General features: G+C 70.6%; 55 protein-coding genes and 1 pseudogene (1 of these 56 running past the window's edge). 28 read left to right on the plus strand and 28 right to left on the minus strand.

Features of this window, described 5'->3' with window-relative positions; all coding sequences use genetic code 11:
* The 10 genes from M8J74_RS18775 to M8J74_RS18830 form a co-directional block, all read left to right on the plus strand.
* Positions 1–941: alpha/beta fold hydrolase (locus M8J74_RS18775; protein ID WP_249837542.1), on the plus strand; the 941-nt coding region annotated here is incomplete at its 5' end.
* Between the two features lie 264 nt (positions 942–1,205).
* Positions 1,206–2,123, plus strand: coding sequence for a GHMP family kinase ATP-binding protein (locus M8J74_RS18780; protein WP_249837543.1), 918 nt, complete (start codon positions 1,206–1,208; stop codon positions 2,121–2,123).
* Between the two features lie 3 nt (positions 2,124–2,126).
* A complete protein-coding gene (locus M8J74_RS18785; RefSeq protein ID WP_249837544.1) occupies positions 2,127–3,185 on the plus strand; it encodes a PLP-dependent cysteine synthase family protein in 1,059 nt (352 codons plus the stop codon).
* A complete protein-coding gene (locus M8J74_RS18790) occupies positions 3,182–4,441 on the plus strand; it encodes an ATP-grasp domain-containing protein (protein ID WP_249837545.1) in 1,260 nt (419 codons plus the stop codon). The genes M8J74_RS18785 and M8J74_RS18790 overlap by 4 nt, the downstream gene beginning before the upstream one ends.
* The gene (locus tag M8J74_RS44535) at positions 4,438–5,949 is read left to right on the plus strand and encodes an argininosuccinate lyase (protein ID WP_283948307.1); all 1,512 of its coding nucleotides are present in this window, start codon (positions 4,438–4,440) and stop codon (positions 5,947–5,949) included. Before M8J74_RS18790 ends, M8J74_RS44535 begins: the two co-directional genes overlap by 4 nt.
* The gene (locus M8J74_RS18805) at positions 5,946–7,256 is read left to right on the plus strand and encodes an MFS transporter (protein WP_249837546.1); all 1,311 of its coding nucleotides are present in this window, start codon (positions 5,946–5,948) and stop codon (positions 7,254–7,256) included. The genes M8J74_RS44535 and M8J74_RS18805 overlap by 4 nt, the downstream gene beginning before the upstream one ends.
* On the plus strand, positions 7,253–8,044 hold the full coding sequence (locus tag M8J74_RS18810; RefSeq protein ID WP_249837547.1) for a 4'-phosphopantetheinyl transferase family protein: 792 nt from the start codon (positions 7,253–7,255) through the stop codon (positions 8,042–8,044). Before M8J74_RS18805 ends, M8J74_RS18810 begins: the two co-directional genes overlap by 4 nt.
* Before the next feature lie 304 nt (positions 8,045–8,348).
* Positions 8,349–8,930 (plus strand): ArsR/SmtB family transcription factor, encoded by a 582-nt coding sequence (locus M8J74_RS18815; protein ID WP_249837548.1) that lies wholly within the window; start codon positions 8,349–8,351, stop codon positions 8,928–8,930.
* Positions 8,931–9,678: 748 nt separating this feature from the next.
* Complete coding sequence (locus tag M8J74_RS18825) at positions 9,679–10,020, plus strand: MerR family transcriptional regulator (RefSeq protein WP_249837550.1); 342 nt, start codon at positions 9,679–9,681, stop codon at positions 10,018–10,020.
* 192 nt (positions 10,021–10,212) lie between these two features.
* Entirely contained in the window at positions 10,213–11,898 is a 1,686-nt protein-coding gene (locus M8J74_RS18830; RefSeq protein ID WP_249837551.1) for a ribonuclease J, read from the plus strand.
* A 157-nt stretch (positions 11,899–12,055) separates the two neighbouring features.
* On the opposite strand, the gene M8J74_RS18835 is transcribed toward M8J74_RS18830, so the two are convergent.
* The 8 genes from M8J74_RS18835 to M8J74_RS18870 form a co-directional block, all read right to left on the minus strand.
* Positions 12,056–12,364 carry an SCO5918 family protein gene (locus M8J74_RS18835; RefSeq protein WP_249837552.1) on the minus strand — a complete coding sequence of 103 codons (309 nt, stop codon included), beginning with the start codon at positions 12,362–12,364 and terminating at the stop codon, positions 12,056–12,058.
* 82 nt (positions 12,365–12,446) lie between these two features.
* Positions 12,447–12,788 carry a CBS domain-containing protein gene (locus tag M8J74_RS44540; protein ID WP_308406068.1) on the minus strand — a complete coding sequence of 114 codons (342 nt, stop codon included), beginning with the start codon at positions 12,786–12,788 and terminating at the stop codon, positions 12,447–12,449.
* A 60-nt stretch (positions 12,789–12,848) separates the two neighbouring features.
* The gene (locus M8J74_RS18845; protein WP_249837553.1) at positions 12,849–14,342 is read right to left on the minus strand and encodes a DEAD/DEAH box helicase; all 1,494 of its coding nucleotides are present in this window, start codon (positions 14,340–14,342) and stop codon (positions 12,849–12,851) included.
* Between the two features lie 342 nt (positions 14,343–14,684).
* Positions 14,685–14,888: a cold-shock protein gene (locus M8J74_RS18850; RefSeq protein WP_014145516.1), complete on the minus strand. Its 204-nt coding sequence runs from the start codon at positions 14,886–14,888 to the stop codon at positions 14,685–14,687.
* A 381-nt stretch (positions 14,889–15,269) separates the two neighbouring features.
* A complete protein-coding gene (locus tag M8J74_RS18855; RefSeq protein WP_249837554.1) occupies positions 15,270–15,722 on the minus strand; it encodes a DUF5994 family protein in 453 nt (150 codons plus the stop codon).
* A gap of 248 nt (positions 15,723–15,970) precedes the next feature.
* Positions 15,971–17,071 carry a transaldolase gene (tal, locus tag M8J74_RS18860; RefSeq protein ID WP_249837555.1) on the minus strand — a complete coding sequence of 367 codons (1,101 nt, stop codon included), beginning with the start codon at positions 17,069–17,071 and terminating at the stop codon, positions 15,971–15,973.
* A 62-nt stretch (positions 17,072–17,133) separates the two neighbouring features.
* Positions 17,134–19,371, minus strand: coding sequence for a transketolase (gene tkt, locus M8J74_RS18865; RefSeq protein ID WP_372500209.1), 2,238 nt, complete (start codon positions 19,369–19,371; stop codon positions 17,134–17,136).
* A 100-nt stretch (positions 19,372–19,471) separates the two neighbouring features.
* The gene (locus M8J74_RS18870; protein WP_249837556.1) at positions 19,472–20,137 is read right to left on the minus strand and encodes an HAD family hydrolase; all 666 of its coding nucleotides are present in this window, start codon (positions 20,135–20,137) and stop codon (positions 19,472–19,474) included.
* A gap of 483 nt (positions 20,138–20,620) precedes the next feature.
* Between M8J74_RS18870 and M8J74_RS18875 the strand changes: the two genes are divergently transcribed.
* A complete protein-coding gene (locus M8J74_RS18875; RefSeq protein WP_249837557.1) occupies positions 20,621–20,857 on the plus strand; it encodes a hypothetical protein in 237 nt (78 codons plus the stop codon).
* Positions 20,858–21,519: 662 nt separating this feature from the next.
* A pseudogene (locus M8J74_RS45020) lies at positions 21,520–21,630 on the plus strand (IS3 family transposase); the annotation flags it as partial.
* 111 nt (positions 21,631–21,741) lie between these two features.
* Here M8J74_RS45020 and M8J74_RS18885 read toward each other — a convergent pair.
* Positions 21,742–22,209 (minus strand): hypothetical protein, encoded by a 468-nt coding sequence (locus tag M8J74_RS18885; protein ID WP_249837612.1) that lies wholly within the window; start codon positions 22,207–22,209, stop codon positions 21,742–21,744.
* 90 nt (positions 22,210–22,299) lie between these two features.
* On the opposite strand from M8J74_RS18885, the gene M8J74_RS18890 reads away from it, so the two are divergent.
* Entirely contained in the window at positions 22,300–22,656 is a 357-nt protein-coding gene (locus tag M8J74_RS18890) for a MerR family transcriptional regulator (RefSeq protein ID WP_249837558.1), read from the plus strand.
* A 379-nt stretch (positions 22,657–23,035) separates the two neighbouring features.
* Positions 23,036–23,257 (plus strand): DUF7489 domain-containing protein, encoded by a 222-nt coding sequence (locus M8J74_RS18895; RefSeq protein ID WP_249837559.1) that lies wholly within the window; start codon positions 23,036–23,038, stop codon positions 23,255–23,257.
* An 885-nt stretch (positions 23,258–24,142) separates the two neighbouring features.
* On the opposite strand, the gene M8J74_RS18900 is transcribed toward M8J74_RS18895, so the two are convergent.
* Together M8J74_RS18900 and M8J74_RS18905 are read right to left on the minus strand one after the other, a co-directional pair.
* Positions 24,143–24,694: a DUF5994 family protein gene (locus M8J74_RS18900; protein ID WP_249837560.1), complete on the minus strand. Its 552-nt coding sequence runs from the start codon at positions 24,692–24,694 to the stop codon at positions 24,143–24,145.
* 156 nt (positions 24,695–24,850) lie between these two features.
* Entirely contained in the window at positions 24,851–25,102 is a 252-nt protein-coding gene (locus M8J74_RS18905) for a hypothetical protein (RefSeq protein ID WP_249837561.1), read from the minus strand.
* Positions 25,103–25,209: 107 nt separating this feature from the next.
* Between M8J74_RS18905 and M8J74_RS18910 the strand changes: the two genes are divergently transcribed.
* On the plus strand, positions 25,210–25,446 hold the full coding sequence (locus M8J74_RS18910; RefSeq protein WP_249837562.1) for a hypothetical protein: 237 nt from the start codon (positions 25,210–25,212) through the stop codon (positions 25,444–25,446).
* A 111-nt stretch (positions 25,447–25,557) separates the two neighbouring features.
* On the opposite strand, the gene M8J74_RS18915 is transcribed toward M8J74_RS18910, so the two are convergent.
* The 6 genes from M8J74_RS18915 to M8J74_RS18945 all read right to left on the minus strand — a co-directional run bounded on the left by M8J74_RS18915 (position 25,558) and on the right by M8J74_RS18945 (position 32,399).
* Positions 25,558–26,598: a phytoene desaturase family protein gene (locus M8J74_RS18915; RefSeq protein WP_249837563.1), complete on the minus strand. Its 1,041-nt coding sequence runs from the start codon at positions 26,596–26,598 to the stop codon at positions 25,558–25,560.
* Entirely contained in the window at positions 26,595–28,586 is a 1,992-nt protein-coding gene (locus M8J74_RS44545) for a S53 family peptidase (RefSeq protein ID WP_283948308.1), read from the minus strand. The genes M8J74_RS18915 and M8J74_RS44545 overlap by 4 nt, the downstream gene beginning before the upstream one ends.
* A gap of 114 nt (positions 28,587–28,700) precedes the next feature.
* Entirely contained in the window at positions 28,701–29,918 is a 1,218-nt protein-coding gene (locus tag M8J74_RS18930; RefSeq protein WP_249837564.1) for a M23 family metallopeptidase, read from the minus strand.
* Positions 29,911–30,960 carry an HTTM domain-containing protein gene (locus M8J74_RS18935; protein ID WP_249837565.1) on the minus strand — a complete coding sequence of 350 codons (1,050 nt, stop codon included), beginning with the start codon at positions 30,958–30,960 and terminating at the stop codon, positions 29,911–29,913. The genes M8J74_RS18930 and M8J74_RS18935 overlap by 8 nt, the downstream gene beginning before the upstream one ends.
* Positions 30,957–31,601, minus strand: coding sequence for a DUF5819 family protein (locus M8J74_RS18940; RefSeq protein WP_249837566.1), 645 nt, complete (start codon positions 31,599–31,601; stop codon positions 30,957–30,959). Before M8J74_RS18940 ends, M8J74_RS18935 begins: the two co-directional genes overlap by 4 nt.
* A gap of 420 nt (positions 31,602–32,021) precedes the next feature.
* Positions 32,022–32,399: a hypothetical protein gene (locus M8J74_RS18945; RefSeq protein WP_249837567.1), complete on the minus strand. Its 378-nt coding sequence runs from the start codon at positions 32,397–32,399 to the stop codon at positions 32,022–32,024.
* Between the two features lie 794 nt (positions 32,400–33,193).
* On the opposite strand from M8J74_RS18945, the gene M8J74_RS18950 reads away from it, so the two are divergent.
* Complete coding sequence (locus M8J74_RS18950) at positions 33,194–33,415, plus strand: DUF7489 domain-containing protein (protein ID WP_443744577.1); 222 nt, start codon at positions 33,194–33,196, stop codon at positions 33,413–33,415.
* A 354-nt stretch (positions 33,416–33,769) separates the two neighbouring features.
* Here M8J74_RS18950 and M8J74_RS18955 read toward each other — a convergent pair whose 3' ends face one another.
* The 5 genes from M8J74_RS18955 to M8J74_RS18975 form a co-directional block, all read right to left on the minus strand.
* Complete coding sequence (locus tag M8J74_RS18955) at positions 33,770–34,972, minus strand: MFS transporter (RefSeq protein ID WP_249837569.1); 1,203 nt, start codon at positions 34,970–34,972, stop codon at positions 33,770–33,772.
* Between the two features lie 93 nt (positions 34,973–35,065).
* On the minus strand, positions 35,066–36,292 hold the full coding sequence (locus tag M8J74_RS18960; protein ID WP_249837570.1) for an acyltransferase family protein: 1,227 nt from the start codon (positions 36,290–36,292) through the stop codon (positions 35,066–35,068).
* Between the two features lie 65 nt (positions 36,293–36,357).
* Positions 36,358–37,968 (minus strand): FAD-binding oxidoreductase, encoded by a 1,611-nt coding sequence (locus tag M8J74_RS18965; protein WP_249837571.1) that lies wholly within the window; start codon positions 37,966–37,968, stop codon positions 36,358–36,360.
* 170 nt (positions 37,969–38,138) lie between these two features.
* Positions 38,139–38,690: a beta/alpha barrel domain-containing protein gene (locus M8J74_RS18970; RefSeq protein WP_249837572.1), complete on the minus strand. Its 552-nt coding sequence runs from the start codon at positions 38,688–38,690 to the stop codon at positions 38,139–38,141.
* A 249-nt stretch (positions 38,691–38,939) separates the two neighbouring features.
* Complete coding sequence (locus M8J74_RS18975) at positions 38,940–40,046, minus strand: VOC family protein (protein ID WP_249837573.1); 1,107 nt, start codon at positions 40,044–40,046, stop codon at positions 38,940–38,942.
* 447 nt (positions 40,047–40,493) lie between these two features.
* Between M8J74_RS18975 and M8J74_RS18980 the strand changes: the two genes are divergently transcribed.
* From M8J74_RS18980 to M8J74_RS19005, 6 genes are all read left to right on the plus strand, one after another.
* Positions 40,494–40,937 (plus strand): MarR family winged helix-turn-helix transcriptional regulator, encoded by a 444-nt coding sequence (locus M8J74_RS18980; protein WP_249837574.1) that lies wholly within the window; start codon positions 40,494–40,496, stop codon positions 40,935–40,937.
* Between the two features lie 362 nt (positions 40,938–41,299).
* A complete protein-coding gene (locus tag M8J74_RS18985; protein ID WP_249837575.1) occupies positions 41,300–42,559 on the plus strand; it encodes a sedoheptulose 7-phosphate cyclase in 1,260 nt (419 codons plus the stop codon).
* The gene (locus M8J74_RS18990) at positions 42,556–43,392 is read left to right on the plus strand and encodes a cupin domain-containing protein (protein WP_249837576.1); all 837 of its coding nucleotides are present in this window, start codon (positions 42,556–42,558) and stop codon (positions 43,390–43,392) included. Before M8J74_RS18985 ends, M8J74_RS18990 begins: the two co-directional genes overlap by 4 nt.
* On the plus strand, positions 43,389–43,784 hold the full coding sequence (locus M8J74_RS18995; protein WP_249837577.1) for a cupin domain-containing protein: 396 nt from the start codon (positions 43,389–43,391) through the stop codon (positions 43,782–43,784). Before M8J74_RS18990 ends, M8J74_RS18995 begins: the two co-directional genes overlap by 4 nt.
* A gap of 33 nt (positions 43,785–43,817) precedes the next feature.
* Positions 43,818–44,735: an NADP-dependent oxidoreductase gene (locus M8J74_RS19000; protein WP_249837578.1), complete on the plus strand. Its 918-nt coding sequence runs from the start codon at positions 43,818–43,820 to the stop codon at positions 44,733–44,735.
* Positions 44,732–45,235 carry a MarR family winged helix-turn-helix transcriptional regulator gene (locus tag M8J74_RS19005; RefSeq protein ID WP_249837579.1) on the plus strand — a complete coding sequence of 168 codons (504 nt, stop codon included), beginning with the start codon at positions 44,732–44,734 and terminating at the stop codon, positions 45,233–45,235. Before M8J74_RS19000 ends, M8J74_RS19005 begins: the two co-directional genes overlap by 4 nt.
* A gap of 30 nt (positions 45,236–45,265) precedes the next feature.
* Here the strand turns inward: M8J74_RS19005 and M8J74_RS19010 are convergent, their stop codons facing one another.
* Entirely contained in the window at positions 45,266–45,877 is a 612-nt protein-coding gene (locus M8J74_RS19010; protein ID WP_249837580.1) for a TetR/AcrR family transcriptional regulator, read from the minus strand.
* 74 nt (positions 45,878–45,951) lie between these two features.
* On the opposite strand from M8J74_RS19010, the gene M8J74_RS19015 reads away from it, so the two are divergent.
* From M8J74_RS19015 to M8J74_RS19025, 3 genes are all read left to right on the plus strand, one after another.
* Positions 45,952–46,719 (plus strand): SDR family oxidoreductase, encoded by a 768-nt coding sequence (locus M8J74_RS19015; RefSeq protein ID WP_249837581.1) that lies wholly within the window; start codon positions 45,952–45,954, stop codon positions 46,717–46,719.
* 96 nt (positions 46,720–46,815) lie between these two features.
* Entirely contained in the window at positions 46,816–47,166 is a 351-nt protein-coding gene (locus M8J74_RS19020) for a hypothetical protein (protein WP_249837582.1), read from the plus strand.
* A 704-nt stretch (positions 47,167–47,870) separates the two neighbouring features.
* The gene (locus M8J74_RS19025) at positions 47,871–48,089 is read left to right on the plus strand and encodes a hypothetical protein (RefSeq protein ID WP_249837583.1); all 219 of its coding nucleotides are present in this window, start codon (positions 47,871–47,873) and stop codon (positions 48,087–48,089) included.
* A 488-nt stretch (positions 48,090–48,577) separates the two neighbouring features.
* On the opposite strand, the gene M8J74_RS19030 is transcribed toward M8J74_RS19025, so the two are convergent.
* Positions 48,578–48,784, minus strand: coding sequence for a hypothetical protein (locus M8J74_RS19030; RefSeq protein WP_249837584.1), 207 nt, complete (start codon positions 48,782–48,784; stop codon positions 48,578–48,580).
* Between the two features lie 287 nt (positions 48,785–49,071).
* The gene (locus M8J74_RS19035) at positions 49,072–49,341 is read right to left on the minus strand and encodes a hypothetical protein (RefSeq protein WP_249837585.1); all 270 of its coding nucleotides are present in this window, start codon (positions 49,339–49,341) and stop codon (positions 49,072–49,074) included.
* Positions 49,342–49,839: 498 nt separating this feature from the next.
* On the opposite strand from M8J74_RS19035, the gene M8J74_RS19040 reads away from it, so the two are divergent.
* Together M8J74_RS19040 and M8J74_RS19045 are read left to right on the plus strand one after the other, a co-directional pair.
* Positions 49,840–51,273 (plus strand): hypothetical protein, encoded by a 1,434-nt coding sequence (locus M8J74_RS19040; RefSeq protein ID WP_249837586.1) that lies wholly within the window; start codon positions 49,840–49,842, stop codon positions 51,271–51,273.
* Between the two features lie 142 nt (positions 51,274–51,415).
* Positions 51,416–52,609, plus strand: coding sequence for a HEPN/Toprim-associated domain-containing protein (locus tag M8J74_RS19045; protein WP_249837587.1), 1,194 nt, complete (start codon positions 51,416–51,418; stop codon positions 52,607–52,609).
* Positions 52,610–52,658: 49 nt separating this feature from the next.
* Here the strand turns inward: M8J74_RS19045 and M8J74_RS19050 are convergent, their stop codons facing one another.
* Both M8J74_RS19050 and M8J74_RS19055 read right to left on the minus strand, forming a co-directional pair.
* Entirely contained in the window at positions 52,659–53,222 is a 564-nt protein-coding gene (locus M8J74_RS19050; protein WP_249837588.1) for a hypothetical protein, read from the minus strand.
* A gap of 171 nt (positions 53,223–53,393) precedes the next feature.
* Positions 53,394–54,089, minus strand: coding sequence for a hypothetical protein (locus M8J74_RS19055; RefSeq protein ID WP_249837589.1), 696 nt, complete (start codon positions 54,087–54,089; stop codon positions 53,394–53,396).
* 149 nt (positions 54,090–54,238) lie between these two features.
* On the opposite strand from M8J74_RS19055, the gene M8J74_RS19060 reads away from it, so the two are divergent.
* The gene (locus tag M8J74_RS19060) at positions 54,239–55,711 is read left to right on the plus strand and encodes an SAVED domain-containing protein (RefSeq protein WP_249837590.1); all 1,473 of its coding nucleotides are present in this window, start codon (positions 54,239–54,241) and stop codon (positions 55,709–55,711) included.
* A 64-nt stretch (positions 55,712–55,775) separates the two neighbouring features.
* On the opposite strand, the gene M8J74_RS19065 is transcribed toward M8J74_RS19060, so the two are convergent.
* A protein-coding gene (locus M8J74_RS19065) for a hypothetical protein (RefSeq protein WP_249837591.1) crosses the window boundary here: on the minus strand, positions 55,776–56,063 show its 3' end. The gene runs 852 nt beyond the window's last position; 288 of the gene's 1,140 nt are visible here — the last part of the coding sequence; its start codon lies beyond the right edge, outside the window — the gene reads right to left on this strand; it ends in the stop codon at positions 55,776–55,778.

Consider the following 56,063-nt stretch of genomic DNA (forward strand, 5'->3'; position numbering starts at 1 on the left):
ACTCCCTCCTCGCCACCCGGCTGATCAGCCGTATCCGCACCGTGTGGGACACCCGCGTCACCATCCGCGATCTGTTCCAGAGCCCCACCCCGGCGCTGCTCGCCGAGCACATCGCGGCGGGCAGCGGCGGCAACCCGCTCGACACCGTGCTGCCGATCAGGGCGGCGACCGGCCGGGACGCGCAGGCGGCCCCCCTGTTCTGCGTGCACGCCGTCTCCGGGGTGAGCTGGGGGTACGCCGGACTGCTGCCGCACCTGGGCGCCGACCGGCCCCTGATCGCCCTCCAGGCGCGCCGGCTCGGCGGCACCCGGCAGGCGCCGGGCTCCGTCGAGGAGATGGCGGACGACTACCTCGCCGAGATCCGCAAGGTGCAGCCGCACGGCCCGTACCACCTGCTCGGCTGGTCCTTCGGCGGGCTCGTCGCACACGCCGTCGCCGCTCGTCTCGAAGCGGCGGGGGAGGAGGTGGCGCTGCTGGCGCTGCTCGACTCCTATCCGCTGCCCGAGGGGTTCCGGGCGCCCGAGATCGACGGCCGGCACGTGCTGACCGCCCTGCTGGGCAGCCGGGGCGAGTCGGTGCCGGTGCGGTGCGCGGACTCGGTGCCGGACGTGGCCGAACTCGCCGAGGCGCTGCGGCAGTCGGACCCGGTGCTCGCGGGTCTGGAGCACGCGCAGGCGGCGGCCGTGGTGGCGGCGACCCTGGACAACCTGCGGATGCGCTACCGGTACGTGCCGCAGGTGCGCTTCGGCGGCGACGCGCTGTTCTTCGACGCGACCGGCACCCCGGCGGCCACGTCGGGGTCGGCGGCCTGGGCACCGTATGTGGGGGGCCGTATCGAGGAGTTCGCGGTGGACTGCGAGCACGCGGCGATGACCGAGGCGGAGCCGCTGCGGGCGATCGGGCAGGTGCTCGCCCGCCGGCTGCGGCCGGCGCGCATCTGACCCGACGGCACACCCCTCAAGGGCCCGTACGGTGCACACGCCGTACGGGCCCCGCGGCGTGTCCGCGACGCTCCCGCCGGGCCGGGCGGCGTGTCCGCGACGCTCCCGCCGGGCCGTCGCGTGGTGCCGCCGGCCGTGAACTGCCCGCAGACTGCCGCTTCAGCAGCCGGATCCGGCGTCCGCCGCTGCTTAGCGTGAAGGGGTCCGCATGATCGGCCAGGCCCAGTCAGCGGTCCGGTCCGGCCCCCAGAGGAAGTCAAGGACATGGTGGATCATTCCGGTTGGCGCGTCGGCGTCGCTTCCGCGCCGATACATCACGGCGAAATACTCCAGGGCGTCTTTGCGCACGAGGGCCAGCTCACCCGCGGGCTGGTCACGATGCCCTGCACCGTCCACACCACCCAGGCGTCCTTCCAGCCCGCCCGGGGCGGGGAGCTGACCGTTTCCCCGGCCTGGAAGTCCAAGGCGCGGCGCGCGGCGCAGCTCGCCGTCGAGGCCTGTGTCGGGCCCGGGCAGGGGCCGGTCGGCGGGCATCTGGAACTGACCGGTGATGTGCCGCTGTGCCGCGGTTTCGGCTCCTCGACCAGTGACGTGCTGGCCGCGATCTGGGCCGTCCAGGACGCTCTGGTCAGCCCGCTGCCGCCGGAGTGCGTCGCGCGGATCGCGGTGCGCGCGGAGACCGCCTCCGACTCCCTGATGTTCAAGGAGAGTTCGGTGCTGTTCGCGCAGCGCGAGGGCAAGGTCATCGAGGACTTCGGCTACCGGATCCCGGCCGTGCGGGTCCTCGGCTTCGGCTCCCGGCCCGACAACGACGGCAAGGGCGTCGACACCCTCGCCTTCCCGCCGGCCCGCTACGACGACACCGAGGCCGGGGCCTTCGCCGAACTGCACGCGATGCTGCGCGAGGCCATCCACACCAAGGACGTCGCCCTGGTCGGCGCGGTGGCCACCGCCAGCACCGAGATCAACCAGCGGCACCTGCCCATCCCGCTCCTGGAGAGCCTGCGCGCCATCGAGCGGGAGACCGGGGCCCTGGGCATCCAGGCCGCGCACAGCGGGGACATCGCCGGACTGCTGTACGACCGCGACGACCCGGAGGTCGACGCCCGCACCGAGCACGGCCGGCGACTGCTGCACAACATCGGCATCCACGAGCAGTGGATCTTCACGACGGGTGACTGACACATGACCACTTCCACGATCGCGGGCGCCGCGCGGGTGCACGACTCGGTGGTGGACGCCACCGAGCTGCCCCGCATCATCCAGGTGACCGACAACCTCTACGCCGCCGCGTTCAGCCTGATGAAGCTGCTGCCCGCACGGTTCATCGTCGACCGCGCGGAGGCCTCGGGGCAGCTGCGGCCCGGCACCCGGATCATCGAGACCTCCTCCGGCACCTTCGCGCTGGGGCTTGCGATGGTGTGCCGGCTGCGCGGCTACGACCTGACCATCGTCGGGGACTCCGCGATCGACCGGGACCTGCGCAACCGGCTTCAGATGCTGGGCGCCACCGTCGAGATCGTCGAGTACGCCGGCCAGCCCGGCGGCATCCAGGGCGCCCGCCTGGCCCGCGTGGAGGAACTGCGCCGGCTGCACCCGGACAGCTTCGTGCCCGGCCAGTACGACAACCCCGACAACCCCGGCGCCTACGCGGTCGTCGCCCAGCTGATCGAGGAGACCGTCGGCTCGGTGGACTGCCTGGTCGGACCGGTCGGCTCCGGCGGATCCACCGGAGGCCTGGCCGCCGCCCTGCGCCCCGCCGACCCCGCCCTGCACCTGGTCGGCGTCGACACCCACGGCTCGATCATCTTCGGCACCCCCGACGGCCCGCGCACCCTGCGCGGCCTGGGCAGCAGCATCCACCCGGGCAACGTGCGCCACGCCGCCTACGACGAGGTGCACTGGGTCACCGCGGCCGAGGCCTTCCACGCCACCCACGAACTGTTCCGCACCCACGGCCTGTTCATGGGCCCCACCAGCGGCGCCTCCTTCCAGGTCGCCTCCTGGTGGGCCGCCCGCAACCCCGACAGCAAGGTCGTCATGGTGCTGCCCGACGAGGGCTACCGCTACCAGTCGACCGTCTACAACTCCGACTGGCTGCGCGAGCAGGGCATCGAACCGGCCCCCGCCCCGCACGGCCCCACCACCGTCACCCACCCCCTGGACGCCCCGTCGACCTGGTCCCGCCTGGTGTGGGCGCGGCGCGCCTTCGACGACGTGATGATGCCGGAGGCCGGCGCATGAACACCCCGCTGCTGTTGTTCATCGAGTCCAACACCACCGGTACGGGCCGCCAGTTCGCGCAACGGGCCCGCGCCCTGGGCGCCGAGCCGGTGCTGCTGAGCGCAGACCCCGCCCGCTACCCCTACGCCGCCCAGGACGGCCTGCGCACCATCGTCGTGGACACCGCGGACGACGACGCCCTGTGGACGGCCGTCCAGCACCTCGCCGCCACCGCGCGCATCGCCGGGGTGCTGTCCAGCTCCGAGTACTACGTCGCCACCGCCGCCGACCTGGCCGCCCGGCTCGCCCTGGCGGGGCCGTCGGCCGACGCGGTGCGCGCCTGCCGCGACAAGTCCCTCCAGCGCCGCACCCTGGCCCAGGCGGGCGTGCCCGTGCCCTGGTTCTCGGTGGCCGGCGAGGTCGCCGAGGCGGTCGCCGCCGCCCAGTGGTTGGGCGGCGAGGTGGTCGTCAAGCCGGTGCAGGGCTCCGGCAGCCTGGGCGTGCGCCTGTGCCGGGACGCCGGCGAAGTCGCCGCGCACGCACGCGAGTTGCTGGCCGCCACGGTCAACGAGCGCGGGCTGAAAACGCCCGCCCGGATCCTGGTGGAGCAGTACCTCACCGGGCCGGAGTTCTCCGTCGAGGTCTTCGGCGAGCACGCCGTGGTCAGCGTCGCCAAGCACGTCGGCGCACCGCCGGTCTTCGTGGAGACGGGCCACGACGTGCCGGCCGTGCTGCCCGCGCCCCAGGCCGCCGCCCTCGTCGACAGCGCCGTGCACGCCGTCAAGGCCCTCGGCCTGGGCTGGGGCGCCGCCCACGTCGAACTGCGCCTGGACGGCGGCGTGGCCCGCGTCATCGAGGTCAATCCGCGCCTGGCCGGCGGGATGATCCCGGAACTGGTGCGCCGCGCCCGGGGCATTGACCTGGTCGGCGCCCAGGTGCGCGCCGGACTCGGCCTGCCCGTCGACCTCACCGACACCAGCACCGGCGCGGGCGCCGCCTCCATCCGCTTCCTCACCGCCGACGCCCACGCCGTCCTGGGGGACACCGACGCCGCCGAGGCCGCCGCGCTCGCCGTGCCCGCCGTGGTGGACGCCGCCCTCTACCGCCCACCCGGCACCCGGGTCGCACCGGCCGAGGACTTCCGCGGCCGGCTCGGCCACGTCATCGCCGTCGCCGCCGACCCGGCCGCATCGGCGGAAGCGGCCGACACCGCCCGGGCCCTGGGCCTGGCCACCGCCCTGGAATCCACCCCGGTCAGGCAGGGAGCGCCGGTATGACCACCACACCGCACGCCGGCCAGGCGCAGGGCGTGGACACCGGGCGGCTGCGCACCGCGCTCGACGCCCGCGCCCACCGCATCGTCTACGACCAGTACCGGCCCGGCGCCGACGACCCGATCGGGCAGGAACTGCGGCTGATCAGCGAGGTGGACCGGGCCCACCTGGTCATGCTCGCCGAACGCGGCATCGTCGACGCCGCCCGCGCCGGGGCGCTGCTGGATACCATCGAGGCCCTGCGCGCCGACGACTTCGCACCCGTCCGGGAGCGCCCCATGCCGCGCGGGCTGTACCTGGCCTACGAGGGCTGGCTCGTGGACCGGCTCGGCCAGGAGACCGGCGGCGTGCTGCACACTGGCCGCTCCCGCAACGACCTCAACGCCACCACCGTACGGCTGCGGGTACGCACCCCCTATGCCCGGCTGCTCGCCGAGACGCTGGAACTCGCCGAGGTCCTGCTCGAGAAGGCCGAGCGCTACCGCGCCGTCACCATGCCCGCCTACACACACGGCCAGCCCGCGGTCCCCATCAGCTACGGCCACTACCTGTGCGGCGTCGCCGGGGCGGTGCTGCGCTCGGCCGGGGACCTGCTCGACGCGGGCGGCGAGATCGACATCAACCCGCTCGGCGCGGGCGCCGTCGGCGGCACCTCCGTGCCCGTCGACCCCGCGCGCACCGCCGAACTCCTGGGGTTCACCGGCGCGTCGGCGAACTCGGTCGACGCCGTCGCCTCCCGCGACTTCGTGCTGCGCTTGCTGTCGGCCGCCGCCGTGCTCGGGGTGCTCATGGCCCGCATCGCCCGCGACCTGACCTGGTGGACCACCGAGGAGTTCGGGCTGCTGAGGATGGCCGACGACCTGGTCGGCTCCAGCTCGATGATGCCGCAAAAACGCAACCCCTTCCTGCTGGAGCACATCCAGGGCCGCTCCAGCGCCGCCCTGGCCGGCTTCACCGGCGCCGCCACCGCCATGTCCACCGCCGGCTACACCAACGCCATCGCCGTCGGCACCGAGGCCGTACGCCACCTGTGGCCCGGCCTGGCCGGCACCGAGGAGGCCGCGACCCTGCTGCGCCTGGTCGTCGCCGGCGCCGAACCCGACCGGGCGCGTATGACGGCCCGGGCCCGCGACGGCTTCACCGCCGCCACCTACCTCGCCGAACGCCTCGTCGTGGACGGCATGCCCTTCCGCACCGCCCACCACCTCGTCGGCGAGACCGTCCTTGGCGCCCTGGACGGCGGCCTCCCGCTGTCGGATGCGGCCCGCGCACAGCCCGCCGTGGCCGGCGCGGCCGCCGGATATCCCGACCACTGGCTGGAGCCGGAGACGGTCGCCGCCGCCTGCGCCCACGGCGGCGGACCCGGCGGCACCGCACCCGAGGCCGCCCTGACCCAGGCACGCGCACAACTGGCCGCCGTAACATCGGAGTTCGACGCGCGCCGGGCACGCTGGACCGCGGCCGCCGACCGCCTCACCGACGACGTGAACCGGGTGATGATCCAGCGATGAGGACCACCACCGTCACCCCGCCCCGGCCGCGTGGCGGACTGCTGCGCCGGCGGGACTTCCGGCTGCTGTGGGCGGGCGAGACCATGAGCCGCTTCGGCAGCAACATCACCGGCGTCGCCATGCCGCTGGTCGCGGTCGTCACCCTGGACGCGAGCACCTTCTGGGTGAGCGCGCTGGCCGCCGCGGCCTGGCTGCCCTGGCTGCTGGTCGGCCTGCCCGCCGGAGCCTGGGTGGACCGGCTGCCGCGCCGCCCGCTGATGCTGGCCTGCAACCTGGGCTCCATGCTGCTGCTGGCGAGCGTGCCGCTGGCGGCCTGGCTGGACGCCCTGACCATGACCCAGCTGCTGGTGGTCGCGCTGCTGACCGGGCTGGCCAACGTCTTCTTCTCCATCGCCTACCGTGTCTACCTGCCCTCGGTGGTGGACCGTGAGGACCTCGCCGAGGCCAACGCCAAACTCCAGGGCAGCGAGTCCGCCGCCCAGCTCGCCGGGCTCGGCGGCGGAGGCATGCTGGCCGGGGTGTTCGGCGCGGTCAGCGGCCTCCTCGTCGACGCCGCGACCTTCCTCGCCTCCACCCTGTGCCTGCTCGGCATCCGCAGCACCGAACCCCGCCCCACCGCGCCCGCCGCACCCCGCGCGCTGCGCCAGGACGTCAGCGACGGCCTGCACTACACCCTGCGCGACCCCTACCTGCGCGTCCTGACCGCCTACGGCACCGTCACCAACCTGCTGCTCACCGGCTACCAGGCCCTCCTCACCGTCTTCCTGGTACGCGACCTGGGCGTCGGCCCGTCCGCAGTGGGCTGGCTGCTGGCCGGCGCCAGCGTCGGCGGCCTGCTCGGCGCCGTCGTCGCCGGCCGCCTGGCAAGGCGCTTCGGCTCCGCCCGCGGCATGCTGCTGGCCAAGTTCGCCACCGCACCCTTCGGCCTGCTCATCCCGCTGGCCCAACCCGGCTGGCGGGTCGTCCTGCTCGCCCTCGGCGGCGCGGTCCTCGCCCTCGGCGTGGTCTCCGCCAACGTCATCCAGGGCACCTTCCGCCAGCAGTACTGCCCGCCGCACCTGCTCGGCCGCATCACCGCGAGCATGTCGGTCGCCAACTTCGGCGCCATCCCCATCGGCTCCCTCCTCGGCGGCATCCTCGGCAGCGCGCTCGGCGTCCGGCCCGCACTGTGGCTGCTCACCGGCGGCCTCGCGGTCAGCTCCGCCCTGCTGCTGGCCGGCCCGCTGCGCACCCGCCGCGACCTGCCCACCGCACCACCCCTGCCGTCCGACACCGACAACCAGAAGGGGCCGGTGAGTGATCCATGAGCGGTTCCCCGCCCCCCGCGACCGCCCCCCTGCTCACGGTGCCCCCCGGCCGGCCCCTGCCCCACCCCGGATCCCTGGACCTGTACCTCCTCAGAGTCCCCGACGTCCGCGGCATTGCCCTCGACACCGCCGTACTGGACGACGGCGAACGCCGGCGCGCCGCCGAACTCGCCCACGCCGACGACCGGATCCGCTTCACCACGGCCCACCTGGCGCTGCGCCGGCTGCTCTCCACCTACCTCGACACCCGGCCCCAGGACATCCGCTACGGCCGTGAGACCTGCCCGTGCTGCGGCGGACCGCACGGCCGGCCGACCGTCCTGGGCGCCACCCGCGAACTGCACTTCTCGCTCTCCCACCGGGGCGACCTCGTCCTGATGGGCACGGCGGTGGCCCCCATCGGCGTGGACGTGGACCTGATCGCCGACCCCGCCAGCGCCACCGAACTCGCCGCCATGCTGCACCCGGCCGAACAGGCGGAGATCCAGGCCCTGCCGCCGATGCGCCGGCCCCGTGCCCTGGCTCGCCTGTGGACCCGCAAGGAGGCCTACCTCAAGGGCCTGGGCACCGGCCTCGGCCGCGACCCGGCCGCCGACTACGTCGGCTCCGGATCCCCCGACGGCCCCCACCCGCCCGCCGGCTGGACCCTCCTGGACATCCCCGTGGACCGCGGCTACGCGGCGGCCGTCGCCGTCCACGCCACCCTGACCATCCCCGCGCCCCGGCTCAGCCGCCTTTCTTCTCATGACATCCGCGACACCCCACCCGACGGCGCGGCAGGCCGCTGAGGCCTGACACCGTCCTGCCCAAAGGCGCTGATCACCTTCCTGCCGGCCGAGTCCGCCGGCAGGCAGCGGCCACGGCGCCGCCACCACGGTGCCGGGGCAGAAGGGCAAAGGGCACGGGGCGGGTGTGAGGCCGCGACGAACCGTCCGGCCCCGCCCGAGGACGCTCCCGCGACGCGCTGAGCACCACGATCCGTACTGCGGTGGGTCCGGTGGGGGCCGTCCAGAAACACCCTGAGGCGCGCTCACCCCCACATGATGCAAAGAATACGTTGCAATGCTTCCTTTGCATCGCTATCTTTGCAGCATGAACGAGCCCCACGATGCGCAGGTTCGCAATCTCGATGCTCGATCCCTGCGTGGCCTGGCACACCCGCTGCGCATGCGCCTGCTGGACGCCCTGCGCTTCGGCGGCCCCGCCACCGCGTCCCAACTCGCCGACAGACTGGGCGAATCAAGCGGTGCGACCAGCTACCACCTGCGACAGCTCGCCCTGCACGGCTTCATCGAGGACGCCCCCGAGCGCGGCAAGGGCCGGGAGCGGTGGTGGAAGGCGGCCCACAAAGGCCTGCGCTTCGACGACGCACTCCTCACCGACGCCAGCCCGGACGTGCGCGGGGCCGCCGACCTGTACCTCCACGAAGTCGCCACCACCCAGACGCGGGACCTGTCGACCTGGCTCGGCAACCGCCAGACGTGGCCGGAGGAATGGAACCGCACCTGGGACATGAGCAGCGCGACACTGCGGCTGACCCCCGAACTGACCCAGGAACTCGTCGAGAAGATGCACGCCCTCATCGACACCTACCGCGACCGGGCCACGGACGACGACGCCGACAGCGCCCAGGTACGCATCCACACGCACGCGTTCCCCCTCACGACGGAGTGAAAGGCCAGAGCCCCGATGCACCCCGACAACCACCTCGCCCTGCACCATGCCCGCGCCGCCGAACTCCGCGCCGAAGCCGATGAACACCGTCTCGCCGCAGCGACCCGCCCCTCGCGGGATCTCCGTACCCGTCTCGGCTGGGCCCTCGTGGACGTCGGCCTGCGGATGGCGGCTGCCCCCAGGGCGACAGCCGCCACTGCATAGCGCCGTCGGCGACCGCCACCCCTGCGCGGGGCGGCCCTCACCATGCCGGGCTTCACCCGGGACCCCACTCTTCTGGATGCACCCGTGTAAAGACTCCAAGCACTGCCCATAAAGAAAACCTGTCATGACGGCAGTAGACATTGGAGCGCCACAGGGGTACTGTTCTGCTCGTACTCAGGAAGTCGAAGAGGGCACGGCAGACACGAACTGCCGTGCTGGCAGGTCAAGAAGGACACAGCCCCGCGAAGGGGCCGTGAGCAGTACCCGCGGTATCCAGCAGTACAGCCGAGTAACCGAAAGTAAGGAGCGAGACGCCATCAGGATCGCCCGGGCAAGGAAGTAGCCCGCCCGGGTACCGCAGGCCCCGGATTGGAAGGTGGTCCCCGGTCACGCATCCGCGATCCCCGCAGCCCCGCCCTCCCAGGCGGACCCTGCGGATACACAAGGCCGGCGCAGCAGGCCGGTAGATGGTGTTGAAAGCTCGGGGCCCGGGCGCCGCTATGGCGTCCGGGCCCCTCGACGCGTCCGTTGAAAGAAGAGGTCTATGCCCCCTGGCAGTTCCCGCTCCGTCACCCCCTTGGATGACGACGACTACCCCGCCTACACCATGGGACGGGCCGCCGAGATGCTCGGCACCACCCCCGCCTTCCTGCGCACCCTGGGCGAGCTCCGCCTGATCACCCCGCTGCGCTCCGAGGGCGGCCGCCGCCGCTACTCCCGCTACCAGCTGCGCATCGCCGGCCGCGCACGGGAACTCGTCGACCAGGGCACCCCCATCGAGGCCGCCTGCCGCATCATCATCCTCGAAGACCAGCTCGAGGAAGCCCAGCGCATCAACGAACAACTGCGCGCACAAGACCGCGAGCAGCCGACCACCTCAACCTGAACGGGCAGAGGGCCGACCACGGCGGGCGGGGCGATGAGCCCCGCCCTTCGCGCCTCCGTGGCCGGCGGTACGCGTCAGACACGCGGCCCCACCCTGAGGACCCGTACCCGTGGCCGGGAAGACGCCCGCAGACCTGGGCGCTGGTACGGGCAATGGATCATCCCGTCCCGCTCTCCGGGTACCGTCAGGGGTATGAGCCATCCGCACCCCGAACTGAAAGCCGCCCCGCCCCTTCCCGAAGGAGGGCTGCGGGTCATCGCCCTGGGCGGCCTGGGGGAGATCGGCCGCAACATGACCGTCTTCGAGCACGCCGGCAAGCTGCTCATCGTCGACTGCGGCGTGCTGTTCCCCGAGGAGACCCAGCCCGGCGTGGACGTGATCCTGCCGGACTTCACCTCGATCAGGGACCGGCTGGACGACGTCGTGGGCATCGTCCTCACCCACGGTCACGAGGACCACATCGGCGGCGTGCCGTACCTGCTGCGCGAACGGCGCGACATCCCCGTCATCGGGTCCAAGCTGACGCTGGCTTTCTTGGAGGCCAAGCTCAAGGAGCACGGCATCCGGCCGCGCACGGTACGGGTGCGCGAGGGCGACCGGCGCGGTTTCGGGCCCTTCGACTGCGAGTTCGTGGCGGTCAACCACTCCATCCCCGACAGTCTCGCGGTCGCGATCCGCACCCGGGCCGGGATGGTGCTGCACACCGGCGACTTCAAGATGGACCAGTTCCCTCTGGATGACCGCATCACCGATCTGCGTGCCTTCGCCCGCCTGGGCGAGGAGGGCGTGGACCTGTTCCTCACCGACTCCACCAACGCCGAAGTCCCCGGCTTCACCACCTCCGAGCGGGAGCTGAACCCGGCGATCGAGCAGGTGATGCGCACCGCGCCGCGCCGGGTCATCGTCTCCAGCTTCGCCAGCCATGTGCACCGCATCCAGCAGGTCCTGGACGCCGCCCACCAGCACGGCCGCAAGGTCGCCTTCGTCGGCCGGTCGATGGTCCGCAACATGGGCATCGCCCGTGACCTCGGCTATCTGAAGGTCCCCTCCGGTCTGGTCGTGAGCACCAAGGAGCTGGAGAAACTCCCGGACCACAAGGTCACCCTGGTGTGCACCGGCTCCCAGGGCGAGCCGATGGCCGCGCTGTCACGGATGGCCAACCGCGACCACATGATCCGCATCGGCAAGGACGACACCGTCCTGCTCGCCAGCTCCCTCATCCCCGGCAACGAGAACGCCATCTACCGCGTCATCAACGGACTCACCCGGTGGGGCGCCCACGTGGTCCACAAGGGCAACGCCAAGGTGCACGTCTCCGGGCACGCCAGCGCCGGCGAACTCGTCTACTGCTACAACATCGTCAAACCCCGCAACGTCATGCCCGTGCACGGCGAATGGCGCCACCTGCGGGCCAACGGCGACCTCGCCATCCGTACCGGCGTCGATCCCGAACGGGTCGTCATCGCCGAGGACGGCGTCGTCGTCGACCTGGTCGACGGGCGCGCGTCCATCACCGGCAAGGTCCCCGCCGGCAACGTCTACGTCGACGGCATGGAGGTCGGCGGCGCCACCGAGGCCTCCCTCAAGGACCGTCTCACCCTCGCCGCCGAAGGCGTGGTGACGGTGGTGGCGATCGTCGACGCGGACACCGGCGCCCTCGCCGAGGCACCGGACTTCCTCGCCCGGGGTTTCGTCCACGACGACGCCACCTTCGAGCCGGTCATCCCCGTCATCGAGAAGACCCTGGCCACCGCGGCCGAGGAAGGCGTCGGGGACGCCCGCCAACTCGAACAACTCGTCGCCCGCGCCGTGGCGAACTGGGCGTTCCGCACCCACCGCCGCAGGCCCCTCATCATCCCCGTCATCATCGACGCCTGAGTCAGGCCCGCCGGCTGACCTCGGTCAGCCGGCGGCGCTGTGTCGTCACCGGTCGACGGCTTCCACAGCCATGGAGGCCGCACGCAGTGGGGGCCCGACCGGTGCACCGGTCGGGCCCCCACTGCTGCTCAGATGTCGGCTGGTGCCTGCTGCCCGGTCAGACCGTCACGGGAGTGCCGAGCATCGCGGATGCGTGCTGCACCGAGCCCGGGACGGTCAAAGGTGCGGCCTTGGGCAGGGCGCGGCAGGTGAAGCCGAGCTGAGTCATGGCCCGCAGGACTTCGGTGGCGCTGAAGTCACGGCGGTCCTGGCGGGTGATGACGTGGCCGACTTGCTTGGCGGGGTAGTGGCGACGGCCGATGATCACCGATTCTCCGGTGACCGGTTCGGGCTTGATGCCCTTCATCGATTCCAGCACTCCGCCCTTGGTGAGCTCGAAGGGGAAGCGGGCGATGACGCAGCGCATGTGGCCTCACAGGAAGAAGGGAAGACGGTCCGACCAGGGGCGAGGAGTTCCTCGGAAGTGCCCGGGGCGCTGTTCTGCTCGGCTACGACTGGCGGAACATCGAGGCGAGGGGAACACATCGCGTGCTCGGCTTCGCCACCGTGGTCAGCGGGGTGAACGATCCGTGCAAGCCGCGCAGGTCGCGCAGGCGGACGCGGTCCGTGCGAGCGCCGCTTGCGCGGATGGTGGTGAGGTCGGTTCGGGTCACCAGGCCGACGGGCTGGTCGTCCTGGTCGCAGACGACCAGGCGGTCCGTGCGTGCTGCGGCCATGAGGGCCAGCGCCACCTCGACGCTCATGTCGTCACAGACCTGCGGTCCGGCCGCGTCCATGACGTCCACCGCCGTCCTGTGCAGGGTGTTGGCGTCCGCCGTGCGGGGCTGCATCTGAATCAGCGTCAAAAGGTGCCTCCTGTCGAGAGGGGTCGGCTTCCTGATCATCAAGGTCTAGGCCACGGTGTCGAGGGCGGGCCGGCGTGCGGGGGTGCGCCGGGTCGCCGAGGAGGGGCGGCGCCGGCCACGGGAGGTAGCGCTGCGCTTGGGGCGTTCGACCACCGGCACGGTGATGACGACCGGGATGCCGGACGGGGCCTGGGCTCCGGTGATCCGGCTCAGGGCCTCGTCTCCCGAACGGACCTGGGTGGTCTGCGGCCGGATTCCGGCGTCCGACATGAGGCGGACCATGCCGCGGCGCTGGTTCGGGGTGACGAGCGTGACGACGCTGCCGGACTCGCCGGCGCGGGCGGTGCGGCCTCCGCGGTGGAGGTAGTCCTTGTGGTCGGTCGGCGGGTCGACGTTGACGACCAGGTCGAGGTTGTCGACGTGGATGCCGCGTGCCGCGACATTGGTCGCCACCAGCACGGTGACGTGTCCCGTCTTGAACTGCGCCAGCGTGCGGGTGCGCTGCGGCTGCGACTTGCCGCCGTGCAGCGCCGCGGCCCGTACCCCGCTGTTGAGCAGGTCCTGGGTGAGCCGGTCGACGGCGTGCTTGGTGTCCAGGAACATGATCACGCGGCCGTCGCGGGCGGCGATCTCGGTCGTGGCGGCGTGCTTGTCGGCCCCGTGGACGTGCAGGACGTGGTGTTCCATCGTCGTGACCGCGCCGGCAGAGGGGTCGACCGAATGCACGACGGGGTCGGTCAGATAGCGGCGCACCAGCAGGTCGACGTTACGGTCCAAGGTGGCGGAGAACAGCATCCGCTGCCCCTTGGGACGCACCTGGTCGAGCAGCGCGGTGACCTGCGGCATGAAGCCCATGTCGGCCATCTGGTCGGCCTCGTCCAGCACCGTGATGTCCACGTGGTTCAGCCTGCAGTCGCCGCGGTCGATGAGGTCCTTGAGCCGTCCGGGCGTCGCGACGACGACCTCGGCCCCGCCGCGCAGTGCGCCGGCCTGCCGGCCGATCGACATCCCGCCCACCACCGTGGCCAGCCGCAGCCCGACACAACGGGCGTACGGCGTGAGCGCGTCGGTCACCTGCTGGGCCAGCTCACGCGTGGGGACCAGGATCAGCCCCAGCGGCTGGCGGGGCTCAGCGCGCCGTCCGGCGGTACGGGCGAGCAGGGCGAGGCCGAAGGCGAGGGTCTTGCCGGAACCGGTGCGCCCGCGGCCCAGGACGTCACGGCCCGCCAGGGAGTTCGGCAGCGTCGCTGCCTGGATCGGGAACGGCACGGTCACCCCCTGCTTGCCGAGTTCGGCCAGGAGCTGTGCGGGCATGGCGAGATCGGCGAACGCCTCGACGGCGGGCAGCGCGGGGGTGATCGTCTTCGGCGGCGCGAACTCACCGCGAACCGCGGCGGGCCGGCGGCCGAAACCGCCGGAACGGGCAGGCCCGCCGGAACGGTGCGGTGCACGCGTCGTAAAGCGGCTGCTGCCCTTTCCGGCGTCGGCACCGCCCTGACGGGCTCGGGTGGAGCGGTCGTTCGTGCGTGTGCGGTTCATGCGGAACCTTCCTCGATGCGGCACATATCAAGGAATTCCCGCTGCGTTGAGCGGCACGACGAATTACAAGTATGGACCGAAGCCAAAAGACAGCAGATCTGGCCGGCGGAAATCTCCGGGGCGCAGACGCCGAAAAGGGACGCAATGGAGGCCCTTGAGTTCTGGGCGTCGACTGCGGTACAGCTCGCAGGATGCGCCTGCGCGCCTGAAGGAGGAGTCGCGTGTGTCGAGACTGCGGATTCCTCCGCGTAGTCCCGCGGGTGAAACCGGCGCGGGAGACGCGTGCAGCTGGGGCCCGCACCCCGAAGGATGCGGGCCCCAGCTACAGATGGTGCGTGAGCGTCAGGCGAGAACGATGTTCTCGGCCGTCGGGCCCTTCTGGCCCTGCGCGATGTCGAAGGTGACCTTCTGGCCTTCGAGCAGCTCACGGAAGCCCTGCGCGGCAATGTTCGAGTAGTGGGCGAACACGTCAGCGCCGCCACCGTCCTGCTCGATGAAGCCGAAGCCCTTTTCCGCGTTGAACCACTTCACGGTACCAGCAGCCATGTCATATCTCCTTGGGGCAGTACATCGGAATCCGCACTGCGCGGACACCGAGTCGCCGCGATGATTACCCCGCCGGAAATGACCGGAAATACAGAAGTGCTCCCATCCGGCAGAACCGGGTGGGGGCACCTGAAGTTTTGGGAACCACAACTGCAACTTGCACTGACAGTAGCACACTGAAACGGCCCGTGCACAAAACGCAATTCTGCTCCACACGGTGCGGCAAAAATCCTCACCATGCGGCCAGGTGAAACCTTACTTCGCGAGCACAGACTTTGATCCCCCTCGGAGTGCTGTGTAACTCTGCTTCGCCGGTGAGGAAGGGCTAATTTCCTCTGCCCGTCTTGAATTCTCCCTTAGAGATGACAGATATCTGACATCTCAGTGGGTCAGGAGCGCGCTCGCGTCGAGGCGGAGCGCAGGGTCGACAGCGGCGCGCATCAGCCGTGCGGCCGTGCCGACGGGAGACCGCGGCGGGACGACCAGGAGCACCCAGCGTCCTACGGTGTCGCAGTCCAGGATGATGACGTGCTCCTCACCCGCGGAATCCGTCGGGTCCACGGTGATCACTCGGCCGGGCGCCATCACCTTGTGCGGTACGTCGGGCCATTGGGCGGCGTCCACGGTGACGCACACCGTGGTACCCCAACCCGGCTCCAACGCGGCGACCAGCGAGGGCAGTTCCAGTTCCAGAGCGCCACAGCGCGGCCACCATGCACCGTCCAGCGGGCCGTGGCTGACGCCCGAGGCGAGGGCCAGACGGGGCAGGGGCATGCGATAGGTGTGTTCCTCGTCCGCGAACGGGGCTTCGGCGGGCGTTCTGCTGGATTCCATCGTGCGGTCCCGTCCCGGGAGCCGGGGTCGGCTGCCCGCTTCGTCACTCGCCGGGAACGGCACCGCTGATAGCGCTGCGCGAATAGCCCTCGGTGGGTGCAGCATACGTCCGGACCGGCGGCAGCGGGCGGGGGAGTGATGGCCGGCCCGTTCACAGCGCCGACACCGCACGCACTCGGTTGCACGCAGCCCTTGGGGCGGCCGGTGGTGCCCGAGGTGTAGATGACCGTGGCACTGGTTGGGCTGGTTCACTTCCTGTCTTCGAGCTGTGAGCGGACTGACTTGGTGAGTTCGTCCCAGGAGGCGGCGAACTTCCTGACGCCCTCGTCCTCGACGACTTTGAAGACGTCGTCGAGGTCGACACCGGCATCGGCCACGGCCTTCATGACCTGCGCCGCCTCGTCGTAGGTCTGCGGGATGGGCGTGCCGGGGCGGCCGTGGTCGGCGTAGGCCTTCAGAGTCTTTTCCGGCATGGTGTTCACGGTGTCCGGCGCGATGAGGTCGCTGACGTACAGGGTGTCGGGGTAGTCCTGGTTCTTCACGCCGGTCGATGCCCACAGCGGCCGCTGCGGCTTGGCGCCCTGCGCCTCCAGTGCGCGCCAGCGGTCGCAGGAGAAGACCTCTTCGTAGGCCTGGTAGGCGAGCCGTGCGTTGGCCACCGCGGCTTTGCCCTTGAGGGAGGGGTCCGCGCCGGCCTCGTCCAGTCGCTTGTCGATCTCGGTGTCCACGCGGGAGACGAAGAAGGACGCCACCGACTCGATCCCGTCCAGCGATCCGCCGGCCTGCAGACGCTCCTCGAGTCCGGACAGGTAGGCGTCCATGACCGCCCGGTACCGCTCGGGGCTGAAGATGAGGGTGACGTTGACGCTGATGCCGCGTGCGATGGACGTGGTGATCGCAGCCAGGCCCTCCTGCGTCGCCGGGATCTTGATGTACAGGTTGGGCCGGTCGACCAGCCACCACAGGTGAGCCGCCTCCGCGGCCGTGGCGTCGGTGTCGTGCGCCACCCCGGGGGACACCTCGAGCGACACCCGGCCGTCACGGCCAGTGCGCTGAGCCACCGGAGCGAGCAGGTCACAGGCGTCGCGGACGTCAGCGGCGGTGATGGTCCGCAGCGCCTCATCGACGCTGACCTTGCGGACGGCCATCGCGTGCACCTGGTCGTCGTAGGAGTCCGACCCGCTGATCGCGGCGGCGAAGATGGTCGGGTTCGTGGTGACGCCCACAACGCAGTAGTCATCGACCAGCGACTGCAGATTGCCGCTGCGGATGCGGTCGCGCGAGAGGTCGTCGAGCCAGACGGCGACCCCGGCTGCCGACAGCTCGGCCAGCTTCTCGTTCTGTGTCATGACAGTGCCTTCCTGGCTCGAAGCACGGGGCGAAGCGCGAGAGGAGGAGACGAGCCGGCGGGTCAACGATCGCCGGTGGGGGCGTGCAGGACGCCGGAACTGTCCGGGCCGACGGGGGCCAGCGGCGGTGCCTCGGCGGCGGCAAGGCTTTCCCGGGCCGCGGCGACGACCGCGTCCGCGGTGAGCCCGAACTGCTCGTACAGCACGGTGTAGGCCGCGCTGGCGCCGTAGTGGTCGAGGCCGACGATGCGGCCGGCGTCGCCGACGAACTCCCGCCAGCCCATGGGCACGCCGGCCTCGACGCTCACCCGGGCGCGCACCGCCGGCGGCAGCACCTGCTCGCGGTAGGCCCGGTCCTGGTCCGCGAACCACTCCCAGCACGGCAGTGACACGACCCTCGTCGGGATGCCGTCTGCCTCCAGCGTCTCCCGGGCGGCGACGGCGATCTGCACCTCGCTTCCGGTGCCCATCAAGATGACCTCGGGACTGCCGCTGGAGGCTTCGGCCAGCACATAGCCGCCCCGGGCGACGCCCTCGGCCGACGCGAACCGGGTGCGGTCGAAGACGGGCAGGTTCTGCCGGGACAGGGCGAGTCCGGCCGGGCGGTCGTTGTGCTCGAGGATGGTGCGCCAGGCCACCGCGGTCTCGTTGGCGTCGGCCGGGCGGACGAAGTCCAGGCCGGGGATGGCCCGCAGCGCCGCGTAGTGCTCGATGGGCTGGTGGGTGGGGCCGTCCTCGCCCAGTCCGATGGAGTCGTGCGTCCACACATAGGTGACCGGCAGCTGCATGAGCGCGGCCAGCCGCACCGCACCGCGCATGTAGTCGGAGAAGGTCAGGAACGTGCCGCCGTACACGCGGGTCCCGCCGTGCAGCGCGATGCCGTTCATGATCGCGCCCATGGCGTGCTCGCGGACGCCGAAGTGCAGCGTGCGCCCGTACGGGCCGCCCGACCACATCTTGGTCTGCCGGTTCTCGGGCAGGAACGAGGCCTCCCCCTTGACCGCGGTGTTGTTGCTCTCCGCCAGGTCGGCCGAACCACCCCACAGCTCCGGCAGGACCGGGTACAGGGCGGCGAGGACCTCGCCGGAAGCCTTCCGGGTCGCCACGCCCTTCGGATCGGCGTCCCAGACCGGCAGGTCGTCCGCCCAGCCCTGCGGCAGCCGACGGGTGGACAGCCGCTCCAGCAGTGCGGCACCGTCGGGGTTGCCGGCCCGCCACGCGTCGAAGCGCTGTTGCCACGTCGCGTGCGCCTGCGCGCCGCGCTCGGCGACCCGGCGGGCGTGCTCGAGCACCTCCGGGTCGACCTCGAACGTCTTGTCGGGGTCGAAGCCGAGGATCTCCTTGGTCGCCCGGACCTCGTCCTCGCCCAGCGCGGATCCGTGGGCCGCGCCGGTGTTCTGCTTGTTCGGCGCGGGCCAGCCGATGATCGTGTGCAGCACGATCAGCGACGGGCGGCCCGTCTCGGCCCGGGCAGCGGCCAGCGCGCGGTCGACCGCGGCCAGGTCCTCGCCGTCGTCGACGTGCTGCACGTGCCAGCCGTACGCCTCGTACCGCTTGCCGACGTCCTCGGTGAACGCGATGTCGGTGTCGTCCTCGATCGAGATCCGGTTGGCGTCGTAGACCAGGACCAGATTGCCCAGCTCCTGCGTGCCGGCCAGCGACGACGCCTCGCCGCTGACGCCCTCCTCCAGGTCGCCGTCGGAGGCGAACGCCCACACCGTGTGGTCGAAGACGCTCTCGCCCTGGGGGGTGTCGGGGTCCAGCAGACCGCGCTCGCGGCGGGCGGCCATCGCCATGCCGACGGCGTTGCCGACGCCCTGGCCGAGGGGGCCGGTCGTCGTCTCCACCCCCGGTGTGTGGTTGACCTCGGGATGGCCCGGGGTCGCAGAGCCCCAGGTGCGAAGCGCCTGAAGATCGGAAAGTTCCAGGCCGTAGCCGGAGAGGAAGAGCTGGATGTACAAGGTGAGGCTCGAGTGCCCCATCGACAGCACGAAGCGGTCACGGCCGACCCAGTTCGGATCGCCCGGGTCGTGGCGCAGCCACTTCTGGAACAGCAGGTAGGCGGTGGGGGCCATGCTCATCGCGGTGCCGGGGTGGCCGTTGCCGGTCTTCTGCACGGCATCCATCGCCAGCACGCGCACGGTGTCGATCGCACGGCGGTCGAGATCGCCCATCCCCTCGGGGAGGGTGGGGTGCGGCTGGAAGGGGGTGCCGGTGGGTGTGTCACTCGCGGCCTCGGCGGGAGCCTCGGGCCGGGTGCTCTTCGCCTCGGTGGCGGGGTCTGCCTCATTGGCGGTCATGGGTGGCGGTACTCCCTTGGGGGTGGGACGGTGGATGCTTTTTCACCGCGCGGCCGGTATCGGGCACCGCAACCGGGCGGGCCCGGCGCTGGTGGGGGCGTCAGGCGAGTGGCGTGTCGTCCAGTGCCTTCGCGAGGTCGCCGGGGGTGTCATAGAGGGCGATGGCGCCGGCCTTGTGCAGCTCGTCGTCCCCGAAGCCGCCGGAACGGACGACGATCGCCGGCATCCCCGCTCTCTTGGCCGCCTCAACGTCCCACACCGAATCGCCGACCATCACACTCGACGCGTCAGGCGGCGCTCCCAACTTCTTCAGCGCCACCTGCAGCAGATCCGGCGCCGGCTTGGAGGACTCCACATCGGCGCTGGTGGTCCAGTCGTCGACGATGTCACGGGCGTCCAGCCTGTCCAAAAAGACCTCCACGTGACGCTGCTGAGCAGAGCTGGCCAGCACCAGCCGGTGACCGCGCTCTTTGACCGCCACGAGGAGATCGCGGGCACCGGGCAACGGCGCCATCTCCTCCAGCAGCTCGTCGACCTCCCGGCCCTGCTGCTCCCTGGCCCGGTCGCCCACCCGGCGCTCCAGTTCCTCGCCACCGACAGCGGTGACCACCTGATCCCCGCCCATCCCGATCAGCCGGTGCAGCCGCCACACCGGATACACCTCGCCCACCGAGCGCAGTGCCCGGTACCAGGCGAGGGCATGGTGGTAGTTGGAGTCGATCAGTGTCCCGTCGATGTCGAGGACGGCGATGGTGGATGCGGTCACGCTCACCGGCTACCCGCCGGCCCGGTACCCACACGGAGACCGGTCAGCCTGCTCATCCTGCCGGCCGCCGCCGTCATCGCCGTCATCTATGGCGTTCTCGCCCGTATCGCGGGCGAGAAGCCGGCGAGCAGCAGCCTGGTGGGCAGGAGGCGTTCAAACAAGTCGTGCTGGAGCAGGACGAGGGCCATGACCAGTAGCTCAAGGGGGAAAAGCTGCCCGGGAGCGAGGGGCACGGGGTGCCGGGCGGAGCGCAGGGTTTCGGTGCAGGAGACCCGGTCGCACGCTGCGCCGTCACCACTGCGGACTTCCCGCAAGCCACAAGCCATGGCCGTCCACGCTGCCCACCGGGGCGACCTGGGCACCACCTGGGCAAGGTCTGTGCAACGGCCACGGCCGGGGCCCGGTCGAGGCGGAGCCAAGCGAAGTCCCCTCATGTGCAGGTCGCGGCGGGGAGCTCAGCGGTGCGCGGCTTAAGTTTCTTCCGTGACACACACCTTCGAAGAGCTCCTGGAGATGCAATGCGCCGCCGACCGGGCGCACGCGACCGTGCAAGCCCTACGGGACCAAAGCGATCCGCCCGCCTACGAGACCGCATGGCAGGCATGGCGCGACCTCGCCCATGAGGCACACACTGCGATCACCGAGCACGCGAAAGAGCAGGGCGTGATGCGGGCCGGAGTGGAGCTTGAGGTGAAGAGGGCCGTCCGGTACACCGAGTAGCGAGCACGCAGAGTGGTCGCCGGCACGGTGAGCTGTCCGGCGCCGGACCAGCGCGAGCTTTACGGGCGTCTGACGGGTGAGGGCGTGCCCCAGGGGCCTTTGTGAGTGGTGGACACGCTGACACTGCATCTGCTTGACCCGGAGGAAGCGAGAAGACCGCCGATGGCGATGAAGGACTACCCGGACGAGTTCAAGGCCGATGCCGTGGCCTTGATACGAGTCCACGCCCGCGGCGACGTACAAGAGCATCGCCGCCGACCTGGGCATTAACGGGCCACCCTGCATGAGGGGGTGTTGCGGGACCGCGAACGCCGCGGGGCCGCCCCCGCCGGACCCTCTGCGGGCGGGATGCCGGCGGCCCAGGCCGGGCAGATGACCTCGACCGCCGATCCGGACGAGCGGATTCGGCAACTGGAGGCCCGGGTGGCCGAACTCGAAGCGAGCGAGCGGAGGCCAGCGACCGAGCGGGACATACTCCGCAAGGCGGCCAAGTGTTTCGCCGGGGAGACCAACTGGCGAGTCGCTTCCAGTTCGTCGCCGGCCACCGGGACGCCTACGGCGTGAAGCGGCTGTGCGAGGTCTTGGGCCTGAACCGGTCCGGCTGATACAAGTGGCTCTCCGGCAGGAAGGCGAGGTCGTCCCGGCAGAGCGAGGACCGGCTCCTGGCCGAGCGAATTCGCGAGGTCCACGGCGAGTCCGGCGGTGCCCAGGGCTCCCCACGAGTGACCGCGGAGCTCCGCGCGAAGGGCCTGCGGATCAACGAGAAGCGGGTCACCCGTGTCATGCCACATTCTCCATCCTGGTGCGCCGGCACGGCAGTTGCTCCTGGCGCAGTGGCGAGGTCACTGACGAATGGGGTTTCGGCCAAGAGACTCCGCTGGGTATTACCGGCCCGCGTCGCCGAGCGATTGTCCGGCAAAGAGGTCCATGAAGTCGGTGCGTCGAGCCCGCCACCACGGCACAAGCTGGACGACACCGAATGCCACCTCGGCGACGAAGAACAGCCACAGCCAGCGCGGGGCACCGTGTGCCAGCGCATACGCCTGCCACGCGGCGAAGAGCGTGCGCGCGATGCCGTCGAACAGTCCGTGCACCGGCAGGGGGCTGATGATCCGCAGCAGCGCCCAGACGACCACCACTGAACCCATCAGATTCGCGTAAAGGATCTCTATCGGGTCGAGGGCAGGCAGGGCGCCCGTCCCGAGCGCGTCACCGATCTTCGACAGCGCGTCGTGCACCAGGGCGTAGGTCCACGGCGTGGCGAAACCGGCTGTGACCACGAGGTCGTACCAAGCACTTGTGCGTACGACGCGAAGACAGGCGGGGTGGGAAGGGGTGGAAAGAGGGAACACGGCGAGGCTCCTGCTGGTCTCTGGCACGGACGCCACGACGGTAAACAGTGGAGTACTGTCCAAGGTCAAGTCCGCAGTTCAGGGGGAGCCGTGCGTATCGGGGAGCTGGCCGCGCAAGCGGGACTGACCAGGGACACCATCCGTTTCTACGAGAAGATCGGTCTCGTCACGGGGCGGCGTCTGGCCAACGGTTATCGCGACTTCCCGCCCGAGGCAGTGCCCTGGCTGCAGTACGTCCGCACCGCACAGACGCTCGGCTTCTCGCTGGCCGAGATCGCACAGACCGGCGAGGAACTGCGGAACGCGCCCGACACCGCCGAGGCGTTGTCCGCGCTGTTCGAGGAGAAGATCAAGCTTGTCGATGCGCGTATGACGCAGCTTGCCGCCCTGCGGGCCGAGCTCGACGCACGTGCTGGCACCGGCTGCCCGCTGCGGGCGGCCGGCTGAACCGGGTGAGCATCGACAAGCAGGCCTCGACCTGTCTCAAGGCATTGTTCCAACCTGATCGCGCCGTGGGCGAGTTGGCCAGCTGTACAACGCGACGAAGCTCCTGGTAGCCGGCGTCACGACCAAGATCAACCCATGCTGAGCAGGAGTTTCGTTCGCTTGCCGACCCGTGAAGGTCGCACTCGGCGCCCGGGACGGACCCCAAGTCGTGGTCATGGCCCATGAGTACCGCAGGGCCGGCCCCGGCCGGCCGTCGGACTGCCCCTCCGGCCGTCACGCCGCCCAGGACATTTGTACGGCTCCTGGCGCGACACCTGTACCGCAGTATCCATGCCTCTCGACACTGCACCGAGCTTCTCGCCCTCCATAGACTTGAGGCATGGTCAAATCTCACAAATCAGGACCAGATGACGCCTGGGAAGGCGTCGTCGAGGGCAAGTCGCGAGGCATGCTCGACGGCGCGAACATGTATCACTTCGTCAAGGTGAGACGTGCGGACGGCCAGTCCGTCAAGGTGCGCATCAGCCGCGGCCTGTGGAAGTCGATCGCGGTCGGTGATCGACTCGTGAAGCAGCCGGGCGGCGACCCGGTCAAGGCGTAACCCCAGGGCGTGCCTCGCTGTCTTTCGTCAAGCGAGGTGAGGGCCGCGGGGGTTCGTAGAAGGTCCCGTCGCCGAGCATGGCGAACGGAGGCGGTCAGAGTGGATGCGGTGCTGCCCCCGGCCGGCTGCCCCTGCGCGACGGTGTCGAGCAACGCCTCGGCGTCCGCACGAACCGCGTCCCGCATCAGCAGCCGCCACTGCTCTTTCGCGGGCACGCCGTCGACACCGTCGGGTCCGAGGAGGGCCAGATGCGCTGCCGGCGCCGCCGCCCGGCAGGCTGTGCACCCCACGGCCAGGGCGAGGTTCGGGATTACTGACGGCTGATCCCGCCCTCGGACACGACCTGCGCAGCCATCGCATCGTGGTGAGCTTCGGGCCCTTTTGACGCCGCAGCCGAACAAACAGGCGGGCGGAACGATCTTGTCCTGCGCGTCCGACGGGAGCAGCGGCTCCGGGCTCGGGACGCGGCGTCCGGCCGGGGCCGGAGTCCGGCCGGCGGACTGCCGGGCGCGTGTCCGGTCGTACATCATCGGAGGGCTGCTTCCGTTCCGCCTGAGGGTGTCCGTGGTCTTCTCCACGGCCTGTCTCAGGCCTTCGCAGACGCGGCCGTTCCTGCCTCGGCGGTGCAGTCGCCTGCTGGGCGACCCGGCCGAGCTCTTGCATGACCCTGCCCTTCACCGTCCGCGCCTGATTCCGGATGCTTGGTGCGATGGTCAGGGCCGGTCCTCACTGCTGTCCGGTGGGGGTTCTCGCGGGAACCGGGCGAGGCGGAATGGCGGAATGCCTCGCGGCGTGTTCCGGAGTCGCATGGCCCGCACTGTGCGGCCTTTCCACTCCGGTGACGGTCCGCGTCAACGCGGTGGCCGCGCGATCCGGGGCGTCTCGTCACGGCCGGGGCTGCGGCGCATATGGCCGCATCTCCGCCGCCGGCCGGTCGGGCCGTCCGGTGTCAATGTCGGCCGGTGCCGAGGGGGCGTCGGCCAGTTCCGCCGCCATGAGAGCGGTCGCGGTCGACTGCCGGGCAGTGCTCGCGCTCGCGGCGGCCATCAGCCGGGCCGCCGACGGGGCGCTGACCTCCGGGGGGATCACCAGGAGATCCCAGGGGCCCGACGTTCCGGACAGCAGCAGGATCTTGTGCGGGTCCAGCTCCGTGGTGAACCAACCGACCTTGACCCCATGGCCGTTGACGAAAAGCCGTTCCGGGACGATCGGCCAGTAGCGGGGGTTGACGGCGATACGGGTGATGCGCCCCCACAGCGGGTCCAATACGTCGGCCAGCACGGGGAGTTCGTGGCTCAGGTCACGGGAGCGGGGCCACCAGGCGCCGTCCAGCTCGTCCCGTTCCGGGGAGAGGCTCACGGGTTTGAGGGCGAGGCGTGCGGTCGGGGCCCTGAAGGGCACGGCGCGCGGCGAGGAATGGTCGGTGATCGCGGACATCGTGCGAACCCGTCTCCGAACCCCTGCGCGTGAGCAGTTGCCCGGTGCCGTTGCTCACCAGGAACGGCACCGGTATCGGCGCCGGTACGCGAAGTGCTCCCGATGGGTTCACGCTACTCCCCGAACAGGCGGAATGGACCGCTCCCGCAGGTCCCTTCACGTCCGGCGGCCGTCCTGGCCCGAGGAGCGGCTGGTCTGCAGCCAGGACCGCGCCGGTTCTGCCGCGCTGGTGGTGTCCACCGTCAGCTCGAGGCGGGTCCCTCCCTCGGCGTCCGCGGGATAGCTGCGCTGCTCTGTGGTGGCGAAGCAGTGACGGAGAACCTCCGCGACCCGGCGGGCGACCTCGGGGGAGGCGGCGACGATATGTACGTCGGCGTGCCCGTCGGGGGGAGTTTCCTTGGACTGCATGACGACCTCGTTGTTCCCGCATGGACACGGATCCGTGGACTGGATCTTTCACCCTACTGCTCACACCCGCCCGCGCGGCGACCGCTCGCACGCTCAGCTTCGCCGTCATGTGCTCGGCAATCATCTCCGCAGCAGGCTCCGCGCAGCGCGCGGGCGTGGACCAACTGGTCCGCGGCCTCGCCCTCGTAATCAGCGCTGAGTCGCTGTTCGCCCTGATCGACCTCCGCGGCCTGACCCCCGACGACGCGATCGCCAGCCTCGCGACCACCGCACGGCAGATGACCGCAGCGGCAGTCGCGGCCACCCCCACGAGACTCGCCACCGACTGCACCGCCGAATGCTGACTGGGCTTGCTGCACGAGAGGCATTGCGCACTGCGCCATACCGCAGCCCACACGGCAAGCGGCGAGCCGAAGGGGCCCGCGAGCGGCGTCCGGGACGCCTGGCGCATCGGGTCAGCCCAGATCGCGTGAAGCATCCGGCGGTTGAGGATATCGGCCAGGCGGGCGCCGCCGGCGCGAGGCCCACGAGGAGGCCCGTCTTGCGGACCGTCTCCGGTACCAGGACCGCACCGGCCCGCGTGACCACCTGCCGACCGTCTCCCCCCTCCCAGCGCGTCGCCGGCCAGGTCGATCTTCTATGCGGCGGGTCCGTGACGGTGGCGGGTGTACGCGTCGTACAGAGGCGGGTAGGCGTGCGCCGCACACGGCCGCTGCTGCGCGTGGGGTGAGGTCGAGGAGGACCGTCCGGGCGGGAGGCAGGTCGCGCAGCGAGCGCACGGGAGACCGCGTTTCGATGGTGCCGTCGAGTTCGACGAGACGGGCGGCGAGGGCGTCGGTGATGGCCCGAGAGCCGCCGCGTGCCACGGGCCAGCCGTGCCGGTGTGCGGCAGCGGTGAGCATGAGGCCGATCGCGGAGCTGGCGGTGCCGGTCAGGGTGCGCATCGCGTGGGCGGCGGTCCCCGCGAACAGGGCGCGTGCCGCTTCTGTCTGCCATCGGCGGACGGTCCGCAGAGCGGAGGGAGCCGCCAGCAGGGCGAACTTGGCTGTCAGGACGGGATGTCGGGGCCCTCGCGCCATGGGACGCATCAGGTCCTCAGCCAGTGCGTCGAAGCGAGTGGTCAGTGGCGCGAACAGGCGCTGCCAGGCGGGCCCGTCGGCACCCAGGTTCCGCGCGGTGACGGCCAGGTCGCGGTGCAGCACCGCCGTGTGGTCGCCGTAGAGGGGATGGGCGAGGTCGGTTGCGGCATACGCCCAGCGAAGTCCGTGACGTTCGACATCCAGGGTGCGCAGGTAGGGGAATGCCAGGGCCATGGGGTGGACGGCCGCGCAGTGGTCGTGTAGCAGGCCGGGCAGGGTCAGTTCGCCGCTGCGGGTGCCGCCGCCGATGGTGTCGGCGGCTTCCAGGACGGCGACGGTGAGGCCGGCTTGGGCGAGCGTGACGGCGCCGGCGAGGCCGTTGGGGCCTGCTCCCACGACGAAGGTGTCGGCGTTCACTTCAGGGTGCCCTTGGTGTGCCGGAACCAGCGAAGGTAGCTGGGGGTGGGGGAGCCGAGACCCGTGGCGTCGTCGTAACCGGGGTGGGCGTGGAGGCCGAAGTCGTGGCCGAGTGTGTAGAGAAGGTAGCGCTGTTCGCCGGTGGAGGTGTCGGTGTCGGGGCCTTCGTCGCGTACCACGGTCAAGGGTGGTGTCCCGGCTTTGGCCGGCTGATCGGTGATGTCGTGAAAGAGGGGGGCGTGGGGGAGGGCGTACAGGAGCGGGTTGGCGAAGCCGAGCCGGTGTCCGCAAGCCTGCTGCGCGTCGGCCTGGATGGCGGCGAAGGCGGGGGTGGCCGCCGATGTGCCGCCGAATCCGATGAGGTGGAAGGTTTTGACGTTGGTGAGGCCGATCAGGACGGGCAGCGCTCCGTCGCCTTCCAGCGACACGTCAGGGGTGGTGCGGTGTCCGGTGCCCCCCGGGACTCGGTCGTGCTGGTACCAGGGCTGCGGGAAGTCGCTCACACCCCCTCCGCCTCCGAAGGTGAAGACCCCGGGGACAGGTCCCCAGGCGGCGCCGTTGTCGGTGAGGATGGACAGCTCATCGCCCATGCTGGTCTCCCAGGCGTAGTCGCCGTGGCGGTCGAGGGCGAGGGTGGTGCCGCCCACCGAGGTGACCCACGGGGATCCGCTGGGGAAGTCGGCCTGGGCCTGGGTGGTCTTGGGGTCGCAGTTGACGCCGGTCTGGGCCGCGTCGGGTGAGGAGTCGCCGCAGTCGCCGGCCGCGAAGTAGACGCCGATCCCTTCGGCTGCGGCCTGCTCGAACAGCAGGTTCCACGCATCGATGAGGGCGGGTGTGAGGTGTCCGGGCTCGGAGTGGACGATCTCTGCCCACGAGTTGGAGATACCGTCCGCCCGGCGGCCGTCGATGACGTACGACTCGGCGTCCATCAGGTCGTCATCGAGGCAGGAGTTGGCGCCGACGTAGAGGATGTCTGCGTCGGGGGCGAGGCCGTGGGCAAGGTCGATGTCGAGAGCCTGCTCGCCGGCCCAGGTCCCCGGGGGCGCGCACGCGTCGCTGACGTGCCAGTCGGCGGGGGTGACGTGCTGTCGGTACTGGTGTGGTCTGAAGGCGTGGTCACCGGTGATCTTCGCGTAGCGGTCGGCGTCGGCAGGCATGTCCGGGGACCCGTAGGCGTCCACGATGGCGATGGTGGAGCCGCGCCCGGTGGCGCCGCGGGCGGTGCCGGCACCGTAGGCGTGGCGGAGCTGTGCGGGGGTGTAGGGGCAGGGCGCGTACGTGGGAGTCTTGCCGTAGGCCTGGGGGAATCCGGTGGCGGGTTTCTGCCCGAAGTGGCCGGAGCAGACCGCGCCGTCGGCGGCGACACCGAGGGCGGGGGCGGGGGTCGAGGTGGGGGTCGACAGGGGCCGGGCAGCGCCGGGGGTGGAGAGACCGGACACGCCGAGCAGGGTGGTGGCCAGGGAGGCGGGCACACTGAGGGTGCCGGCGGGGGCCTGGCTCGTGCCGCGGCCGGTGCGGTAGCGGTGGAGGCTCGTGCCGAAGGCCCGCCGCACGGCGCCGACGGTGCCGGTGATCTTCACGTAATGGGTGGTGCGTTGGGTGACGGCGAGCCCGGAGGTGTGCAACCACGCGGTGACGCGGGCGAGTTGTGTGGCGGTCGGGCCGAAGCGCCGCTGGTATGCCTGCGGGGTGAGGTAGTGCCGGTAGTGGGGGCTGTGCGGGTCGCTGATGTCGCGCAGGAGGTCGGTGAGGCCCTGCGGGTCACGGGAGTTGAGGTAGAGGCGGGCGCTGACGTGCTGATCGCCGGGGACGGGCCCTGCGTCGGCGGCCGCGGTGGCGTATGCCGGCCGGGACCCGGCCAGGGGGTGGCGGTGGTCGGCGGAGTGGGCGGTGGCGAGGGGCGCCGTGCCCAGGAGTGCGGAACAGGCCGCCGCAGCGACGTAAGGGCGCAGGCGACGCCCAGGACGTATTCGGGCAAGGAGAGACAAGAAGGGGTTCCTTCGGGACGCGGCGCTGGACAGCGCGCGGAGCTGGGCAGGGCGGCAGGGCGGCGCGGCTGCTCGAACGCGCTGCCCGCCGTGGTGATGCAGGAGGCCGAGGCCTTACGTGCGCACGGTCCGGCCCCGGCACAGCGGGCCGGTGACGCCCGTGAACTGAAGATCGAGCCCGAGGCCGTCGCGTTCGGCGTGGATGTGCAGGTGGGGCTCCGTGCTGTTGCCGGAGTTGCCCACCTCGCCGAGCAGCTGCCCGGCGTGCACAGGATCGCCCGTCCTCACCGTCACGGTGCCGCGGCGCAGGTGAGCGAGCTTGACGATCTCGGCGCCGGTGTCGATGAACACGTGGTTGCCGTAAGGGGGCTGGTATCGGATCGTGCCGGGTGCTTGGTCGTCGAGGTGATCGGCGGCGGAGACGACCGTGCCGTCACACGGGGCGTAAAGGCTCTGCCCGTACACGAGATAGCTCTCGTTTTCCCCGCGCAGACCGGTGCCGCGTGCGCGGGCACCGCCCGGACCGATCTGGATCACGTCCAGGGCGCCGCGCTGCTCGGGAAAGGACGCGTGATGGTTCAGGCGGGCCCCGCCGCCCTGCGCGATGTACCACTGCCCGTTCCGCAGGGGGAAGGTGAGAGGCCGGGACACGGCGGTCCCCCAGCAGTGGCGGCGCGCCCGGAGCAGGAACCATCCGAAGCCGGCGAGCAGGGCCACGCCCACCACCAGTTCGGCCTCGCCGCCGCCCGACGCGGGCAGCCTGGGCAGCCGGGACGCGGAGGCAAGGGCCACCAGCGCGCCGGCCTCCACGGGCCGGCGTATCCACCACGGCAGCCGAGCCGGGCTCTGCCAGCCCTCCATGAGCAGGTAGCCGGCCGCGACGATGAGCAGACGGCCGCACCAGGCGATGCGGGAAGGGGCCTGCCAGCAGGCGTCGATGCGCGCGGCGAGCAGCAGCACCCACACGGTCCACACCAGGGCGGCTCGCGCCCCGTGGGGGACGCGCAGTCGCGGTATGCGGTAGGGACCCGGGGCGATCAGCAGTCCGTCGAGCACCTGGCCGTCGCGTGTGGTGGCGAAGGCGAGGGCACGCCCCCTGGTGCCTTCGATCACCAGCCCGTCGGGATGGTCCCGTACCCCGGTGATCTCGCCGACGCGTTCGCGGGTGCCGTCCAGGATCTGGTCGAGTCGCTCATCTCCCACGGCGGCCACGACCCGCGGGGCGAGCACCTCTCGCTGTGCGCGCTTGGCGGTGAGGAACCTGAACAGCAGGTCGGCCGCCGGCTGTCCCGTGCGGCGGGGTTCCGCCGGTGTTCCCGCTTTCTCAGGCACCGGCCGCACCGTCCCTGTCCGCCGCCATCGCCACGGATGTCATGCCGGGCGTCGGCAGCAGGGGCCTACTGCGCTGCACGAGACGGTCCCTGACGGACCGGTAGCGCCGCACGATCGACCGGTAGTCCTCGTCGCGCAGGCAGGTGCAGTCCGCGCCGATCATCAACAGCCCGAAGCACACCAGACCCATGCACGCCATGATGCCCAGGTGCATGCCCTCCAGGGCCAGGGTGTTGGCCTTTCGGATCCAGGAACGGGCGGACAGGATCGCGAAGGGCAACGCCAGCTCGATGAAGATCGTGAAGTAGCTGATGGCGGTGGTGAGCCAGGCGTGGCTCATCAGGTGCGTGTACGTCGCTGACATCTGGAAGCCGGTGATGCGGCTGATGTAGTACATCGCCACGCCGTCCTGCCACACCTTGCCGGTGATCTTCCAGTAGCCGGCAGCGAAGTACAGCACGGCCGTCTGGAAGACGATCAGGAAGGCGGCCAGATTGTGCAGCACGGTGGACGTCGTCGGCTGCTCCAGCTCCCGCATCCTGGCTCTGCGCCGCTTCGCGCCGACGGCGAAGTAGGCGTTGGAGACGGTGAAGACCATGAAGAGGATGAGGATCTGGGCCAGGTTGTCGCCGCCCTCGAGCACGTCCTGGTTCCTGTTGTGCAGCGACCACATCAGCACGGCCTGCGCCAGGGTCAGGACACGGCCGCCGAAGATCATGAAGGCGGCGGACACCAGGATCACGGCGTGAAAGACGATCTCGAACCAGACCGTGGAATGTCCCCACAGGAAGAGCGAGAAACCCCAGCGTGGCAGCGCGGACCTCGCTGTGGAGATCGAATTGTAGGACTCGGGCCCCCACAGGAAGCGCCGCTTCGAGTAGTCGGACAGGCAGTACAGGATGGTGGCGAAGCCGATGACGACGCGTAGCAGGGCCGTCCCGATCAGCCGGTGCTTGTGGCTGGCGAAGCGGAGTATGACGGCGTCCAGCCGCTCCGTGCCGGCCCGCCATCCCTTGCCCAGCAGGGCAGTTGTGCCGCTCATTGCGCAACTCCCGGAACGTAGTCCATCCACGATGTCGCCAGAATTCCCTGCTGGTGCTCTTTGGGCCTGGGTACTTCGTACCGCTCCGAGAACGGAATGATGGGACGGTTCTTGAAGGTGGCCTGCACAGAGACGATCTGAGCGTTCGGATACAGTGTCCTCGCCTGCGCGGAGAAGAAGCGCCGCATCTCTTCGAAGTCGGGTGCGAATTGCTTGTCAAGTATTTTTCGGGCGGCGTCGCGTCTGGCCGCCGGGAGCTTCTTGAATTTGATGGCGATACCTGCATACCGATTGGCCGCCGCATCGAATGCCAGGAGTACGCCGGGAAGCTTCGTCGGGTTTACCGGGAAATCGTGCGGCGATCTGTCAATGGCCTGCTCGATTTCGACAGGGCTCGACTCGACGACCTGGCCGGAGCCGGGAAGCTTCATCCGGGTCCGTAGGTATATGAGGTCGTCACTGCTGCCGGGAGTGGGGCCAAAGAGCTGCCAGTCCTGCCAGAAATACGGTTCCATGAAGGCCGTGACGGGTCCCTTGATACGGTCCTTCGCGGGGGAACCGGGCGCGTTGTACACCAGGCAGCACAAGCAGTAGACGGACACGGCCGCAAGCGCTGTCAGCGCACTGATCCGTACGTTCACCGAAAGCGCCCCGCTCGCCGTCCGGGGTGCGTCCTCTGCGGCGCGTGAGCGCGGGAGAACTCTCATCGCTGTCCACATCCAGGTTGATCGAAGTCAATGAGGGTGGTGGATATGCGTGAGACTGCGTGCCGGGGCGGGGCGCCCCGCCCCGGCACGGGGGGCTGATCGGCATCGGTGGTGGCACGACACCGCAAGTCACTTCGCACCACCGCTCAGGTGGTGGCTCACGTCACTCGGCATCGATGGTCGGTCGATGCCGCACGCCACGTCCTACCGCTGGTCAGGCGATATCGTGGCGCTTCCCCCTGCGCCGGAGGTCAGCCGGCGCTGCAGGTCACGCGGCGTCGGGGGTCGTCCGACGCCATGGGATCGCACGGCTCCGCACGTCACGCGAAGCCTTCAAACCGTCGACGCCGTCGCTCACTTGACGTCGTAGGCGGTGTCGCCCGGGATCACGCCGTGCAGCGTCTTGCCGCTGATGGCGGGACCGCCGCTGGAGGACGACGAGGACTCGCTCGAGGACGAGGAGTCGCTGGACGACTTCAGCTTGGTCGCCACCTTCACGGTGTACTCGGCGGTCTTCACGACGGTCGCCGCGGCCACGCTCTGGGCGATCGCGTGCAGGAACTGCGGCTGCACGCCCTTGCCCATGACCTGAGCGGTGGCGACCGAGTGCTGGGCCGCGGCCTTCTGATGCGGCAGCGAGGCGGCCGACGCACTGGAGGCGGTGAGCGCCGCAGTACCGCCCGCGGCAAGAGCGGCGATCACCGCAGCGGAAACGGCACGTTTGCCGTTCATGATGGATTCCTTTCGAGTACTGAATGCCGTCGGCGGCATGCGGCGTGAGGCCGCGCCCCGAGGGCAGTTAGCGGATGTCCAATGCCGAACCCGTCGAGCAAAGCTCGGGGGCCGAACATTCTGCACCTGTACAGAATCGGTTCGCAGACGAGTACGTACCCCACTCCGCCGTTAATCAGAGGCCTCGCGAAAGCCTTGATCAACCGGGAGTGCATTCATACTAACCACGGCCCTGACGGGGACTCAACGAAATCCGTAGCCGTGAACCGGAATGCATTGCTCCATTCTCAGATGAAGCTCAAGTCGATAAGGTTTCTTTACTCGCCGCACGCTGCCGTGCCTCCGTAATTCGCGAGAAACACCAGCTAGGCAAGCGGACATCCATCACTCGCGAGAGGAACCGGGCATTGTTGCACTACACAATCTTTGCCATACGAGGGGTGGTCCGGGCGTACGAGCGAGGTGTCACGCACACGGAACGTACTGGGGCATCTAGTTGCGATCCAGCATTTATCGCCTCCCGCCGATCGTAGGCTGCCTCAGATCACCCACGGTGTACGTCGCGAAGAAGTGCGCTGCCCGCAAGCCACGCAGTGCCTGACCTGCCGCCCCCGACCACTCGGCGGGGGCAGGGAATGCCCACCGGCCCCCTGCGCTCGCAAGGGTGTGGAAGGGAAAGGGCGGTGCGTCACGCCGCCCAGGACATTTGTACGGCTCCTGGCGCGACATCTGTACCGCGGTATCCGTGCCTCTCGACACTGCACCGTGCCTCTCGCCCTCCGTAGACTTGAGGCATGGTCAAATCGCATAAACCAGGACCAGATGACGCCTGGGAAGGTGTCGTTGAGGACAAGTCGCGGGGCATGCTCGACGGCGCGAACATGTACCACTTCGTCAAGTTGAGGCGTACGGACGGCCAGTCCGTCAAGGTGCGCATCGGCCGTGGACTGTGGAAGTCGATCGCGGTCGGCGATCGACTCGTGAAGGAGCCGGGCGGCGACCCGGTCAAGGCATAACACCCCTAGGGGGCGGCATGGGCGGCGCGGATGGAACCGGGGCCGGACGTGACCCGGCGCAACGGGTGCGCGTCTCCGGTTGAGTGACGGAACCCTTCCAGGCGGCCTCCGGCCACCCGGTACTTCCCGGGGACAGCCACCGACCTCAGGAAACTAGAGTCTCAGAACAACCTCGTACACCGGGGAAGGGGTTCCAGCCTGGTGACCTGCGCTGTGCCGGGACCGTCCCGGAGCGCCTTGCGACAGGACCCCAACCCGGCCGCGCTCGTGCCAGGCCCGGCACCACCGCTCCACCAACCGCTCGCTCCCCTCGCGGCGCAGTGGCGACCGCTTGGTTCTTCTCCCGGCTGTGATTCACACGGTCGCGGGGACGTGAGGGTCGCTCGTGGTGGGTTTGGTGCGCAGCAGCCGGCCGGTGACGGTGCTCAGCAGCAGACCCGCTGCGGTCAGCGCGGCCCCTCCCGCCGGGACCAGGGTGACGTCGTGGTCGTGGGCGAGGATGGCGCCGCCGAGCCAGCTGCCGAGCGCGATGCCGATGCAGAAGGCCGAGTTGTTTACGGTGAGAGCCATGGCGGCCGACGTGGGTCCGGCGGAGGCCACGATCTGGGTGTTGAGGGCGGGGATGGTGGCGAAGTAGGCGGCGCCGAGCAGGCAGAACAGGACGGCCACGGCCCAGGCGTGGTCGGCGAGCAGGACCAGGAGCAGCAGGGCGGCCGTGGCGCTGCCGAGGGTGGCCAATACCGCGGTGCGCAGGTGGCGGTCGGCCGCTCGGGCTCCCAGCAGGTTGCCGGCGATACCGCCCAGGCCGTACAGCCAGAGCAGGACGGTCACGGTGGGGGAACCGTATCCCGCGGCCTGCGTCAGGTAGGGCGAGGCGTACGTGTACAGGGCGAACACACCCCCCGTGCCCAGCACGATGACCACCGCGGTCAGGAGCATCGGCAGGGGGAGGGCGAAGCTGCGCCGGCGGCCCGAGGCCCTGGGGCGGGGCGCGGATGCCGGGGCGGGCGTCGGCTCGGGGACGGTGTGGCGCAGGAGCATGAGGGTGGCGAGCAGGCTGAGCGCGGCCAGTGCCCAGAAGGTGGCGCGCCAGCCCCAGCGGTCGCCCAGCAGTGTTCCCGCCGGCACGCCGACGACGGTCGCGAGGCCGATGCCGAGGGTGACCTTGGCTCCGGACGCGGCCTGTCGGCCGGGGGCTGCCAGGTCCCGTGCGGCCGCGACGAAGACGGCGATGAGGGTGGAGTGGGGCAGGGCGCTGACCATCCGGCCCGCGATCAGCCATCCGAAGCCGGGGGCGAGCGCGGCGATGACATTGCCGAGGACGAACACGCCCATCATGCAGGGCAGTAGCACGGCGCGGGGCAGCCGGGCGGTGAGGGCGGTCAGACACGGGCCGGCGATCACGACGACCAGCGCGTACACGCCGATCAGCATGCCGACCGTGCTCAGGGAGACGCCGACGTCGTCGGCGATGTCGGGGAGGATTCCGGCGATGACGCTTTCTGCGGTGCCGACGCAGAAGGTGCACAGCATCATGGCGAGGACGGGCAGGGGCATGGTCATGCTCCTCAGGGGTGAGGCGCGCGATGCGGGCCGCGTTCGCGTCCACGGCCGACATGGGTGCGGCCGTGGACACGAAGTCGTGCGGGTTCAGGGAGCGTCGGCTGTGACGGGCTTCTCGTTGGTCTCCTGGACCGGGTGCCGGGGCATGTTGGGGACGCCGGCGAGTCGGGCCTGCTGATGGCCGGCGCGGGCTCGGGCCCGGCGCGACCAGGCGCGCATGGCCGGCCGCTCGACGCCCGCATAGAGGAGCCAGGCCAGCAGCAGGCTCACCGCGGCGACGAGTGCCGCCACGCCGACCGCCTCCCAGGTGGAGTGGGCCTGGTGGAATCCGAGGCGTTCTTGCGTGAAGGACAGCAGTGTCTGGTGCACCAGGTAGAAGGCGAAGGACACTTCGCCGAGCCACACCCACACGCGTCCGCTGAGCGCCGTGCCCACGCCGCGGGCGTCCCGCGCCGCGGTGGCGGCGATGAGCAGGGCGAAGGGGATTACGACGACCGCGTTCAGGGAGAACAGGAAGGGCACCTTCAGGCTCACCAGGTAGGCGATCACCGTGAGGGCCGAGGCTGGCAGGACGCCCAGCCGGATCCACTTGCCGGTGAGGACGATCCGGGCTGCCAGCATGCCGAGGGCGAAGTCGAGGACCCGGGTGAGCGGGAAGATGTAGACGAACCACATCTGGTTGATGGAGTGGCCGTACAGCGGGGAGTTGGCGTGGTTCGGCCCGAAGTCAGCCCCTGCGGGGACGAGTTGGGCGGCCACCGGGAGCAGCACGATCGCGGCGGCGACGCCGGTGGCCCACCACCACAGCCGGCCGGCCCCGATGCGGCCGATCAGCCGGTGCAGTACCGGGAACAGCAGGTAGAAGACCAGCTCGCAGGAGAGTGACCAGCTGGGGTTGTTGATGCTGAAGAACACGTCGTCGCGCGGTATCCACGCCTGCAGCAGAAAGAAGTTGGGCAGGGCCCGGGCCCAGGTCGCGTGCGCCGACGCGTACAGGGCGAGGGCGAGGGCGAAGGTGACGACGTGGTTGGGGTAGATCTTCGCCAGCCGGCGGCCCCAGAAGGCGGGGGTGTTGTCCTTGTCCCTGGCCGACCAGGTCAGGACGAAGCCGCTGAGGATGAAGAAGAAGGTGACGCCCGCCCAGCCGCCGTTCTTCAGCGCGGAGGCGAAGGGGCCGTGTCCGGCTTCGGGGGTGGAGTAGGCGTCGAGCAGGGACAGATGGAAGAGGAACACCAAGAAGGCGGCGAGGAACCGCATTCCGGTGAGAGACGACAGCCGGGCGGTGGGCCCGGGCGGGGCGGGGACGTGGGACACGAGGACCACCTGAGGGTGTGAGGTGACGGTGGGCGCCAGGGTGTGGCTGCCGCGGCCGGGGGGGATCAGGCAGGACGGATCGACTGGGCGTGCCGGAAGAAGCCGGTGGGGTCCCAGGTGGCCTTGGCCTTCTGTAGCCGCCGGTAGCCGTCCTTGTAGTAGAGGTCGTGCCAGGGGACGCCGGAGGTGTTCCAGCGGGGGTCACCGAGGTCGACGTCGGCGTAGTTGATGAAGCAGCCGTCGTTGGTGTCGTTGGGCACCGGCACGCCGCCGGTCGAGGCGAACATGTCGCGGTAGCACTCGCGGACCCAGCCGATGTTCGCGGCGTCGTCGGCCGCGTCGTTCCACAGGGAGACGACCTGGTACTTCAGCACGGAGTCGCGCTGGGGCACCGCGGTGGCGTGGGGGGCGACCTTGTTCACCGCTCCTCCGTAGGAGGCGATCATCAGCAGGGCGCTGGGGTTGCTGAAGTCGTCACGGGTCAGGTGCCGGTAGGCGGCCGCGATCTGGGTGTCGGTGTAGTTGCGCTTGGCGTAGACCGACTTGCCCTTGAAGCGCACCGTGGGGTCGGGGCCGGTGAAGCCGGGCCACTGGGTGGCGTGGAGCCACGGCATGCGCCGGTACTGGCGCACCTGCGGCTTCACTCCGACACCGGCCGAGACGGCGTCGATGTAGCGCTGCACCATGCGCTCGGCGCCGGGAGCGCCGGCGTCGATCAGCGAGTCGAGCACGATGGCTCCGCCCGACTTGTGGAAGGGCTTGAGCTGGCTGAACAGTGCGGTGTAGGGGGAGTCGGGTGCGCTGTTGCGGGCGTGCCAGTCGCCGTGGTTCCACATCAGGCGGGCAAAGCGGGTCTCGTTCATCTCCTGCCAGGGCCAGGCGACCTCGCTCAGCCACACCTCGCGGGGCGGGGCCGGCAGCTGGCCTGCCGGGTCGGTGCCGGTGGCGCCGGGCGAGCGCAGCAAGTAGCGGGTGACGACACCGAAGTTGCCGCCGCCGCCTCCGGTGTGCGCCCACCACAGTTCCCGGTTCGGGTCGTCGGCCTCACGGGTGGCGGTGACCACGCGCGCCTTCTTGTCGGCTCCGACCACGACGATCTCGATGCCGTACAGATGGTCGACCGCGAGCCCGTCGCGTCGGCTCATCGACCCGTAGCCGCCGCCCTGGATGTGCCCGCCGGCTGCGACGCTGGGGCAGTTGCCGGCCGGCAGGTAGACGCCCCAGCCCTTGTAGAGGCGCTCGTAGACACGGCCGAGGGGCACACCGGGCTGTACGGCGAAGGCGCGGCGCTCGGCGTCGTAGGAGACATCGGCCATCTGCGACAGGTCCAGGACGATCGCGATGTCCTGGTGCGTGGTGAAGTCCTCGTAGCAGTGGCCGCCGCTGCGTACGGCCAGGCGGCGTCCGGAGTCGACCGCGTCCTGGACGGCCCTGACGACGTCGTCGGTGGTGGTGACGAGGCGGATCTCGTCCGGGGTGCCGACCCAGCGCTGGTTGGTGCCCCGGCGCAGGTCGGCGTAGCGGCGGTCCTTCGGGCCCACCACGGCCTGCGGGGCAGCGGCCGTGGTGGGCCGCTGGGGCGGGGCCGCGGACGCGGGAGCGGCGGCGCCGACGGCGAGGGCGCCTCCCGCGGCGGCCGTGCCGGAGAGGAATATGCGGCGATTGAGGTTCTTCATCGATGTGTGTCCTTGTTGATCGTGGTGTGGTCAGCCCGACGCACCGGCACCGGGCAGCCGGGAGCGCTGCGAAGGGGGCGGTGATGGTGGGGCCGAGGGATCCGCGCAGGGCGGCAAGGGGTCGGCCGGGCGGTGCCGGGGCGGCGCGGGAGCGTCGGGGGAGGGGCGGGTCAGCCGGCCGGGGCGTCGAGGCGTACGCCGAACCAGCCGAGGGTGTCGATGACGCGCCGGGCCTCGGTGACGTCGAGCGCGGTCGGGCCGGTCACGACGCCCCGCGACTCGAACTCCCGCCAGACCGTGGGCGGCAGGGCCAGCGTCGTGCCGGGAAAGAGGCACCTTTGCGCATAGGCGACGCCGGTGTCCGCGCGGAGCGAGCGTGCGGTGATGGACCACCGCAGGTACGGGGCTCGGGCTCCGCGTGCTGCCAGGCGGGTCCATCGGTCGGTGGTGAGGTCGTGCCGCAGGGCGGCATGGAGGAGGTGTGCTCCGGCGAGGCCGGCACGTCCCCGCATCGCCTTGGCCTCCCAGCTGCTGGCCAGGTCCAGATGGGCGTTCACGGTGGCGTCGACATCGGCGGGCGAGTACTCGATCGCCATGGGGGGCGTCGGGGTGCCGACGGCGACCGCGGTCTCCAGCGTGGTCAGTACCGTGTTCATGGCCTGCCGGTAGCCGGCCACGCCTCCCACGGGAGCCACCGTGACGGCACGGCCGTCGGCCAGCACGGCGGCGATCTCACCTTCGCCGGCCCCCGGGCGCAGCGCGGGCCGTCCGGGCAGAAGGACGCCTCGGACCGTTCCTGCCGTGTCTGGCTCCGGCTGCGGCACAGACGCGCGAAGCGGACTGTCGCGGCAGTCGAGCCAGATGGCCACTCCTGCTTCGCCGGCCTTGCGCAGCGGGCCGGCAGGGCGCGCCCGTGGCGGTGTGTGCGTGCTCAAGAAAACTCCCCCGTTGATGTGTCCTGTCCGCTGCGGTCAGGGACGGTCGTGCCAGCGCAGGCGCCCCGGCGTGGCACGGCGGGCCGTCGTCTGCGTCTCGTAGGGCAGCAGGCCGTCGGGCATGTTGATCAGCTCCATCTGGATGCCGATGGCCGTGGAGAAGTACAGCCACCGGTCTCCGGCGATCGGCCCCGCGGTGATCGTCTCCGGCTCGCCCATCAGCGTCACGCCGGGCTGTCGGCGCAGGTGTTCGGCGGCCGCGTCCACGTCGTCGACGTAGAACGCCAGATGGTGGCCGCCGATGTCGCTGTTGCGCGGCGGGCGCCGGTGGCGGGCGCCCGTGCCGCATTGGGACAGTTCGCAGTTGGCCGTGGGACCGGTGCGCAGCACCACCCCTCGGGTTCGCTCGGCTCCGGGCGGCCAGTGGTCCGTCCTGTCCGCCGACGTCGCGTCGTCGGTGTCTTCGACGAGGTCGGCGCCCAGGACGCCGGTGAAGAACGCGGTGGCCGCGTCCAGGTCGGCCACCGTGTAACCGACGCCGTCGACGCCCAGCAGACCCAGTGGGCCGCCCCGCCCGGCGGCGTTCGCCGGCGGATCGGGGACGAAGCGTCCCGCCGTGTGCGCCCTGTCGGGGAGTTCGGGGGGTAGGGGTCCGGACAGGGCGAGCATCATGCCCCACGGGCTGAGGAACCAGCGCCGCTCCTCGGCGAAGCGGCTGCCGGGGGCCGCTGTGGGGCCCAGGCGCACCACGTCGCTTGCCCGCAGTCGTTCTTCGGCAGCCTCCAGGTCTGCCACCCGCACGCTCAGGTAGTGGCCGCCCACGTCGTTGGGTCCGGGCGCGGTGGTGACCTGTCCGGGGGCGGTGTACTGGAAGAGTTCCAGGTTGCTGTACGGGCCGAGCCTGACCACGGCGACGTGGGCCCGGGCTCGTGGGTGAACGCCCAGTTTGCGGGTCATCCAGTCACCGGCGGGGTCCTCCACCGGCCCTTCCCGGTAGCAGAGTTCGCCGCCGAAGACGTCGGTGAAGAAGGCCACGGCCTGGTCCAGGTCGGGCACGGTGAACGCGTAGTGGTCCACCGCCCGCGCTGTGGGCAGGCCGGTGAGCACGGGTGTCGGCGATGACGCCGCCGCCGTACTGAGCATGCAGTCCCCCTTATGTGAAATGTGCGCCGGCGCCCTGGGGCCCCGCGCGGGCACGACGAGTGCCGTCGGCGCGGTTCGCGCCCCGCCCGCAGGCCCGGGGTGTCCGGCCGATGGCGACAGTAGAACACTGTCGTTGCGTGCGCAAGGAAAACTCTGGAGGCTCCAAGGTGCGAGGACCGCCAGGAAGCCTGTCTGAGCTGGTCTTTTGGTGTTCTGTGAGGATGATCGGACACTCTTACGTCATCAAGAGGTCATCAAGCTCGTTGTCCGAGCATGAAAAGAATCTGATTACCTGTGGGTTTCCTCACGGGGCGGCGGCTCGTATCCTGTCCGCGAGGTTCGGTCACCCCGGTCGCCATAGGAGGGGTGCGGCCTGCCTCCCTCCCCTCCTCCCCGCTCCCGGAGCAGACGACGAAGCCCTTCGGGCACATGAAGAAGGCAGCAGCCATGCGATCGCGCAAGGAAGACAGCATCGAGCTGTGGAGTCAGTTGTCGGTACTGGTCGCGGAGGTCGGAACCCAGCTGGACAGAAGGCTGTCCGAGGACTTCGGGCTGGGGCTCACGGACTTCCTGTCCCTGCAGGCCCTCAGCGTCGGCGACCCGGCCGGCATGCGTATGAACGAGCTGGCCCAGCAGCTCGGGCTCAACCAGTCGTCGGCCACCCGGGCCGTGGCGCGCCTGGAGAAACGGGAACTCGCCGAGCGCGTTGCCCACGAGACGGACCGCCGGGGTGTGATCGTGCGCATCACCGACGCCGGCCGCGCGATCGTTGCGGACATAAGCAAGCTGTTCCGTCAGGAGGTCGGTATGGCCCTCGAAGTGGCGGCCATGGACAGTAGGACCAGCTCGGTGGTGGCCCGGCTGCGCTACGCCCCCACGCTCGAGCGCTGATCACCCCCCCCCCCGAAGCCTCTGCCGCCGGTCGGCAGAGGCTTTCGCATGCCTCAGCACCCACCGGAACCCGCCCCCGTCCTGGCTGAATCCTTGCGCAAGCATGCGTTTCGCCTGGTCGTTAATGCCCGATGGGCAGGTCAAATCCCTTTACGGGCAGGTGAACAGATCAGAGTTGTGCTTGCGTGCGCAATGAAACTTGTGGCAGGGTCGAGCGCAACGGGGGGACCGCGCCACGCCACAGTGGTCAGGTCCAGCAGCCGAAGCCTTCGGACTTCGCCATGCGGACATTCATTCGTGCTGCCCCGAATCGATCCACGACGGACAAGAACCGACACTCTTCGTCGAAGGACAGACGCCTGATGCAGCAAAACACACAGACCACCCACGGCAACGACGGTCTTTTCGCGGTCGGCAGCCCGGTGACCCACTGGTCGGTGCAGACCAGCAACCCGGTCCAGTACGAGATCCGCGCCAGCGAGAACCTCCTGGACCCGCTCAATCCCACCATCCTGGAAGACGCGGTCGGCACCACGGGGCTACGCCGCTTCGTCGTCACCGACACGGTCGTCGATTCCCTCTACGGCGAGCGCATACGCGCCTACTTCACCCATCACGGCGTCGAACACCGGGTCCTGGTCCTGGACGACGGCGAGAGCCACAAGTCGATGGACGCAGTGCTGCGCGTGGCCAAGGCCCTGGACGACTTCGGCATCGACCGCAGGCGGGAGCCGGTGATCGCCATCGGCGGGGGCGTGCTGATGGACATCGTCGGCTTCGCAGCCAGCCTCTACCGCCGCTCCACACCCTTCATCCGGATCCCCACCACGCTGATCGGCCTCGTCGATGCGGGTGTCGGTGCAAAGACTGGCGTGAACCACAACGGGCACAAGAACCGACTCGGCACATACTTTCCGGCCGACCGCACCCTGCTGGACCGGACGTTTTTGACCACCCTCGAAGACCGGCACATCAGCAACGGCCTCGCCGAGATCCTCAAGGTCGCCCTGATCAAGGACGCACGCCTCTTCGACCTGCTGGAGCAGCACGGCAGCGGCCTGTTGCGCGACAAACTGCAAAGCCCGGCGGCCGGGATCGGCCTCACCCCGGCGGACGCCCCGGTCGGCCAGCGGCTCGCAGCCCGCGGGCTGCACCTGGACCCGGCGACCGAAGTGGTCGAGCGCGCTATCCACGGCATGCTGGAGGAGCTGCAGCCCAACCTGTGGGAGAAGGTGCTGGAGAGGGTCGTCGACTACGGCCACACCTTCAGCCCGACCATCGAGATGAACGCGCTGCCCGCCCTGCTGCACGGCGAGGCGGTGGCGGTGGACATGGCCCTGACCACCGTGATGGCCGAGCGCCGCGGCCTGCTCAGCGTCTACCAGCGCGAGCGCATCCTCGGCGTGATGAACCGGCTCGCCCTGCCCGCCTGGCACCCCCAGTGCACCCCGGACGTGCTGGTGCCCGCGCTGCGGGACACCGTCCGCCACCGCGACGGACAGCAGCGCCTGCCGCTGCCCGTGGGCATCGGCAGCGCGATCTTCGTCAACGACGTCACCGAACCCGAACTCGCCGCGGCCGCCCAGCAGCTCGCCGAGGTGTCGGTGGGAGTGAACCGTTGAGCCCGACCGCACCCGCCCGCCCGGGCAGCGGCGGGCCGCGTCCGCCCGCCACGCTGCGCACACAGCCGCCCCCCGCGCCCGCGGACACCGCGCCCACCACTGCCGTCTTCTCCTCGATCGGCACGGTCACGGACGCGGCGACGGTCTACGGCGTGCACGGCGCGGCCGGCCGCACCCGCTGGAAGTGCTTCGCCGGACGGCGCCAACTCGCCTCGCCCACCGAGGCGGTCGAATGGGCCTCGATCCCGCCCGGCGGGCTCAGCGGTGAGCACCGGCACACCCGCACCGAGGAGATCTACCTCATCCTGCGCGGTCAAGGGGAGTTTTTGTTCAACGGCCGCTCTCACCCGGTCGCCCCGGGATCGCTCGCCCTGACGGCCCCGGGCAATGTGCACGGCCTGCGCAACACCTGCGACACCGACCTCGACTGGTGGGTTATCGAAACCCTCGCGCCGGGTACCGGCGCCGTCCTGTCCGGAGCCGATCACACACCGGAGGTGCCCGCCATGGGCGACATCGCCATCCACGACCTCTTCGAGGAGCGCACCGTGTCGACCGCGGGCGTCTTCACCGGCCCGCTCAAGAGCGTCGACGTCACCGACCTCGACGCCGGCCGGCAGTGCGTACTGGGCCGGCCCGACGCCGAGTTGGCCGTCTTCGTGCACAGCGGCGACGGCCGGGTGAGAGCCGCGGACGGCACGACCGTGCAGCTGGCGGCGGACACCTGTGTCACCTTCGGCGCCGGCACGACGAACACGGTCCAGGCGGGCAGCGGACTGCGGCTGCTGATCGTGACGCTGGCCGTGCCGCAGCACGCGGCGGAGGCGAAGTGATCATCTCGACGCTGCGGACGATGGTCCGCACCATGACGGGCACCGCCTCCGGCGCCGTCGCCGCCGACTGGCAGTGCCTGGTGCGCAGGGGCATGCTGCACAGCGAGTGTGAAGCCGTCGAACAATGGACGCTGCCCGCCGGCGCCCGACTTCAGCTGAACCCCGCCCACGGGGTGGAAGAGGCCCTGCTTGTCCTCGACGGTGAGCTCCTCGTCTCCCGCGCCGAGGGGACGACGACGGTGGGCGCCGGGCAGCTCGCGCTGGTGCCGCACGGGATCGAAGGCGACCTGAGGGCGGGCGACCGCCCGGCGCGCGTGATCACGGTGCGCACCCTGGCCGCCGTCGTGACGGACCGGCTGCCGCCGCGCGTCCCCGAACTCATCACGCCCTGACGGTCTTTCACCACCACCACAGAAGGGAGCACCATGCGTGCTGTCGTCCTTGACGCGTACGGCGGCCCCGAACACCTCGCCGTCGCCGATGTCGCGGAGCCGGCCGCACCCCAGGCGGACGCGGTCCTCATCCGCGTCGCGGCGGCCGCGGTCAACCCCGTCGATCTCCAGACACGCGCCGGACTGCACGCGGGACACAGCCTGCTGCAGCCGCCCATGATCCTGGGCTGGGACGTGGCGGGATCCGTCGTGGCCGTCGGCGACGACGTCACCGCCGTCGCGGTGGGCGACCGTGTCGTGGCGATGTCGGCACAGATGGCCACCGGGCGGGGCACGTACGCCGAGACGGTGGCGCTGCCGGCGGGCATCACCGCACCGGCCCCCACCTCCGTCCCCCTCGCCGCGGCCGCGGGCCTGCCGCTGGCCGGGCTGACCGCGCATCAGGCGCTCGACGCTCTGAACCTGCCCCCTCAGGCCACTGTGCTGGTCACCGGTGCCGTCGGTTCGGTCGGGGGTCTGGCGGTGCAGCTGGCCCGGCTGCGGGGGCTGCGGGTCGTGGCACAGGTCCGCCGCACGGCCGACGCCGAGGAGGCGCTGGCCCTGGGCGCGCACGAGGTCGTGGTCGGTGCCCCCGAGCAGGCCACCGGTGGCCCAGGCGCCGACGGTCTGCTGGAGACCGCGGGACTGCCGCGGGCGATCGGCCTCGTGCGGGACGGCGGGCGGGTCGTGTCCATCGTGCCGACCCGGCGTCCGGTCGAGGAGCGAAGCATCACGGTGACGGTCAGCCACGTCGAACAGGACGGCGAGCGTCTCGCCGAGCTCAGCGCACTCGTCGACCGCGGGGCCCTGCGGCTGCGGACGGCCAAGGAGTACGGCTTCGACGAAGCGGCCCAGGCCCACCACGCGCTGGCCGAAGGTGGTACGCGGGGCAAGCTCCTGCTCGTTCCATGACCCGTCCGCACGCAGCCGGCGACGGCGTATCCGCCCAGGCCGGAGATGACGGCGGCCTCCGGCTGTGGGAACGGGTCCTTCCCCTGTTCACCACGGTCGAGTACCAGCTGGACCGCACGCTGCAGCGCCGCCACGACGTCCCTTTGGCCTCGCTCATGGCACTCGCAGCGGTGGCCGGTGCCCATCCGGAGCCGGTGACGGTCGGCGCGGTGGCCCGCCGGCTGGGCGTGGCGGTCTCCTCGGCCAGCCGGGTGCTGGCACAACTGGAGCGCGCCGGCCGGGTGAGCCGCAGCCTGTGGCCCGGCGACCGGCGCGTCAGCCGCATCCACCTGACCGAGGCGGGCCACGATTTGTGGGAACAGGCCAGGCCCACGCTGGACCGCGAACTGGACGCCGCCTTCAACGTGCTGGCCTTCGACGAGCGCTACGCACACGTGGTGGCCCGGCTGTGCCGGGGCACCGAATCCGCTGCGAGCCGGGAGGGATCGGCCTCCGGCTGAGAAGGACGAAGGGGGCGTGAGCAGCTGTGCTCACGCCCCCTTCGGCACGGGCCACGCCGTCATGGCGAGCTCGGCCACCCGCTCCAGCTCCGCGGCGCTCGCACCGTCGCGTGCCTGCTGGGACATGCCCTGCACCACGGCCGCGAAGTAGACGGCCAGGGCGCGCGGTTCGGCTCCCGGGGGCAGGGACCCGGCCTTCTCGGCACGCGTCAGCCGCTCCTCGAAGTCGCGGACGTTCGCCACCCGTCGTTGGCGCAGGTCGCGTTCGACGTCGGCCGTCTGTGCCGAGTAGTTCGTCGCCGCCGTGATGACCAGACAGCCCGCGGGATGCAGCGGGTCGGTGTAGGACACCGCGGCCTCGCGCAGCATGCGGGCGAAGCCCGTACGGACGTCGCTCTCCTCCTCCAGCGCCCGGCCCATGAAGGCGCCGAAGGTCCCGCCGTAGCGGTCGACGACCTCGGTGAACAGGGCGCGCTTGTCGCCGAAGGCCGCATACAGGCTCGGTGGGGAGATGCCCATGGCCCGGGTCAGGTCGGCGATGGAGGTGCCTTCGTAGCCGTACTCCCAAAACAGCCGCGTGGCCTGGGCCAGTGCCGCCTCGCGGTCGAAACTTCGCGGTCGTCCCCGCTTCGTCACCGTCATACGTAAATTTTACAGCGATCGCTACGTAATCCGTGCTAGCTTTTCCATAGTCATCGCTACAGATTGGGAGATCGATGGGTTCGCTCACGGGAAAGACGGCTCTGGTCACGGGCGGCAGCCGCGGCATCGGACGCGCGACGGCCGAACGGCTCGGCAGGGAAGGCGCCCTCGTGGCCGTGCACTACGGCCGTAACACCGCCGCCGCCGACGAGGTGACGGCGGCGATCCGTGCGGCGGGCGGCGCCGCATTCGCCGTACGGGCCGAACTGGGCACGAGCGGCGACGTGGAGACGCTCTGGGCCGACTTCGACCGCCAGATCCTCGAACACAGCGACCACGACGGTCTGGACATCCTGGTGAACAACGCCGGCATCACGCCGCGCGGCCACATCGAGGAGACCACCCCCGAGGCCTTCGACGAGGTGTTCGCCGTCAACGTGCGCGCCCCCTTCTTCCTCGTGCAGCAGGGGCTCAAGCGCCTGCGCGACGGCGGCCGGATCATCAACGTCTCGTCGGGGGCCACACGCATCGCGCTGACCGACATCATCGCCTACGGCATGACCAAGGGTGCCATCGACACCTTCACCCTCACGCTCGCCAAGGCGGTCGGACACCGCGGCATCACCGTCAACTCGGTCGCCCCCGGCATCGTCGACACCGACATGAACGCCTCCTGGCTGCGCGGCAACGACGCCGCCGAGCAGTCCGCCGCCGACCTCTCCGCGCTCGGCCGCGTGGGCCGCCCCGCCGATGTCGCCGACGTCGTGGCCTTCCTGGCCTCCGACGACTCCCGCTGGGTGACCGGGCAGGTCATCGACGCCACCGGCGGCTCACAGCTCTGATCCACAGCACGGCTCGCGCAGAAGGGGCCGGCGCCACGCAAGGGTGTCAACGGGGACACCGCATCATCACGCACGACACTCTGCAGTTGGAGACCCATGCACGTCGTCATCGCCTGGTGGGACGGAACCCGCTCCGCCAACGCCACACGCCAGGAATCCGCAGGCCGGCCACACGACTCCGGCCTCGGCTCCGGCTCCCTCACCGACGACTTCCCCGGCCTGCGAACGAGCCACTGGCTCACCGACCCGGCGGCCGACCGGCAGGGCCTGGCTCTGCTCTGGGACAGCGCCACCTCCGCCGCACGGTCCCTGCCGGCGCTCGCCCTGAGGACATTCGGCTGCGCGCCCTCACACCGCTGGGCGTTCGAGCTGGACACCACGGATCACCCGAAGCCGGACGGTCCTCTCGCCCTGCCGCAGGAACTCAGCCTGCTGCTCCACGCCTGAGCCCCTCCCACTCCGCGCCCCCGGTTCACCCCCGCATCGGGGGCGCGGTCGTGGGTCCACCCACGACCCGGCCTGGCGCGTCCACACTCTGCACAGCGGCCACGACGTCTGCAGGGATGCCCCGCAGGAGTTCTTGGGGATCCTGCTGCTGGGCGAAGAGCCGTGACGCGGTGCGCGGACGTCCTGATCTGCCGGGCAGTGCAACTGGCAGTGGTGGTGACGGGGTTCGCCGGCACGAGGAGGGCGCGCAGGAGGTGTGGGTAGGTGGGGTCGGGCCGGAGTCCGGTGAGTGCTCTCCAGTTCTTCAGGTGGGTCGTGCTCGTCCCGCTCGATACGGCGCCCTTTCCCCGTGCTCGAGCGAATGGGGCTGGGTGATCGCTTCACCGTCACACCGGCCGTCGAGGACCCGCTATGATGGATCTTGAGCCGACCGGCCCAACTCTGGTTGTTCGGACGTGCGTTGGTGGTCCAAGGAAAGACGCCCCGCTTCCTGCGGGGAAATGCAGGTGCAAGGCCTGCCCGGCGCTCCACTGTGTGAGCCCCATCCCGTCATCTCCGGGATGGGGCTCACATCGTTTTGCCGGCCAGGTGAGACCAGTTCCGCTCCCCACCCCACCAACGCAAGGCGACCCGCCCCCCACCGTGGCGTGGTGCTGCCGCCCCACCGCTGCCTCGCGCAATGCTGCAGCGACCTCGCCCCAGGTATGTCCTCCCTGCCTGGCATGGGCGGCTTCTTCGTCGACCCGGCACGTACGCCCGCCGAGGCTCCGGGGCTCCCTGATCTCGTTGCGGCCGTGGCGGACGCGGCGGCGCACGGACTCGACACCTACTCCTGGCAGCTCCCCTGGGTGCTGACCACCCACCTGTACCGCTACGGCCACTGGGAGGACCTGACCGCCGTCCAGAAAAGGTCGAAGAGGTGAAAGCACTCCTGGTGCAGTTGTCCTCCGCGGCTGTCGCCGGGAGCGGCGATGGATGGAGCCCGAACCGGCCGGCGCTGGTGCCGTCCGGTTCACGGCCGCCTGCCGGCGCTGCAGCCGTGGCGGCGGGTACGGGCTTGCAGGTGCAGGCCGTGGGCCCGGACTCGGCGGGGAGGGGGAGCGGAGGGAGGGTCATGGTGCGCAGGACTCCGTCCTGACGGGGGCCGCCGACGGCATACGGGAGCCCGGGCTGGTCGCAAAGTGACGCAGCTCCTAAAGGCAGTTGGCCCTGCCGTTGGTCGGGCTGCGCGGCATCCAGCCTTCCACGCGGCGGGCCCCGCCGTCCCGCCCTGGTAGGGCTTTTGTCTGGTATGCGGCTTGTTGGCCCCGTCGGTGTTCCCCGCCCCGAAGTGAAATTCGGCGCCTGCCCGGCCCGTCAACTGCGGCGTGTCAACGACGGGTTGGGTGGGCGCGGGATTTCTGGCGGCTCATCATTTGTGCCAGCCGACTTGCGGCCCGGGCCGTATCAGCAAGACGGTGGTGAACAGCGCGGCACCGGCGACGAGTTCGCCGGGGCCCTCCTGACGGCTCCTGGTCGCAAGCCCGAACCGTTGCAGGACATCCGGCAGGCGCGTTGGCCCGCGCCCGCCCGTCACGTCAAGGCCGGTACCGCCCTCGGGACCGGTCTTGACGTGCATCCGGACAGGGGTGCCGGTATCCCGCCGGGGCCGGGGCCGACGGCAATCGGCGGATACCGCGATGACACGACACGGTCATCGCCCTGCTGCGGCCCGCCAACTGACACCCGCGCCCGGCGCCGGGACTGTGACGTCCAGACAGAGTTGATGTGATCTTCACTGATGACATGCCCTTTGGCCTGTGATGTCGCAAATAGAGCTGGACGATTTCAGAGGCAGCCGACCTGCGTATCGTGCGCTCGATGTCTCGTTGACCTGGCACGCAGCAAGTAGGCCCGGACTCCAACTCAAGTACATCTGGACGTGTTATTGCTCAGACTTAGCGTGGCTGCGGTGGTGGTGCCGTTCCTCACGCTGCTCCTGCTGGTGCTGGCGTCCGTCACGCGGGCCGCCGAGTACTTGAAGGTGTCCAGGACGGATGCGTTCTCGCCAAGCTCGGCCTTGATGATGTTCCGGTACTCGGTGATCAGGCTGCGGTTAGTGGTGGGGGCATAAGGCTCGTTGGTCTGAGGGTTGATCCTCCGGTGGACCTTCGACAGCTCGGAGAGTGCCATCATCCGTACTCGCTGCTCGTCGGATCCAGCGTTGCGACCTTGATGACGAAGTTTTCGATCTGAGTTTTGTCGGCCGACGTCAGCATGATGAGACTCCGCTTTCTGGTCGCGTTCTGTCCGGGCGGCGGGTGTGGCCGCCCGGACTGGATGGAGGGGCTCCTCGCAACCACCTCGACACACCAACTCCCTTCCTCTACAGCCCTCATGCGGCTCGCGAATTCCCGGCAGACCTAGAAGCGCGACTGACAGCTCATGAGGAGCAGACGAGAAACGAGCCCGCGTACGCCCCGATACGAGGGCCAACACGTACGTGGAAACAGCGCGCCAACCCAGCACAGCGCGGCCGAGATGGGATACGGCGCTGGCCCATATGAAGCCCTTCAGGCGCGGTGCGGACAGGGCGGAGAATCCGCTCCCCACACGGCCAGGAGGCGCCCGTACACGTCGCGCCCCCGAGAATTGACGTGGGCCCACGCCCTGGGGGTGGCTACGGTGTCCACCATGAGCACGTCCGGCCCGAGCGCCGCCCCGATCCCGCTGCACATCGCTGGCGAACCGCCGGCGCCCCCGGCCCCCGACGTGATCGGCACGTCCGTCGAGCCTGGCCGCCAGCCCGCCCCGGCAGTACGGCCGGGAGCGCTGGACTGGGCGGCACTTGGGGTGGAACCGCGGTGGAAGGATCGGGAGACGGGCGACTGCGCGGCCGTTCTGTCCCCCGTCCTCGGACCCGCCACCGGCCTCGAGCCCTACAAGCGCTACGCCGCGGGAGCCCGGCAGCGCGGTGAGACCGCCCTCGTCGTCGCCTGCACCGGCGCAGGCGAACGCAGCCACAACGTCTTCTCCGGCACCGTCGCTCCCGGCATCCACCTGCCCGACCGCTACGGCTCGATCTCCGCCAACCCGCTTCCCGCCGGTGCGAGTCCCGAACTTGCCGATGGCCTGGACCACGCCGAACACGACCTCGGCACCCGGCTGCTCAACCGTCCTCCGGACACCTGGTTCCGCCTGACCTACCTCAAGGAATCTGGTTCCTCGCGCCCCGCAGCTGCCAGGATGTGGCCGCCGCCGGGGGAGGGGGAGCTGCGCCCGATCCTGGTCGACGGCCTCGGCGACCCGGTGGCCGGGGTGTGGATGCCGGCGGGTGGCGGTGCCCGGTGGTTCGTGGTTCCCCACGGCACCGACCAGCGGCTGCTGGTGGAATGGCTGGTCCAGCACGCGCTGCCCGCGTACGTGCCCGGCGCGCTGATCCGCGCCCGCTCGACTCTGGTGCGCGACCCGGCGTTCGCCACCGAAGCCGAAGCCCGGCTGGTCGAGACGATCGCCGAGGAGCAGCGCGCCCACGAGCTGCGGCAGACCGAGTTGCAGCAGCAACTCGCCGAGCTGCGGGCCGTGGCCGATCCGCTGCGCGATGGCCTGCTGTTCGGCACCGGCCACCCGCTGGAGGACGCGGTGCACGACGTCCTCGTGGCGGCCGGCGCCACGGTGACCCGCCTTGACGACGTGTACGGCACCGAGTCGGCGGACTTGCTGGCCGAGTACGGCGGCCGCCGAGTCCTGGTCGAGGTGAAGTCGGCAAACCAGCGGGCACCGCACAGCCTGCCCGACAAACTGCTCAAGCACCTGAACACCTGGCCCGGTCTGACCGGGACCGAGCCTGTTGACGGCGGCGTCCTAGTGGTCAACCACCAGATCAAACTCCGCCCCGCGCAGCGGGACGCCGAGGTCTACACCGACCGCGCGTTCGCCGACGCGCTGACCGTCCCGGTGATCAGCAGTGCCCGTCTGTTCGACTGGTGGCGCCGCGAAGACTGGGATGCCATGCGACACGCGGTCTTCGGAGACACCGGCCCCACGCAGCCTCCCGAGATCGCCGTGCCGGATGCCGATCCGAAGGCGCCCGCGCAGCCCGGCCTGCTCTCGCGCCTGCGCCGGTAGCCAGCAGACGCCGGAGCACGGCGGGCCCACGTCAGACCGCTTCGGCCCGGCGGCTCGGGAGTTCCTCTAGACGGGAGCCTCAGCCCACCAGGTCTCGACAATCCATGTGCACGCGACCGGTCGCCCGTGCCACGCTCGGGCGATGGGCCACTACCCCTGGCTGAAGATCGCGGGCTGCGCGGTCATCGCCGGCACCAACGACCTCCTCGCGCTGTTCACCGAAGCCGAGCGGCAGCACCTGCCGCGCCCGGAGCAGGAGGAAGAGGACACCGACTGGTGGTTCGGCTACCGCTCCACGTCGCGGGCCCTGCGCGACCGCCTGCAGGCACAGGGCATGACTGCTGACCAGGCCCGCTACGACCTCGAGCAGGAACTCGCCCGCTGGGGCCGGTCCGACCCCGGCCCGCCGGACGGTTGGACGGGGCCCGTACCCAGCGCCGAGGACGTCCTGGAGAGGATCACGACGAGCATCGCGCTCCCGTACGACCTGCAGGCCGCGCTGGTGGACGACGGCTTGCTGGACACCGTCTTCATCCGGATGAGCGAGCGCACGGTGCTGCGCCTGCTGGTTGATCGAGCTCCCGAGACCGCGGTAGTAGACCTGGACCTGAGCCAGCTGACGGGCGGCTGCTGCTTTCCCTACGACATGGATAAGGCCCGCGCCGCCGACGCCCGCGCCGGGCAACTGGCAGCCGGCCGCGAGCTCAGCCCGCTTCTGGTGCTCACCGAGGGAGCCACCGACGCCAGACTTCTGACCAAGGCGATGCGCGTGACCCACCCTCATCTGTCCGGCTTCGTCAGTTTCCTCGACTTCGACCTGCCGGCCTCCGGGCGCCCCGAGGGCGGCGTGAGCGCCCTGGCCAAGACGGCCACGGCGTTCATCGCCGCCGGGGTGGTCAACCGCTTCATTGCCCTGGCCGACAACGATCTCCCGGCACATCAGGCACTGGCCAAGCTGAAGACGAGGGGCGTGCCCGGCCACTGCCGCATCCTCCACTATCCGCCGCTGCCGCTGCTGGCCGAGTACCCCACTCTCCCGCCCGGCGCGAGCGCGCCAGTGCTCGCAGACGTCAACGGGAGTGCCGGGACGCTGGAGCTCTACCTGGGCCGCGACATCCTCACCGGCCTCGACGGCCAGTTGATGCCGCTGCTGCTCAACGCCGCCGGTGGCGGCGGATTCGCCTCGCAGGACAAGAAGGCCATGCAGGACAGGTTCGAGCGAAAGTGCGACACCGCGCTGGCCGGTCCTTCTGGGAAGGACCCCGAAGGCGACTGGAGCGCCGTGCGGGCCATCATCGACACGATCCTCCACGCCTTCGACCCGCCCCAGACCTGACCCGGTCCTGGCCGCCCTGCCTGGCTGGGGACGCGCCCCCGGCCAGCGGTCAGGCCACCGGCACCACCCGGTAGTTGTCCGACAGCCACAGCACGCTGGCGCACTCCCAGCCGTACAAAGACGGCTCATGTCCGACGAAGCGGTTCGCGTTGGCGGCGAATCCCTGCGCTGATGCGTACACCGCGTCCCAGTGGGCCCCGGCCAAGGCCTCCCAGTTGGGCGCTGTGCGGTGCATCGGGGCAGACCCCGGCAGCGGGAACGCCGCGATGAGCAGGTCCAGGTCCGTTGTGCTGTCGATCAGGTAGATCCGTGCAGCGGCTGCCGGTTCGAGGCGGAACAGTTGCGAGTACGGCTTGCCCGACTCGTGGTGCACATGAGGCAGGCCGGTCGGATCCCCCGGTGCTGCGCACCAGTCGGTCCATGTCGTCGAGTGGGGGAGGCCGTCGTCCGTCCAGGAGGTGATGGGGGCCGACCACAGTCCGTTCGCCGGCCGGTTTCCGTGCTCCAGGTTGGTCACCTTGATGAAGCCGTCGCGGTGCGGCGGGCCTCCGTCCTCGGCGCACGCGTACGCGGTCGGCGGCAGGAGTGCGGCATCGAGTGCGGGAAGCGTCACACCGGGATCTTTCCGCACTCCCTACCCTTCGGTGCAAGGTTCTCGGAGGCGTTCCAACACTTCGGGGTGATCGGCCCTGGTTCGCGCCGCCGCCCCCACCGCTTGAACAGCGCCCGCCGGGCCAGATCCTCGGCCTGGATGGCGCATCGTCCCTGCTCGCGGGCGTGCGCCCTACGACAGGCGGACGCAGTCCCACACCCCGACCTCCGTCCACCGCCGGTCCCCGCCGACGGCCCGCTCCAGCACCCGGGCCTGCTCGTGCACGGCCGCCTCGCGGCCGACCGCGTCCAGCGCCGCGCCGACCGTCACGCTCGCCACCGTCGGCGGCGCCGCCTCCCGGTAGACGGCCAGCTGCTCCTCGGCCCGCTCCAACACCTGCGACCAGCTGGCCATCGCCTTCCACGCCTGCGCGCCGAACTCGTCGCCCAAAAGCACCGGCCGCAGCAGCTCCCGCACCCGGGCGTCGTCCTTGCGCGGCGAGCGGTCCAGCGCGATGGCGTACCCGAGCCACGTCCGCGCCCGGGTGTCCTCACGCAGCGAGCCGACGAACCGGTCCGCCGCCACCGTGAGGGAGCACGCCCGCCACAGGGCGACCACCGCGTCCGGCAGCCGTGCGGGCAGCTGCCCGGCGCAGCGGGCGCAGACCTGGTCCAGCACGTCCAGCAGCACCAGCTCGTTCGGTTCGCCCGCCGCCCGCGCGGCGTGCTGGCAGTGCTCCGACCGCTTCTTCTTCTCGGTGGGGACGTGCCACTTCCCGCCCCCGCCCGAGCGCACCAGGCCCACCGTGGCCTCGGTCACCGCCGGGAGCACCATCCCCAGCCGCTCCAGGTCGGCGTGCGCCAGTACTTCGAGGTCACGCCGGGCCATCGGCTCCCCGCTCCTCCCGCTCGTTGTTGTCCTCGTCGCCGTGCCGGCGGCGCGCTGACGGCGCGATGGTCTTGGACCAGTGGCGAGTGTGTGCGGTGGTCTACTGGGGGAGTAGTGGGGTGGGCCGGTCCCCAAGGAGATCAAGTCCAGTGCCTGACCTGCCTGCTCCGAGCTCGACGGGTGTCCGCATCGCGGGTGACCGTTATCAGTGGTTGATCGCCTGGCAGGGCTGCGTCACAGCAGTACGGGACGCGGCACTTCACGTGGCCGATCCGGTCGTGGCGGTCGGCGTCGAGGTCGACGGCGTGGGCAACGTCGACGATGTCGTCTTGTACCGCAAACAGCCTCCGCACACCTATACGCAGGTCAAGTACGCGGCGGACAGCAGCACGCCGGTCAACGAGGAGTACCTGCTCAAGTCCAGCGACCAGGGCGGGCCCTCGATCCTGCGGAAACTGGCGTGGTCTTGGGAGCAGCTGACCCAGGACGGGGCCCCGGTCGACTTCGCGCTGCTCAGCAACCGGTCGCCTGACGCCGGAGATCCCTTGATCTCCCTTCGCGATTCCCGCACCCAGCTTCTCCTGCCGAAGGCGGCCCGGCAGGGCCCGCGCTCCAAGACGGGGCAGGCGCGCATGCGATGGGCCGAGGGAGCCGGCCTGAGTCAGGACAGGCTGCTGGAGCTGCTGAAGGTGCTGCGCTTCGACCTGGCACGGGACGTGCAGCATCTGCATGAGCACCTGCAGATGATGATGTTCGCCGCGGGGTTGCGGTTCGACGAGGAGTCCATGCACGCCGGAGCAGACTGGGTCGCCCGCCAGGTCGCCGACGGGCAGCGTCGGTTGTCCCTGGCGGACATCCGCGAGGCGATCGGGGCGATGCAGCTTGCCGCGGGCTCGTCACGGGCGGTGCTGTCCGTGGCTACCTTGAAGCCCGACCCGATGGCGCAGGACGCTGATTACGCGGTGGACTGGGTGGATCGCTTCGAGAGCGCCTCGCAGTACACCAAGCGTCGTCCGCTCGCCCCGGCGACCTGGGAGCAGCTGCAGGCGGACCTGGAAGCGGCACCGTCCCGGATGGGGCCGGGCTCCACCGCCGTGGCCCTCACCGGCAGTCTCCGCCTGGCCCCCACGTTCATGGTCGGCGCCGCCTTTCGGATGGTGACCGGTGTCGACATCGCCGTGGCCCAGCGGGCCCAACTGTGGTCGTCCGGTGAGGAGTACGGCAGCCCGCTGGAGCCGGCCGTCGACGAGCATCACCTCGAGCTCGGCCCCGACCTCGCGGTGGCCGTCGCGGTCGCCACCGACCCGACACGGGATGTGCTGGAATTCCTGCGCGAGCAGCAACTGCCCGTCTCCCGGCTGCTGGTGCTGCGTCCGCCCGGCGGGCCAAAGGACAACGACGCCATCCCGGACGGGGCAGCGGCCAACGCACTGGCGGTCGGCATCAGGGACTGTGTCCGCCGCGCCTGCCGCCCGCATCCCCAGATCCATCTGTTCCAGGCCGGCCCCAAGGGGCTGGCCCTGCTGCTGGGCCATCGGTGGAACCGACTGCGCCCCACCATCGTGTACGAGGACGTCAACGCGGAGCAGGTGTACGAGAAGGCCTTCGTCGTCAACGCGTGAGCAGGACCAAGCGCTGACGTGGGATGCGGCAGGAGCGTGTGGTCCGGCTCTTCCGAGGACGTCGTCAGGGGCCTGTCGTTGCAGGGGGCGGTGTGCCCTGGACCAGGTGCAGGTCATGGTGGACCAGCGTGAGGCGGTCGCGGGCCGCCAGCCAGCCCAGTGCGAGGGCGACCGGCAGCGGGCCGTGGAAGAACAGCAGTCCCTCCACCGCGGTCGTGCCGCCCAGGTGCTGCGCCCACTGCCGCCGCGCGGCCTGCCAGTGCTCCCAGATGTAGGTGGTCACCGCGGCGTTGAGGCCCGGGTCGTCGGGCAGGTAGGCGTCGCCGGCGTCGATGACGAGGTAGGCACCGCA

The sequence above is a fragment of the Streptomyces panaciradicis genome (genome assembly GCF_023516615.1).
In the GTDB taxonomy this organism is placed as follows: Bacteria; Actinomycetota; Actinomycetes; order Streptomycetales; family Streptomycetaceae; genus Streptomyces; species Streptomyces panaciradicis.

Coding starts and splice junctions, on each gene's coding strand:
- M8J74_RS18780 (WP_249837543.1), top strand. CDS start 1,206: ATGGTGGATCATTCCGGTTGGCGCGTCGGCGTCGCTTCCGCGCCGATA.
- M8J74_RS18785 (WP_249837544.1), top strand. CDS start 2,127: ATGACCACTTCCACGATCGCGGGCGCCGCGCGGGTGCACGACTCGGTG.
- M8J74_RS18790 (WP_249837545.1), top strand. CDS start 3,182: ATGAACACCCCGCTGCTGTTGTTCATCGAGTCCAACACCACCGGTACG.
- M8J74_RS44535 (WP_283948307.1), top strand. CDS start 4,438: ATGACCACCACACCGCACGCCGGCCAGGCGCAGGGCGTGGACACCGGG.
- M8J74_RS18805 (WP_249837546.1), top strand. CDS start 5,946: ATGAGGACCACCACCGTCACCCCGCCCCGGCCGCGTGGCGGACTGCTG.
- M8J74_RS18810 (WP_249837547.1), top strand. CDS start 7,253: ATGAGCGGTTCCCCGCCCCCCGCGACCGCCCCCCTGCTCACGGTGCCC.
- M8J74_RS18815 (WP_249837548.1), top strand. CDS start 8,349: ATGAACGAGCCCCACGATGCGCAGGTTCGCAATCTCGATGCTCGATCC.
- M8J74_RS18825 (WP_249837550.1), top strand. CDS start 9,679: ATGCCCCCTGGCAGTTCCCGCTCCGTCACCCCCTTGGATGACGACGAC.
- M8J74_RS18830 (WP_249837551.1), top strand. CDS start 10,213: ATGAGCCATCCGCACCCCGAACTGAAAGCCGCCCCGCCCCTTCCCGAA.
- M8J74_RS18835 (WP_249837552.1), bottom strand. CDS start 12,364: ATGCGCTGCGTCATCGCCCGCTTCCCCTTCGAGCTCACCAAGGGCGGA.
- M8J74_RS44540 (WP_308406068.1), bottom strand. CDS start 12,788: ATGCAGCCCCGCACGGCGGACGCCAACACCCTGCACAGGACGGCGGTG.
- M8J74_RS18845 (WP_249837553.1), bottom strand. CDS start 14,342: ATGAACCGCACACGCACGAACGACCGCTCCACCCGAGCCCGTCAGGGC.
- M8J74_RS18850 (WP_014145516.1), bottom strand. CDS start 14,888: ATGGCTGCTGGTACCGTGAAGTGGTTCAACGCGGAAAAGGGCTTCGGC.
- M8J74_RS18855 (WP_249837554.1), bottom strand. CDS start 15,722: ATGGAATCCAGCAGAACGCCCGCCGAAGCCCCGTTCGCGGACGAGGAA.
- tal (WP_249837555.1), bottom strand. CDS start 17,071: ATGACACAGAACGAGAAGCTGGCCGAGCTGTCGGCAGCCGGGGTCGCC.
- tkt (WP_372500209.1), bottom strand. CDS start 19,371: ATGACCGCCAATGAGGCAGACCCCGCCACCGAGGCGAAGAGCACCCGG.
- M8J74_RS18895 (WP_249837559.1), top strand. CDS start 23,036: ATGGTCAAATCTCACAAATCAGGACCAGATGACGCCTGGGAAGGCGTC.
- M8J74_RS18900 (WP_249837560.1), bottom strand. CDS start 24,694: ATGTCCGCGATCACCGACCATTCCTCGCCGCGCGCCGTGCCCTTCAGG.
- M8J74_RS18905 (WP_249837561.1), bottom strand. CDS start 25,102: ATGCAGTCCAAGGAAACTCCCCCCGACGGGCACGCCGACGTACATATC.
- M8J74_RS18910 (WP_249837562.1), top strand. CDS start 25,210: ATGTGCTCGGCAATCATCTCCGCAGCAGGCTCCGCGCAGCGCGCGGGC.
- M8J74_RS18935 (WP_249837565.1), bottom strand. CDS start 30,960: ATGAGCGGCACAACTGCCCTGCTGGGCAAGGGATGGCGGGCCGGCACG.
- M8J74_RS18945 (WP_249837567.1), bottom strand. CDS start 32,399: ATGAACGGCAAACGTGCCGTTTCCGCTGCGGTGATCGCCGCTCTTGCC.
- M8J74_RS18950 (WP_443744577.1), top strand. CDS start 33,194: ATGGTCAAATCGCATAAACCAGGACCAGATGACGCCTGGGAAGGTGTC.
- M8J74_RS18955 (WP_249837569.1), bottom strand. CDS start 34,972: ATGCCCCTGCCCGTCCTCGCCATGATGCTGTGCACCTTCTGCGTCGGC.
- M8J74_RS18965 (WP_249837571.1), bottom strand. CDS start 37,968: ATGAAGAACCTCAATCGCCGCATATTCCTCTCCGGCACGGCCGCCGCG.
- M8J74_RS18975 (WP_249837573.1), bottom strand. CDS start 40,046: ATGCTCAGTACGGCGGCGGCGTCATCGCCGACACCCGTGCTCACCGGC.
- M8J74_RS18980 (WP_249837574.1), top strand. CDS start 40,494: ATGCGATCGCGCAAGGAAGACAGCATCGAGCTGTGGAGTCAGTTGTCG.
- M8J74_RS18985 (WP_249837575.1), top strand. CDS start 41,300: ATGCAGCAAAACACACAGACCACCCACGGCAACGACGGTCTTTTCGCG.
- M8J74_RS19000 (WP_249837578.1), top strand. CDS start 43,818: ATGCGTGCTGTCGTCCTTGACGCGTACGGCGGCCCCGAACACCTCGCC.
- M8J74_RS19005 (WP_249837579.1), top strand. CDS start 44,732: ATGACCCGTCCGCACGCAGCCGGCGACGGCGTATCCGCCCAGGCCGGA.
- M8J74_RS19010 (WP_249837580.1), bottom strand. CDS start 45,877: ATGACGGTGACGAAGCGGGGACGACCGCGAAGTTTCGACCGCGAGGCG.
- M8J74_RS19015 (WP_249837581.1), top strand. CDS start 45,952: ATGGGTTCGCTCACGGGAAAGACGGCTCTGGTCACGGGCGGCAGCCGC.
- M8J74_RS19020 (WP_249837582.1), top strand. CDS start 46,816: ATGCACGTCGTCATCGCCTGGTGGGACGGAACCCGCTCCGCCAACGCC.
- M8J74_RS19025 (WP_249837583.1), top strand. CDS start 47,871: ATGTCCTCCCTGCCTGGCATGGGCGGCTTCTTCGTCGACCCGGCACGT.
- M8J74_RS19030 (WP_249837584.1), bottom strand. CDS start 48,784: ATGCACGTCAAGACCGGTCCCGAGGGCGGTACCGGCCTTGACGTGACG.
- M8J74_RS19035 (WP_249837585.1), bottom strand. CDS start 49,341: ATGATGGCACTCTCCGAGCTGTCGAAGGTCCACCGGAGGATCAACCCT.
- M8J74_RS19040 (WP_249837586.1), top strand. CDS start 49,840: ATGAGCACGTCCGGCCCGAGCGCCGCCCCGATCCCGCTGCACATCGCT.
- M8J74_RS19045 (WP_249837587.1), top strand. CDS start 51,416: ATGGGCCACTACCCCTGGCTGAAGATCGCGGGCTGCGCGGTCATCGCC.
- M8J74_RS19055 (WP_249837589.1), bottom strand. CDS start 54,089: ATGGCCCGGCGTGACCTCGAAGTACTGGCGCACGCCGACCTGGAGCGG.